The following is a 57,294-nucleotide window of genomic DNA, read 5'->3' on the forward strand; positions in this document are numbered from 1 at the left end:
GCCTGATCAGACCGGTGACAAACTCGATGGTGGACTTCGATACCGGCAGGGCGCTCTGGTAGACAGTGGGGCCGGAGCCCTCAGAGTGCTGATCTTGGGTCACATCTTGATCAACATCTGAGGGCTCCACCTCGTTCCAGCGAGCACCGCTGACACCCCTCCACCCCGTTCCCGCGCAACGGTTACCGCGAATGTCACCGCACTGACCAGCACAATCAGGATGAAAAATCCCCATTGGGGGACTTTCGTCAGGCCGCCAGCGCGACCGCGGGAGCCGGGGTGGCGACCGGCCGGATGGTGTTGCGCAGCGCCCAGACCAGGGCGGCCAGCACCACACCGGCGGCGCCGGCGGCGAGGAACGACAGACCGGGCCCGCCGTGCTCGACCAGGTAGCCGCTGACCGACTGGCCACCGGCCAGGCCGAGCGTCACCGCCGTGATCAGCCAGCCGAACGCCTCCGCCGCGGTACCGGCTGGCGCGACCAGTTCGATCGTCGCCGAGTGCGTGGTCGCCTGCGGCGCGATGAGCGCACCGGCCACCAGCATGGCCACCGCCATGCCCCACAGCTGCCCGGGCAGCGCCAGCACGGCCACCAGGACGCTGAACCCGCCGAGCAGCACCGGCAGCCGCAGGTTGATGGCCTTCGGCCAGGGCCGCATGCTGTACGCGACGCCGAACGCCACCGAGGTGACCGACCAGGCCGACAGCAGGATGCCGCCGAGCACGGGCGCACCGGACGCGGTCGCGGCGGCCGGGACGGCGACCTCGACGAACCCGATCACCACACCGAAGCCCAGCGCGGCGACGGCCAGCGTCCGCATGCCGGGGCTGGCCAGCGCGCCGAGCAGCGGCTGGTCGACCCGCCGCTCGGGACGCCAGCCGCGGATCACCGGGCTGAGCGCGAACGTCAGGGCGCCGATCAGCATCGTCGCGGCGCCGACGACCAGACCGGTTCCCGGCCACGGCGCGGCGACCAGCACGCCGGCCAGGCCAGGGCCGAGCACGAAGAAGACCTCCATGCTGATGGCCTCGTAGGACAGTGCCGCGTTGCGCACCGGACCGGACGGCAGCAGCCGCGTCCACAGCGCCCGCGACGCCGACCCGACGGTCGGCTGGGTGACCCCGAGCAGCAGCGCCAGCGCGAACAGCAGCGGCGTGGCCGCGTGTGCCTCGATCGCGGTGACGAGCGCGGTGACGGCGCCGACGAACAGGCTCGACGTGGTCAGCAGCGGCCGGGTCGGGCCGAAGCGGTCGATCAGCCTGCCCTGCGTGACCCAGCCGAACGCGGAGCCGATGAGCGCACCGGCCGAGACCAGCCCGGCCGCGGCGAACGACCCGGTCTGCCGCTGGACGTACAGCAGCGCGGCGATGCCGATCATCGCGATCGGCAGCCTGGCCAGCAGCGATGCCACGGCGGGTCGACGTGCGGCGGGCACGGAAAGGACAGCCCGGTAGTCGGCCAGCGTGGTGCGTTCGGACATCGCGATCTCTCCAGGAAGAATGGGACTCGCGTACCAGTATGCGACCGTGTGGTACGCGAGTACCAGTCAATTTCCGGCGATCTGCGTCACCATGTCTCGGTTGGGTAACGGTCCGAGATTCCTGCCCGGAATCGCGGAACAAATCAGGGTCTCAGGCGTCCTTGAGAGTGAAGGGCCTTGAAGTATGGGGTAGGGGTCGTGCGACAGTTGGTGACCCCCACACAAATAACGCTCCCTCCGGCACAAGGGTCGGGGCCTACGACCGGAGGGCGGGGAGCGCGGGCTGTCGGGGGATGGTCTGCGCAAAGCATGAGGGCCGGTGCGCCACGTCGGGGGTGGCGCCCGGCCCTCATGTCATGTCCGGGGGAACTCAGCGAGCCCGTCGAGCCAGCCGCTCCGGGTCGAGGATCAGCACGCTCTTGCCCTCCAGGCGCAGCCAGCCGCGGTGCGCGAAGTCGGCGAGTGCCTTGTTGACGGTCTCCCTGGAGGCGCCGACGTACTGGGCGATCTCCTCCTGGGTGAGGTCGTGCGTCACCCGCAGCAGGCCCGCCTCCTGCGAGCCGAACCGCTGCGCGAGCTGCAGCAGCGCCCTGGCCACGCGGCCGGGAACGTCGGTGAAGATCAGCTCGGCCACCATGTTGTTGGTCCGCCGCAGCCTGCGGGCGACCACCCGCAGCAGCTGCTCGGCGATCTCCGGCCGGGTCGAGATCCACTGCCGCAGCGCGGGCCGGTCCATCGTCACGGCGCGCACCTCGGTGACCGTGGTCGCGCTCGACGTACGCGGGCCGGGGTCGAAGATCGACAGCTCACCGAACATGTCCGACGGGCCGAAGATCCCCAGCAGGTTCTCCCTGCCGTCGGCGGACTTGCGCCCGATCTTCACCTTGCCGGACTGGATGATGTACAGCTTGTCGCCGGGCTCGCCCTCGTTGAAGATCACGTGGCCACGGGGGAACTCCACGCTCTCCAAGGTCTGTGCAAGCGCCTCGGCCGCCGCCGGTTCCACACCCTGGAAGATGCCCGCGCGGGCCAGGGTCTCGTCCACCTCGTGCCTCCTCATCGTGTCGCGGCCGCATGCCTCGGGCGGGCAGCGTGCCGCGGATCACTTCGTGCAGTGTAGGGCGTGTCACCGAGTTCGGATCGTGGCTCGCCGTCCGGCGGACCAAGACACACCCCAACTGGACGATCTCGGTGACGGTGGAGCCTAACTCCGCACGCGTCGAGGCCGCAGCTTGGCTGCCCTTCCGCCCAGCCTGCGCAGCCGGAACAGCTCGAGCGCCCTGCCGATTCCGTGGCCGTGCAGGGCCCTCAGCTCGTTGGGCTGGGCCTGCTCGAGGAACTGTTCGACCTCTTCCTCCTGCACCGCGACGTGCCGCAGCCTGCTCTCCACCCGCTCCATGATGAGAGCGAAGAACATGATGACGAGCGGCACGGCGATGACGAACCAGATAGTCATTGACTCCAGATCCTCGCTCACTGCGTTCCAGCCCGCACGCTCCGCATTCGGCAGGCGTGTCGGGCGTGTCGGGCCGGATGGCTCCCGCACGGGCTGTCGGCTGGCGCCCGTAGGCTAGCGGGGTGTCCTCCGGCGTTCGCAAAGCACCCCGCACAGCCGATGGCGAGAGCCGGCTGGCATTGGTGAGACGCGCACGGCGCATGAAACGTTGCCTCGACGAGATCTATCCGGACGCGCACTGCGAGCTGGACTTCACCACGCCGCTGGAACTGCTGGTCGCGGTGATCCTGTCCGCGCAGACCACCGACGTGCGCGTCAACCAGGTCACCCCGGCCCTGTTCGCGCGGTACCGCACGGCAGCCGACTACGCCGGTGCCGACCGCACCGAGCTGGAGGAGTACCTGCGGCCGACCGGCTTCTACCGGGCCAAGGCCAACTCCCTGCTCGGTCTCGGTGCCGCGCTCGTCGAGCGGTTCGACGGCGAGGTGCCCGGCAAGCTGGCGGACCTGGTCACCCTGCCGGGGGTGGGTCGCAAGACGGCGAACGTCGTGCTCGGGGACGCGTTCGGCGTGCCCGGTATCACCGTCGACACCCACTTCGGCAGGCTGGTGCGCCGGTGGGGCTGGACCGACCTGGAGGACCCGGTCAAGGTGGAGCACGCGATCGGCGAGCTGATCCCCCGCAAGGAGTGGACGCTGCTGTCGCACCGGACGATCTTCCACGGCCGCCGCGTGTGTCACGCCCGCAAACCGGCTTGCGGGGCCTGCCCGCTGGCGAAGGACTGCCCGTCTTACGGCACCGGGCCCACCGAGTTCGAGATCGCCGCCAAGCTGGTCAAGGGCGAGGAACGCGAGCACATCCTCGCCATGGTCGGTGGCGGCTCTTGACCCGCGCGACCAGGTGGGCGCTGGTGGTCGGTGTGCTGGCACTGGCCGCCATCGTCGCGTTGCTGCCCCGCGACGACCCGCAGCCCGCCACTGCGGCACCCGACCTCGGGCCGGCCAGGGCGGCCGCCGCACTGCCCCCGTGTGCCGCCGGTGCCGGACCGGCGGCGTTGCGCGGGGTCGCCACCCAGTGCCTCGGTGACGGGTCGCCGACCAACCTCGCCGCCGTGCTCGGCGGCGGTCCGACGCTGGTCAACCTGTGGGCGATCTGGTGCCAGCCGTGCCGTGCTGAACTGCCGGTCCTCGGCGCGTACGCCGCCGAACCCGGCGCCGCGCGGGTGGTCACCGTCCAGGTGCAGAGCAAGCAGGCCGACGGCCTGGCCCTGCTCCAGGAACTGGGCGTCCGGCTGCCGACCGTGCACGACGGCGAGGGCATGACCGGCCCGGTCCGCGACGCGCTGCGGATGCCGCCGCGACTGCCCGCGACGTTCGTCGTGCAGCCCGACGGCTCCGCGCGGCTGGTCGAGTCGACCCCGGTCCTGCACACCGTCGAGCAGGTGCGTGCGGCCGTCGGAGGTGCCAGGTGATCGGTCCGCTGGTCGACCCGGAGACGGTGCCGGACTGGTTGCGGCAGCTGGTGGTGACCAGCCACGAGCTGGACTCGACGGCGTTCACCCGGTTCCGCCCGCCTCGGCTCGGCCGGACCCGCGACGCGGCGGTGCTGATGCTGTTCGGCGAGGGCCCGAGGGGCCCGGACGTCCTGCTGCTGCGCCGGTCGGACAGCCTCGGCTCGCACGCGGGTCAGGTCGCGTTCCCCGGCGGCGGCGCCGACCCCGGCGACGAGAACCCGATCGCCACCGCGCTGCGGGAGGCCGAGGAGGAGACCGGCGTAGACCCGTCCGGCGTGCGGCCGGTCGCCGTGCTGCCCGAGCTGTACGTGCCGGTCTCGAAGTTCTCCGTCACCCCCGTGCTGGCGCACTGGGTGAACCCGACGCCCGTTCGTGCCGTAGATCCAGGGGAGACCGCGGCGGTGGCCAGGGTGGCGGTCGCCGATCTGGTGGATCCGGCGAACCGCTTCCAGGTGCGGCGCCGCGGTTTCGGTTGGACCGGCCCGGCCTTCGACGTCGACGGACTGCTCGTGTGGGGTTTCACCGCGGGGGTGCTCTCGGTGTTGTTCGGGCTGGCAGGCTGGGAACGCGACTGGGACACCGGTGACGTCCGCGACCTCGACGAGGTGCTGACGCGGTTCGCCGAGACGGTGCGGGAGAGGGAGCAGGCGTGAACTGGGTCGACGTTCTGGTGATCCTGCTGGCCCTGCTGGCCGCCGTCTCCGGTGCGCGGCAGGGCGTCGTGGTCGCGTTGCCCGCGTTCGTCGGGGTGCTGCTCGGTGCCATCGGCGGTATCCGGCTGGCTCCGCTGATCGTCGAGCTGTTCGACAACCCCGCGCTGCGGGTGGCGATGGTCGTGGCGACGGTGGTGTTCCTTGTCGCGCTCGGCGAGACGCTGGGCGTCTGGGCGGGCCGCAAGATCAAGAACCGGATCAACTCGCCGAAGCTGACCGGCGTGGACAACACACTCGGCGCCATCGTGCAGGGCGCGGTGGTGTTCGTGGTGGCGTGGCTGATCGCCGTGCCGCTCACCGGCGTCGCCGGGCTGCCGGGCCTGGCGCGGGCCATCAACAACTCCGAGGTGCTCGGCGGCGTCGACCGGGTCATGCCGGATGCCGCGCAGGGCCTGCCCAACGAGCTGCGCAAGCTGCTCGACGCGTCCGGCTTCCCGTCGATCGTCGCGCCGTTCCAGCAGGCACCCAACGGTGCCGAGGTGGCCCCGCCCGATCCGAACCTGCAGGCCAGTGCCATCGTGCGGGAGCTGCGGCCGAGCATCGTGAAGATCCGCGGCAACGCGCCGTCCTGTTCGCGGGCGCTGGAAGGCACCGGCTTCGTCGTCGCGCCGCGGCGGGTGATGACCAACGCGCACGTCGTCGCGGGAACCGCCGAGACCGCCGTCGAGACGAGCGAGGGCAGGCTGCCGGCCAGGGTCGTCTACTTCGACCCGGGCACCGACGTCGCCATCCTCGCCGTGCCGAGGCTGGAGGCCGAGCCGCTGACGTTCGCCCCCGACCCGGCGCGGGCCGGTGACAACGCGATCGTGCTCGGCTACCCGCTGGACGGGCCGTACCACGCGACGGCCGCGCGGGTGCGGCAGCGGATCAACCTGCGGGGACCGGACATCTACGAGGCCAACACCGTGCAGCGGGACGTGTTCACCGTGCGGGCCGGTATCCGCAGCGGCAACTCCGGCGGGCCGATGGTGGACCCGCAGGGCCGGGTGATCGGCGTGGTGTTCGGCGCGTCGGTCGAGGACCCGGACACCGGGTTCACGCTGACCGCCGCCGAGGTCGAGCCCGAGGTCCGGGCCGCGCCCGGCTACGGCAGCGCGGTGAGCACCGGCCCCTGCGCGGCGTAGAATTGTCCTCGCTCCGCTCGGACGCGGTCGGGCCCTTCAGTCGGCGTCTTCCCTCCTCGCCGTCGCTCGCTGCGCGAGCTTGGGGCTCGTCAGTCCAGACGCCGACGGCCCGACCGGTGCGGGTCGGCCCTCTCATACCTTCGCCAGGAACTCCACTAGCGCCGCGCTGGTCGTCTCCGCCGCCTCCAGGTGGGGGTAGTGGCCGACGCCGGGCAGCTCCATGAACCGCGCGCCGGGCAGCCAGGGCGCCGACGCACGTGCCGTCGCGGGCAGGACACACGGGTCGTCGCCGCCGTGCAGTTGCAGCACCGGCAGATCCAGCGGCTTGTCGACGGCCGCTCGGAAACGCCTGCCCTCGCCGCGGAACTGCGAGCGGAACGCCCACCGGTAGTACTCCAGCGAACTGTGCGCCACCCCGGGCACGCGCACGGCTTCGCGGAACCGCTCGGCGGCTTCGCTGAACTCCGCCGTCTTCGTCCACTCCGGACCGGACCACGCCCGCAGCAGCTCCGTCACGGCCGCGGCGCCGTCCCGGACGAGCCGCCGCTCCGGCGCCATCGGCACCTGGAAGCCGAAGAGGTGACCGATCGCGCGGGCCTGGTTCTCGTTACGCCGCAACAGAGACCGCCGCACCGCGGACTTCAGCGCGAGCGGGTGGGCCGCGCCGATCGTGCTCACCGAAAGGACCAGCCTCGGGTGCAGCGCCGCCGCCGTCACGCCGAGCATGCCGCCCCAGGCATGCCCGACCAGGTGCGCCCTGCGCTCGCCAACGGCCCGGATCAGCCCCGCGACGTCACCGGCGAGCGTCCAGGCGTCGTAGCCACGCGGTGGTTTGTCCGAATCGCCGTACCCGCGCAGGTCGACGGCAACCGCCCGGTAGCCGGTGTCGGCCAGCGCCGTCAGCTGGTGGTGCCAGGTCCACCAGAACTCCGCGAAACCGTGCAGCAGCAACACCATCGGCCCGCTGCCGGCCTCCGCGTAGTGCAGCCGGATGCCGTTGGCCGACACGTCACGGTGCGTCCACGGGCCCTCGATGCGGACGACGTGCGGATCGGGTGCGTCCCGCACTTCTCAGTCAGTCACGCGTGGCCGGCGCGGTGTCCGGCGTCTCGTCCCGCTGCGGCTTCAGCGCGGCGGCTGTCTCCTTCACGCTGTCGATCGTGCGCTGCGGTGCCCGGATCTTCTTCACCTTGAGGTAGCCGAGGAATCCGAACAGGCCCGCGGTCAGCAGCATCAGCCCGAACACGATGGCGAACGCTGCCCACCGGAACAGCCACTCGGACAGCAGCTCACCCAGGAAGAAGAACAGGAAGAACGAGCTGTACAGGGCCACGACCAGCGCGACGATGAAGAAGACGCTGCCCTTGAGGGCCTTCTTCACCTCGCCGGTGATCTCGGACTTGGCCAGCTCGACCTCGGCCCTGACCAGGGTCGACATGTGCTGGGTCGCGTCCTTGACCAGCGAGCCGATCGACTGGTCGCCGTTGCGGCCGGTGTCCTCCGACAGCGGGAGGTAGGGCACGGCCCCCATGCCGTCGGTCTCGTTGAGTCGGTGCTTGGGGCTGCTCACGGCCTCATCGTGCCACGCCCCGCCACCGAACGCTCAGGAAGGCTCACCGAGATCGTCCACTTCCGCGTGCGCCCGGCTGCGGCGGACCAGCATCGCGGCCGCCGTGAGCGACGCCACGGCCGACGCGATCAGCACCGCCGCCTTCGCCAGCTCGGTCTCCGGGCCGCTCAGTGCCAGGTCGGCGATCAGCAGGCTGACGGTGAAGCCGACGCCGCCGAGCACCGACAACGCCGCGATGTCACGCCAGCCCGTTCCCCTCGGTTTCTCGGCCAGCCCGAGCCGGACCGCGAGCATGCTCGCGCCAAGGATGCCGACGGTCTTGCCGACCAGCAGCCCCACCATGATCGCGATCGGCAGCGCGCTGCTGAACACGCTGGCCAGCGAGTCCGCGGTCAGGTCGATCCCGGCGGCGAACAACGCGAACACCGGCACCGCGACGGCTGCCGACCAGGGCTGGAGCCGGTGCTCCAGCCGGATGGCCGGGGCGTGTTCCTCGTCGTCGTCCTTGCGTACCCGGGTGAGCAGCCCCAGCGCGACGCCGGCGATCGTGGCGTGCACGCCTGCGGAGTGCACCGCGACCCAGGCGACCACCGCCAGCGGGACATACAGCCACCAGGCCCGCACCCGCTTGTGCTGCAGCCAGGCGTAGACGGCGAACGCCAGCACCGCGACACCGGCGGCCACCAGGTCGAAACCCGTGGTGAACAGCACCGCGATGAGGATGATCGCGCCGAGGTCGTCGACGACGGCGAGGGAGAGCAGGAACACCCGCGCGCTGCTCGGCAGGTTCGACCCGGTCAGCGCCAGCACACCCAGGGCGAACGCGATATCCGTGGCGACCGGGACAGCCCACGCCTTGGCCATGCCGGGCTCGCCGAACCCGATGGCCAGCGCGAGCGCCGCCGGTACCACCATGCCGCCGACGGCGGCGACGATCGGCAGTACCGCCTGCTTGAGCCGGGACAGCTCGCCGACCACCAGCTCACGCTTGAGTTCCAGGCCCGCGACGAAGAAGAACAACGCCAGCAGGCCGTCCTTGGCCCAGTCGCCGACGCTGAGGTTCAGGTGCAGGAACTCGGGGCCGATCTTGGCGTCGCGGATGGTCGTGTACGCCTCGTCCCACGGCGAGTTGGCCCAGAGCAGGGCGACGGCCGTGGCGATCAGCAGGATGATGCCGCCGGTGGTCTCCGTACGCAGGTAGCGGGCGAAGTCGGCAACCGGGCGGGGCAAGTTCACGGGCTCTCCTGGAAGGGTTGGCTATACCTCGCCGACCAGACTTCCCGGCACACCTTCGCGAAATACTAACGCATGCGAACTAATCCGCTATGTCGGCTTTTCACCTGATCAGCCCAGTACCCTGCCGGGCGTTAACGGGACGGTCGTACTATGCGCCCGACAACGATGTCCACACTGTGAGGACGGCACGTCGTGAGTACATCCTCTACCGAGGTTCAGCAAGACAAGGGATTCTTCGGGCACCCACGAGGGCTGGCGAATCTCTTCGGCGTCGAGATGTGGGAGCGCTTCTCCTTCTACGGGATGCTCCTGATCCTGCCGCTCTACCTGTACTACGAGGTCGAGCGCGGCGGTCTCGCCCTGGACAAGAGCGCGGCCGTGAGCATCGTCGGCGCCTACGGCGGTCTGGTCTACCTGTCGACGATCGTCGGCGCGTGGATCGCCGACCGGCTGCTCGGAGCCGAGCGGACCCTGTTCTACAGCGGTGTGCTGATCATGATCGGCCACATCGCCCTTGCCCTGATCCCCGGCGTGCCCGGGGCCGTGGTCGGCCTGATCTGTGTCGGCTTCGGCAGTGGCGGGCTGAAGGGCAACGCGACGTCGGTCGTCGGCACGCTGTACGCCGAGAAGGACGAGCGGCGTGACGGCGGCTTCACGATCTTCTACATGGGCGTCAACATCGGCGGCCTGGTCGGTCCGCTGCTCACCGGCCTGCCGGTGAACGAGATCCAGGGCTCCACCGGGTTCCACATCGGCTTCGGCCTCGCCGCGGTCGGCATGGCGCTCGGCCTGACCCAGTACGCGCTCGGCCGCAAGAACCTGGGCCCGAAGGCGAAGGAGATCCCCAACCCGCTGCCCGCGTCCCGCCGTCCCCTGGTCGGCGTCGGCGCGCTCGCCGGGATCGCGCTGGTCGTCGTGCTGGTGCTGACCGGTGTGGTCACCGCCGAGAACCTGTCCGACCGGACCGTCCAGGTCGTCATCGCGGCCGCGATCATCTACTTCGTCGTGATCCTGACCAGCAAGAAGATCTCCGCCGTCGAGCGCAGCAGGGTGTTCGCGTTCATCCCGCTGTTCATCGCCAGCGCGGCGTTCTGGTCGCTGTTCCAGCAGCAGTTCACCGTGGTGACGCTGTACTCCGACACCCGTCTCGACCGGAACCTGTTCGGCTGGGAGATGCCGGTGTCCTGGGTGGGCTCGATCAACCCGGCGTTCATCATCCTGCTGGCCCCGGTGCTCGCCGCCGTGTGGACGAAGCTGGGTGAGCGGCAGCCGTCGACGCCGGTGAAGTTCGCCCTGGGCACGGTGCTCATGGGCGTGGCGTTCCTGCTGTTCATCCCGATGGCGGGCGGTGGCCCGAACAGCGCTCCGCTGCTGGGCCTCGCCGGCGTCCTGCTGTTCTTCACCGTCGCCGAGCTGTGCCTGTCGCCGGTCGGCCTGTCGGTGGCGACGAAGCTGGCGCCGGAGATCTTCCGGACGCAGATGGTGGCGTTGTTCTTCCTGTCGGTCTCGCTGGGCACGGCGATGTCGGGAACGCTCGCCAAGCAGTACGACCCGGCCGACGAGGTCCCGTACTTCGGCATCATCGGCGGTGCGGCGATCGGCATCGGCATCCTGCTCGCGGTGGCGACGCCGTGGGTCCGCAAGCTGATGTCCGGCGTGCGCTGAGACACCACGAAAGAAGGCCCCGGCGGGACGAACCCGCCGGGGCCTTTTGTGTGGAAGCGTCAGGCGTCCAGCTCGGCCAGCGCCTGCTTGGCCTTCTCCAGCTCGGCCTCCAGCGCGGCGACCTTGGCCTGCTGCTGCTCGCGCGCGGCGTTGATCACCTCGTCGATCGGGCCGGACAGGTCGTCGTGCAGCTCCTTGGCGGCCCGGGACACCGCGGCGGCCGGGATCTCCAGGCCGCGGGCTACCCACTTGCTGCCGTGCTTGAGCTCGGCCTGCCACTCGCCGTCGGCGGTGCCGGTGACCGTGAGCGTCAGCTCGACCGTTCGGGTCTTCTTGGCCGTGGTGCCCGCCTTCGGGCGGCCACGCTTGGGCTTCGGCGCCTCGGCCGGCGCGCTGTCCTCCTTCGGCGTCTCCGCGACCGGTTCGGCGGGAGCCTCGGTGGGGGTGGGAGCCGTCTCCGGCTCGGTCAGGGATTCCACGGTCATCTGGTGCTGTCTCCTTGCCGTAGGAAGGGGGTCCCGGGCGACAGCGTAGAACAGGCGTTCGACCACGGCGAGTCAGGGTGTATAGTCGAACTCGGTTAGTCGAGTTCGGTTATCTTGGAGGCGTGACGGTGGCAGCCCGAGCCGTGCGAAGCCCGCTGACGCTGGCCGTGTTGAGCCTGCTCAACGAGGGTCCGCGGCATCCGTACGAGATGCAGACGCTCATCCGGCAACGCCAGGTGCGCGACGTCGTGCGGATGCGGGGCGGCTCGCTCTACGACGCCATCGCGCGGCTGGGCAAGGCCGGCCTGATCGAGGCGACCGGGACGTCGAGGGAGGGCGCCCGGCCGGAACGGACCGTCTACGCCATCACCGAGAAGGGGCGGGCCGAGTTGTTCTCGCTGCTGCGCGAGTACGTCGGCGCGCGTGCCGAGGAGTACCCGGTCTTCCCGGCGGGGCTGGCCCACGCCGGGCACCTGTCGCCTGCGGAGATGGCCGAGCTGCTGCGGAGCCGGGCGGACGAGCTGTCCACGGTCATCGACGGTGTCGACGCCGATCTGCGATCGGCGCGGGAGGCAGGCATCCCGCGGGGCGTCATGTTGGAGACCGAGTACGCGCAGGCCGTGCGCCGCGCCGAACTGGACTGGCTGAGGGGAGTCCTCGCCGACCTGGAGTCCGGCGAGCTGGAGTGGATCGGAGCGGAGGAAGCATGAGCAGGGTGACGTTGCCGCGAGGGCTGAAGACAATGAACCGCGCGGTGAAACTGGTGCAGCGCCTGGGGTTGAAGATGGGGCCGGTGTCCGTGCTGACCGTGCCGGGCAGGCGTAGCGGGCAGCCGAGGAGCACGCCGGTGACACCGTACGAAGTGGACGGACAGCGTTACGTCATCGGCGGCATTCCCGGCGCCGACTGGGTCAGCAACGTCCGGGCCGCGTCGGGTGAGTGCACGCTGCGGCAGGGCAGGCGGGTGCGCCGGGTGCGGCTGGTCGAGGTGCCGGAGGCCGAGCGCGGGCCGATCCTGCGGGAGTTCGCGCTGCAACTGCCGCAGGGTGTCGACATGGTGGTGAAGGCGGGGGTGGTGCCGGACGGGAAGCCGGAGACCTTCGAGGCCGCCACCGGCATCATGACGGCGTTCCGGATCGACCCCGCCTGAGGGAGGCCCGGGGCTCGCCCGAGGGCGAGCCCCGAAGGCGCTACTCCTCGGACTTGCCGGACTGCAGGCCGGACGAGATGAGGTCCATGACCGACGAGTCGGCCAGCGTCGTGACGTCGCCGACCTCACGGTTCTCCGCGACGTCACGCAGCAGGCGGCGCATGATCTTGCCCGAGCGGGTCTTCGGCAGCTCCGGGACGACCATGATCTGCCGCGGCTTGGCGATCGGGCCGATCTCCTTGGCGACGTGGTTTCGCAGCTCCTGCACGGCCTCCTCGCCGCCGTCGACGGCGTCACCACGCAGGATCACGAACGCCACGATGCCCTGACCGGTCGTCGGGTCGGACGCGCCGACGACGGCCGCCTCGGCCACCGTCGGGTGCGAAACCAGCGCCGACTCCACCTCGGTGGTGGAGATGCGGTGGCCGGACACGTTCATCACGTCGTCGACGCGGCCCAGCAGCCAGATGTCGCCGTCGTTGTCGTACTTCGCGCCGTCGCCGGCGAAGTAGAAGCCCTTGTCGGCGAAGCGCGACCAGTACGTCTCGCGGTACCGCTCGTCGTCGCCCCAGATTCCCCGCAGCATCGACGGCCACGGCTTGTCCAGCACCAGGTAACCGCCGCCGCCCTTGCCGACCTCGTCGGCCTTGTCGTCGACGACCTTCGCGGAGATGCCGGGCAGCGGGCGTTGTGCCGAACCGGGCTTCGCCTCGGTGACACCGGGCAGCGGCGAGATCATGATCGCGCCGGTCTCGGTCTGCCACCAGGTGTCGACGACCGGCGTCGCGTTCGCGCCGACGTTCTCCCGGTACCAGACCCACGCCTCCGGGTTGATCGGCTCGCCGACACTGCCCAGTACGCGCAGCGACGACAGGTCGTACTTCGCCGGAATGTCCTTGCCCCACTTCATGAACGTGCGGATCAGCGTGGGCGCGGTGTAGTAGATGGAGACCTTGTACTTCTGCACGATCTCCCAGTGACGGCCCTCGTGCGGGGTGTTCGGCGTGCCCTCGTAGACGACCTGGGTGACGCGGTTGGCCAGCGGGCCGTAGACGATGTAGCTGTGCCCGGTGACCCAGCCGATGTCGGCGGTGCACCAGTAGACGTCCTCGCCCGGCTTGTGGTCGAACACGTAGTGGTGGGTGTACGCGGCCTGCGTCAGGTAGCCGCCGGAGGTGTGCAGGATGCCCTTCGGCTTACCGGTGGTGCCGCTCGTGTACAGGATGTAGAGCGGGTGCTCGGAGTCGAACGCCTCCGGCTTGTGGTCCTCGGACTGGCCGTCGACCAGTTCGTGCCACCACAGGTCCCTGCCCTCGGTCCACGGGACGTCGTCGCCGGTGCGGCGGACGACGATGACCTTCTCCACCGACTCGGCGCCGTCGAGTGCCTGGTCGACGTTCGCCTTCATCGGCGCGGCCTTGCCGCGGCGGTACTGGCCGTCGGAGGTGATGACGACCTTCGCCTGCGCGTCGTCGACCCGGGACCGCAGCGCCGTCGGCGAGAACCCGCCGAACACCACGCTGTGCAGCGCGCCGATGCGGGCACACGCGAGCATGGCGACGATCGCCTCGGGCACCATCTGCAGCTGGATCGCGACGCGGTCGTGTGCGCCGACTCCCAGTGACAGCAAGGCGTTCGCGGCCTTGGATACCTCGCGCTTCAGCTCGGCGTAGGTGATGTCCCTGGTGTCGCCGGGCTCACCGACCCAGTGGATGGCGACCTGGTCGCCGTGCCCGGATTCGACGTGCCGGTCGACGCAGTTGTAGGCGACGTTGAGCTTGCCGCTGACGAACCACTTCGCGAACGGGGCGTTCGACCAGTCGAGTACCTGCGTCCACTTGGTGTCCCAGTGCAGCCGCTCGGCCTGCTTGGCCCAGAACGTTTCCCTGTCGGCATCGGCCTCGGAGTAGAGCTCCGCGCCGGCGTTGGCCTTGGCGGCGAACTCCTCGCTGGGCGGGAACGTACGGCTCTCCGTCAGCAGATTGTCGAGCGCCGACGACTGCTCTGTCATGGTGCTTTGCCTCCTGAAGTGCAAAACCTCTGCGAAACACGCTGGCTACCCCCGGGGCACGGTAACGACACTCGTACCCGTTGTAAAAGGTTGCCACCAGGTTGCACCCTGGAGGATGTTTGGTCTAGACCAGACGGGTGGCCGGTGTCGCCGGACGAGCGGTCGTCTCCGCCAGACGAGCGGCCAACCGGTCGCGGACGACCGGCCATTCCGGTTTGGTTACCGAGTACAGGACGGTGTCCCGGATCGACCCTTCCTTGCGGATGCGGTGTCCCCGCAGGATCCCCTCCCGCACGGCCCCGAGCCGTTCGATCGCGCGCTGCGACCGGGTGTTGTTGATGTCGGTCTCCCAGGCGACGCGGTTGGCGTCACGGACGTCGAATGCGTGGGTCAGCAAGAGCAGTTTCGCCTCGGTGTTGAGTGCGGTGCGCTGCCACGGCGTGCCGATCCAGGTGTGCCCGATGCACAGGATGCGGTTGCGGGCGTCGAGTTGGTAGTAGGACGTCGTGCCGGCGACCGCGCCGGTGCAGGCGTCGATTTGCGCGAAGGCCTGACGGGCGGGGTCGGCGAGGATCGAGGTGATCATGTCCCGGGTGGCGGCGACGTCGGCGGGCTGGAACACCGACAGCCACGTCCAGACGTCGGGGTCCCGGCCCGCTTCGAACAGGCCCTCGGTGTGGTGGAGTTCGAGCGGTTCCAAGCGGACGTGCTCACCGGCCAAGGTCGGCCGTTCGTTCCAGATCATGTCGTCAGCTTCACTCGGATCGGTGGACCTACGCTATGTCCATTTGTGAGACATGTGAGGAGGCCACTTTGTGGGCGCTTATGCTCGCGCGCAGTACGTACGGCTGGAGAGGACGGCGCGATGGCCGACGAGCGGGAAGAGCTCACCTGGGAACTGTTCGGCACGGCGAGCCGGGAACTGGCCACGCAGGTCGCCGACAGCGGCTTCGAGCCGGACCTGATCCTCTCGATCGCCCGCGGCGGGCTGTTCGTCGCCGGCGCGCTCGGGTACGCGCTGGACGTGAAGAACCTGCACGTGATGAACGTCGAGTTCTACACCGGCGTCGACCAGCGGCTGGATCTGCCGGTCATGTTGCCGCCGGTGCCCAACGTCGTCGACCTGACGCAGAAGAAGGTGCTGGTGGCCGACGACGTCGCCGACACCGGCGCGACCCTGAAGCTGGTGCGGGACTACTGCGCCGACCACGTGGCCGAGGTGCGTTGCGCGGTCGTCTACCAGAAGCCGCACTCGTCGGTGTCCTGCGAGTACGTCTGGCGGCACACCGACCGCTGGATCAACTTCCCGTGGTCGACGTTGCCGCCCGTGGTGAACCGGGTGGGGCAGGTGCTGGACGCGTGAGCGACCCGCTGGCCCCGCTGCTGGATCTGGACGGCGTCACGGCCGCGGCGAAGTCCGCGCAGGACGCGGTGTTCGCCGTCCACCGCCACCCGGCCAACCTGCGGGGCGGCGCGGCCACGGCCGCCGAGGCGTCGGTACGCGCGGCCCGCGCGTCGGCCGGGGTGGAGGGTGCCGACCCGGAGATTCCCGGCGAGGGCTCGGTCAGCGACCCCGTGCTCGCCGGTGCGCTGCGGGTGGCCGAGGCCGGTGAGTCGCTGCTGCCGGTGTGGCGGCGGGCGCCGTTGCAGGCGCTGGCGCGGATGCACGTCCTGGCCGCGGCCGACCTCGTCGACGACCCGGAGCTGCTGGGCAGGCCGGTCGCCGGGGCGGGGCAGCGGCTGGAGCTGCTCGCCCAGCTCGTGCTCGGGGCGACGTCGGCGCCGCCGGCCGTGCTCACCGCGGTGGTGCACGGCGAACTGCTCGCGCTCGACCCGTTCGGCGCCGGGGGCGGGGTCGTCGCGCGGGCGGCCGCGCGGCTGACCATGGTCGCCACCGGCCTGGACCCCAAGGCGCTGACCGTGCCCGAGGTCGCCTGCTACCGCAGGGTGGCCAAGTACACGGCCGCCGCCCGCGGCTTCGCGTCGGGCGAGCCCGACGGCGTACGCGAGTGGCTGCTGTTCTGCTGCGCGGCCTTCGAGTCGGGCGCCACCGAGGCCCGCTCGATCGCCGACGCTGTGACTTAGGCCCTCGCTTCGCTCGGGCGCGGTCGGGCCCCCTCAGTCGGCGTCTTCCCTCCTCGCCCGTCGCTCGCTGCGCGAGCTTTGGGGCTGGTCAGTCCAGACGCCGCCGGGGCCCGACCGGTGCGGGGCGGCTTTAGCCCGCTAAAGCCGCCCCGGGGTCAGCTGGCGCGCATGTGCAGCGACGCCAGCGCGTCGCGGACGTGGCCCTGGCTGGCGGTGAGCGCGCGCTCGGCCTGGGCGGGGTCGACACCGGCCAGCAGGTGCACCAGCGCCACCTTGAGGTCACCGCCCGCCGCGGTGAGCGCCTCGGCGCAGTCGTGCTCGCTCATGCCGGTGGCCTCGCGCAGGATCCGCAGCGTGCGGCCCCGCAGCTTGGCGTTGGTGGCGCGCATGCTGACCATCAAGTTCGAGTAGGTCCGGCCCAGCTTGATCATCGTCGCGGTGGAGAACGCGGTGAGGATGATCTTCTGTGCCGTCCCGGCCTTCATCCGGGTGGAGCCGGCGATGGCCTCCGGTCCGGTGTCCACGGCGATCAGCACGTCGACGCCGGCGACGCTGGTCTTGCGGGCGTTGCCGGACACGAGTGCGGTCTTGCAGCCCCGCTCGTGTGCGGCACGCAGCGCGCCGAGCACGTACGGGGTGCGCCCGGACGCGGTCAGCCCGAGCACGAAGTCGCCCGGCTCCAGCGTCTCGAGCAGCTCGGCGGCACCGGCTTCGGCGTCGTCCTCGGCGTTCTCCACCGCGTGCCGCAGCGCGCGCTCACCACCGGCGTGGTGGGCGATGAACCAGTCGCCAGGCACGTTGAACGTCGGCACCAGCTCGGCGGCGTCCAGCGTGGCGAGCCTGCCGGACGTCCCCGCGCCGACGTAGTGCACCCGCCTGCCCGCCCGCAGGGCGTCGACGGCGTGGTCGACCGCCTGCGCAAGCCGCGGCAGGACGGCGTGCACGGCCTCGGGGACCATGCGGTCCTCGGCGTTGAGCGCGCCGAGGATGCCGACCGTGGACATCAGGTCGATGTCCGTGGTCCGCGGATTGCGTTGCTCGGTCGGAGAATCGACGTGAACCACCTGCCGGGGCACGCTCACCATCAACCTCACTGACTTGTCGGTCATTTGCCGGTATCCCTCGGCCTCCGCCTGCCGTCCGGGCGCACGCCCAGCCGGTGTGTGCCCACCGCGTCCCGGGTGGCGTCCAGTGCGCTGACCGCCGCGTCCATGTGGCGCTGTGCGACGCCGATGAACAGGCAGTCGATGACGGTCAGCTGGGCGATCCGGCTGGCTGTGGCGCCGGACCGGAACGTCGTCTCGCGTGCCGCCGTGGTGAGCACGTGGTCGGCCACCTCGGTGATCGGCGAACGCGGGAAGTTCGTCAGCGCGACGGTGATCGCACCGTGCTCGCGGGCGACGCGCAGCGCCTCGACGGTGTCGGTGGTCGCGCCGGTGTGCGAGATGCCGACCGCGACGTCGCCGGGCTTCAACACGGCCGCGGAGGTCAGCATGATGTGGGTGTCGGACCAGGCGAAGCTCACCCGGCCGATGCGGTGCAGCTTCTGCTGCAGGTCGGCGGCGACGAACGCGCTGGCGCCCACGCCGTAGACGTCGACGCGGCCCGCGCCGGAGACGAGGTCGATGACCCGCTGCAGAGATCCGACGTCAAGCTGGTCTGCGGTCTCCTCGACGGCTCTGGCGTCGGCGAAGCTGACCTTGCCGATCACCGCCGCGAGGTCGTCCTCGGGGCCGATCTCGCCGCCGAGGTTGCGGTTGGACCTGGCCTCGGTGCGGGCGGTGTCCGCGGCCAGGGCGATGCGCAGCTGCGGGTAGCCGCCGACGCCGATGGCCTTGCAGAAGCGCGTCACCGTGGTCTCACTGGTGTTCGCGGCCAGCGCGACCTCGGTGATGCTGCGCCGGGCGACCGCGGACGGGTCGTCGAGCACGACCTTGGCCACCCGCTGCTCGGCTCTGGCCAGGCCAGGCAGCAGCGAGCGGATTCTGACCAGCGGACTGGCGTCCGCCTCCCGCGCCGGCTGAGCGGACGGCTCGTCCACCACGGGTGCGGCCTCGGAGCTCACCGTTGGAAACTTACTAACCGTAGGTACCTGCGACAAGACAACCCACACCCTTCTCAAGGATCGCGACTCGACCGTGATCCAGTGGACGAGCAGCGAAAGTTCGCTTGTCCAGAAAGTCGCCAACCAAGTCTTGGTCGTTAACGTGCACTTGTTAACGACTCTGCAACTTGTTACCCCGGGTGAAGTTATCTGGGTGAGTTGGTACGAATGAGTAGTGATCGGATGACTAATAGTTGAAGATTCAGCCGCTGTCGGTTACAGCGAGTTCGTCACCGGCTACGCAGACGCCATCCTTCGGCCCGCAGAGCCTCCGGATCGCGTTCGGAGTCCAGGAGAGTGTTACGCCCTTCCCGGATTTTTATCGCGTCGACGATCATTCCGCGGCCGGTGTAGAGACGGTCGGTGGCGTAACGCCAGCGCACGTACAGCCGTTCGGTCGCGGGTAGTTCTGCCCGCACGCGCCACCACGCGCGATGCCCCGTGCCGGACAGTGCCGTCACCTCGCCGTCCGGCGCACCCCGACCGGACGCCCGCAGCGGCACCGGCTGCCACGCGACGCCGTCCGGGCTGGACTCCAGCACGAGGGTGTCGGTCGGCTCCGAGTCGGCGAACGCGGCGAACTCGACCCTGGCGGAGCGTCCACCGGTGGCGAGTGGCCCGCTGGTGAGCGTGGCGGCGCTGAGGTTGCCGATCTCGCTGAACCAGGCGTCGTGGCCCCGGGCGGGCCGGACGGCGAGCGCGCGGGCCAGGCCGTTGGCCCACACCTCCCGTGCCGGCTGGATGGTGCCCCAGTTGCGGCTCGGGTGGACCCGGTTGGTCAGCAGGATGGCGATCGAACGGGACTTCGGGTCGATCACCAGCGAGGTGCCGGTGTAGCCGGTGTGCCCCGCGCTGTCCGGTGAGGTCAGCCCGCCCATGTACCAGAGCTGGTCGAGTTCGAAGCCGAGGCCGTGGGAGTCGCCGGGGAACGCCTGGTTGTAGTTGGTCAGCATCTTCCGCACGGTGTCGGGCCGCAGGATCCGCGCCCCGCGGTAGCTGCCGCCGTTGAGGACTGCCTGGCCCAGCACCGACATGTCGGCAGCGGTGGAGAAGACCCCGGCGTGCCCGGCGACGCCGCCGAGCGACCACGCGTTCTCGTCGTGCACCTGACCGCGCACCATCCCGCGGTCCGGTACGGTCATGAACTCGGTGGCCGCGACGCGCGGCAGCTTCTCCTCGGGCGGGTTGTACCCGGTGTCGGACATCCGCAGCGGCTCGGTGATGCCGGTGCGGACCAGGACGTCCAGCGGCGACCCGGTCAGCCGCTCGGCCAGTACGCCGAGGGTGATGAGGTTGAGGTCGGAGTACTCGTACGTGCTGCCCGGCACGTACTTGGGTTTGACGTCCATGACCGCCTTGATGCGCGCGGCCTTGTCGGGCCAGTCACGCCACAGGTACAGGAACGGTTCGAGCCCGGACGTGTGGGTCAGCAACTGCTGGACGGTGATCGGCTCCTTGCCGTTCACCCCGAACTCGGGCAGGTAGTCGCGGACCGGCTTGTCCAGGCGCACCTTGCCGCGCTCGACCAGCTGTAGCACGACGATCGAGGTGAACAGCTTGGACACCGACGCCATGTCGAAGATGGTGTCCTCGCGCATCGGCACCTGCCGCTCCGGCGGCAGCTCCGTCCCGGAGCCGTCGGCGTACCGGACGGCTCCGCCGACGACGTGGGTGTTGACCACGACGCCGTCGTGGATGTGCACGCCCACCGCACCGGACAGCAGTGGGTGACCGGAGGCGCCCGGCCGGGTCCACGCGTCGATGCGCTGCTCGGCCACCAGCAGCGCGGCCGGATCGAGGCCGACGGACTCCGGGCTGCCCGCACGCAGCACCGTGGACGCGGGCGCGAAGCCGGACCGGGGCCGGTCGAACCGCCCGGACGGTCCGCCCGCCGTCGCCGTGGGAACGCTCACCACACCCAGTGTGACGGCCGCGACCGCGACCACTGCCGAAAGCCTGCCCAGCCGCATGTCCCACCTCACCGGTAGATCAGGTATCCACGCCGTTTCCGGTCGAACCCGGCCAGCTCGTCCCGCCAGGCGCCAATGATCTCGTCGACACCCGCGCCTGCGTCGACCATCGTGCGCAGCCTGGCCGAGCCGGACAGCTTGTCGATGAAGTTGTCCGGCCGCCACGCGAAGACATCGGGGTACAGCCTGCGGGCGGTCACGATCATCGACACCGCGGTGCGGATGGCCTGGAACGACTCGGGGTCGGTCACGGTCAGCTGCACGCCACCACAGGTCTTGCCGACGAACTTGCCGAACGTCGGCACGAAGTAGTTCTCGCGGAACCGCACGCCGGGAAGGCCCAGGGCGGTCAGCTCGTCCCGCCAGCGCCAGTCCATGCCCGGTGCGCCGATCACCTCGAACGGCCGCGTGGTGCCGCGGCCCTCGGACAGCACGGTGCCCTCGAACAGGCACGTGCCCGGGTAGACCGCCGCCGTGTCCGGGGTCGGCATGTTGGGGCTCGGCGGCGTCCAGTCCAGGCCGGTGCGATGGAACACCGTGTCGCGCCGCCAGCCGCGGACCTCGACCACGTCGAGCTTGTCGAGCCGGACGCCCTCGGCGGGAAGGAATTCCGCCGCGAAGAACCGGGCCAGCTCGCCGACGGTCATGCCGTGCTGCTGCACGATCGGCTTCCGCCCGACCCCTGAGGCGAACGCCGGGTCGAGCATCGGCCCGTACGCCCTGCCGCCGACCGGGTTCGGCCGGTCCAGCACGACGAACGCCGCGCCGACCTTCGCCGCGGCCACCATGGCCGTGTACATCGACCAGATGTAGGTGTAGAAGCGGGCACCGACGTCGGCGATGTCGAAGACGACCGTGTCGATTCCCGCCTTGGTGAACATGCCGGCGACCTTCGTCGCGTCGGCGCCGTAGGCGTCGTACACCGGGATGCCGGTGCGCGGGTCGGTGTAGTCGCCCTCCGACCCGCCTGCCTGCGCGCTGCCGCGGAAGCCGTGTTCGGGCCCGAACGCGGCCACCGGCCGCACGCCGGCCGCCACCAGCGAGTCGACGACGTGCACCTGACCGGATATCACGCCGGTCGGGTTGGACAGCACGCCGAGTTTGCGGCCGGCGAGCGTCCGCCAGCCCTGCGCGGCCAGCAGGTCCGCACCCGGAGTCACCCGCCGGTGCTGGGCTTCCTGGGCCTGCGCCGAGCCGGTCAGTGTCGTCGCCGTTGCCGCGACCGCCCCTGCCGTCAGGAAGCCGCGGCGGTTCAGGCTCACCAGGACAACCCGTGGCCGAAGGGGTACAGGATCTTCGTCGGCTCGCCCGCGACCGGGACGTTCACCGGCAGCTTGCCCTGCGGTGCGATCTCCCCACGCAGCACCTTGGCCAGCGACGTCATGGTGACCGCGCGCCAGTCGTAGGTGACCAGCCAGGTCGGCGCGGCGGTGACGGCCCCCGGGTCGTACGGCTCCTGCACGCCGACCGCCACGACCGGCTTGCCGGTGTTCAGCAGCGCCTGGAGCAGGTTGCGCTGGGAGGCACTGGCCGGCAGGCCGCTGGTGAGGACCACGACGACGTCGGCCGAGCCCGCGGCTGCGACCGCCTTCGCGATCTGGTCGGCGTTCGGCGCGGTGCCGGTGGGCAGCGCGGTGGCCTTCGAACCGAGTGCCTTGGCCAGCGCCGGTACCGGCGCCGCCGGGTAGCCGGGGTACTCGGGACGGTCCCAGCCGGTCACCAGCACCGAAGGAGAACCCTTGAGCGGCAACGACTTCTTGTCGTCACGCAGCAACGTCACGGTGCGGTCGGTGATCTGCTGGACGGCCGCCCGGTTGGCCTGCGTGCCGACCTTGCGCGATACGGCCCGCTCGTCCACCAGCGGCTTGGCGAGGATGCCCCGCTTGAGCTTCAGCTTCAGGATGCGGATGACGCTCTCGTTGATGCGGTCCTCGGTGAGCCTGCCGCTGGCGACGGCGTCGAGCACGCCCCGCATGGCCACCTGGAGGTTCGGCGGCATCAGCATCTGGTCGACACCGGCCTCCAGCGCGCGTACCGGAATCTCGGCGTCGGGGTACATGTCCCGGACGCCCTTCATCTGCAGCGAGTCGGTGACCACCACACCGCGGTAGCCCAGCTCACCGCGCAGCAGGCCGCTCATGATCGGCTTGGACAACGTCGCCGGGTCGCCGGAGGGGTCGAGGCTCGGGACGCTGATGTGTGCGGTCATGACCGAGTCCGCCCCGGCCTTGATGGCGGCCTGGAACGGCGGGAGGTCGATCGCGCGCCACTGCGCCTCGGTGCGCTCGATCACCGGCAGTCCGTGGTGGCTGTCGTCCTTGGTGTCGCCGTGCCCGGGGAAGTGCTTCGCCGACGTGGAGACGGTTTCGGTCGCCCGGCCGCCGCGCTGGTAGCCGTCGACCGAGGCGGCCACCATCTCACTGGCCAGTGCCGGGTCGGCGGAGAACGAGCGGGAGCCGATGATCGGGTTGACCGGGTTGGAGTTGACGTCCGCCGACGGCGCGAAGTTCTGGGCGATGCCCATGGCACGCAGTTCCCTGCCGTTGATGGCGGAGAGCTGCTCGGCGTCGGCCGTCCGCCTGCCCGCGCCGATGGCCATCATGCTCGGGTACTCGGTGGCCTGGTCGGCGATGCGGGTGACCCGGCCGCCCTCCTGGTCCACCGAGATGATCAGCGGAATGTGCGGTGCGGTGCCGAGTGCCGCGCGCTGCAGGCCGTTGGACAGCCGTGCCACCTGCTGCGGGTTGTCGACGTTGTCGATCTGCGGGTTGTTGAAGTAGATGACGCCGCCGACGTGGTAGCGCTTGACGACCTCGGCCGGTGTGCCGACGCCGTAGCGGGCCTGGTTGGCCGGGTGGACCTCGTCGGCCGACTTGCCGGAGACGTCGGCGACGAACAGCTGGCCCACCTTCTGCTCCAGGGTGAGCCCGCGCATCGCGCGTTCGGCGAGCGCGGTGGTGTCCGCCGTCGTCTCCTCCTGCTGCGCGGTCATCGCGGTGGCAGGGGTCGCCGCGGTCGCACCGACCCCGGTCGCGGCCAGCAGGGCGGTGAGGGACACGGCGAGCGCACTGTTCCTCCGTGATCGTCGACGGACCGGTGGGTGTGTGCTCACAGCGACCTCCCTGTTGCTGCTCGGACATGGGGAAACATTTCACGCGAATCGTCCGGCACCGGGAAGCTACTCACCGAGTTCGGTGGGGTCAACGACCCACTGTGCCTTTCGGAGTACTGATCGCGATCACGGTTCGATTGCGTCACGTTCGGCCTCGTCCATCCGGCGGTCGGTGACGATCCGCATAGCCGCCAGCTGGGCCAACAGCACCAGTGCGCCCGCCACGAAGACCACCCGTACCCCGGCGAACTGGGCCAGTAGTCCGCCGATGGCCGCCCCCAGCGGCATCGTGCCCCACGCGACCAGCCGGTAGGCGCTGCTGAGGCGGCCGAGCAGCCGGTCGGGTGTGACCCGTTGCCGAAGCGACACCGTGATCACGTTCCACACCATGATGCCCGCTCCGCCGACGAAAAGCGCTGATCCGACCGCGAGGTGGCCGTTCGTGAACGCCGGCACGCCGACCATGGCGGTCGCGCAGAGGATGGTCAGCACCAATGAGCGGGCCCGGCCGATCCGGCGCTCCAGGAATCCGGCCGCGAACGAGCCCGCGACGCTTCCCGCGGCCGTGCACGCCATCAGCAGTCCGTAGGCCTGCTCGCTCAGACCCATGGGGCCGACGGCGTACAGGACGAAGACGCCGAACACGGCACTGGTGACCAGGTTGATGGCTCCCACCATCACGGCGAGCGTGCGCAGTAGCCGGTTGCGCCACAGGAACCGCAGGCCTTCGGCGATGTCGGCGCGAAGGGTCGTCCGAGTGGCCCGTTCGACCCGGAACCGGCCGCGGACGAGCAGCAGCGCGCCCAGCGCGAGGAACCACAGTCCCGCCGGCGTGGCGAACGCCAGCGTGCTACCCGCCGCCACCAGCACGCCCGCGATCGGCGGACCGGCGAACTCGTTGGCGGTGAACTCGACGGCGAAGAGCCTGCCGTTGGCGCGCGAAAGGTCCGTTCGCGGCACCACCTGCGGCAGGATCGACTGCGCCGCAGTGTCGTGGATCGTCTCGGCCGTGCCGATGGCGAACGCCACGGCGTACAGCAGCCAGATCGAGCCGGCACCGAACGCCAGGCAGCCGATCGCGGTGGCACGCACTGCGTTGGCGCCGATCATGGCCAGGCGGCGGTCCAACCGGTCGGCCAGCGCTCCCGCCGGGAGTGCGAACAGCAGCCACGGCACCGTGACCGCGAACGCAAGTCCGGCGATCAGCGCCGGCGAGTGGGTGAACTGCACGGCGACCAGCGGCAGCGACACCTTGACCAGCCCGTCCGCCAGGTTGGACAGACCAGATGCCGTCAGCAGCCGCCAGAACATTGATGGAGTTTCACCCATCGATGGAGAAAAGTCCATCGATTGGAAGGCTCTGCATGGGCGGACTACGGTGGTTCCGTGCGGGAACGACGTGAGGTGACACCGCGGGAGGCCAAGGCGGTCGCGCATCCGCTGCGGGTACGCATCCTGCGCCTGTGCGGCCAGCAGGAGCTGACGAACAAGCAGCTGGCCGACCGTCTCGGGCGGGACCCCGGCACGGTGCTCTACCACGTGCGTCAGCTGCTGGACGTGGGCTTCCTCGAACCGGCGCCGGTACGGACCGGCGACAGCGGGGCGCTGGAGAAGCCGTACCGCTCGACCGGGCAGACCTGGTGGCTGTCCATGCCGGCCACCGAGCTGGAAGCGGGCGCGGCCGGCGCGCCCATCGAGGCGTTCACCGAGGAACTGCGGGAGGCGGGTTCGGAATCGGTACAGGCCTACGCGCGGTTCCTACTGCACCTCTCCGCGGACGAGGTCGCCGAGCTGGACCGCCGCATCTGCGCGGTCATCGACGAGTACATGGAGACCGAACACGAACGGGCCGACCGGCCCGCGGTCAGCGGACTGGTGGTCCTGCACCATCCGTCCGTGTCGTGAACGTGCTGCGGGGCGGTGCCCGAAGGCACCGCCCCGCCCGCGCGGACTGCTCAGGTGACCAAGCGTGCAACTCCAGTCGTACCTACCTGGACTCGGCGTCCGGCGTCCCGGTACGCAGTCCCTAGACGACAAGCCTCCCGCGGCGTGCTGCGCGTGGGTGCCCGGAGTCCGCGCACGGAGATCTCTCGGGGTGGATGGAGTCTTCTCTTCGACTCCTCCCTGGCCGACAAGATGTCCGCACTAACTTTCTACCTAGTGACGGCCGTCACTTCAAGGGCGCGGATGGGTGCACCGGTACAGAGGCTCCATGTAGTGACGGACCTGGCCCAATCGACCACCCACAGTCTCGGGACCAGCGGTTTTACCGCTTCGGGTACCGCCATGTGAGTGGGGAAGCCAGGCGTCCGCTCAGGCCCGGCTACTCCGCGCACGCTTGCGGCGGGCAAGGCCGTACAACGTGGCGCCCGCCGCCACGGCGCCGACGCCGATGCCGACCGCGAGGGTCGACGGGCTCGACAGCCGGCTGCGCAGCGAGACCGGGTTGCTGAACGCCAGCACGTCCCAGCCACGTTCCCCGGCCAGCTTCCGCAGTGCCTTGTCCGGGTTCACCGCGTGGGGGTGGCCGACGACCTCCAGCAGCGGGATGTCGGTGCTCGAGTCGGTGTAGGCGTGGCAGGCGGCGAGGTCGTAACCGTGCTCGGCAGCCAGCTTCTTGGCCGCGGTGGCCTTGTGCTCGCCGTAGCAGTAGAAGTCGACGTTGCCGGAGTACCGGCCGTCGACGACCTCCATCCGGGTGCTGACGCTGCGGGTCGCGCCGAGCATCTCGGCGACCGGCTCGACGACCTCCGCTCCGGTGGCCGAAAGGACCACCACGTCGTGTCCGTTCGCCTTGTGCTCGGCGATCAGCTCGGCCGCCTCGGCGTAGACGAGCGGATCGACGACGTCATGCAGCGTTTCGGTGACGATGGCCCGGACCTCCGCGACGTCCCAGCCCGCACACAGCGCGGAGACCTGCGCCCGTACCCGTTCGGTCTTGTTGGCGTCGGCGCCGGCCAGTGAGAAGACCAGTTGCGCGTAGGCGCTCTTCAGCGCGGCACGCCGGTTGATCAGGCCGCGGCGCAGCAGCGGCTTGCTGAACGCCAGCGCGCTGGACGACGCGATGATCGTCTTGTCGAGGTCGAAGAAAGCGGCCACGCGGGGCGGGCTGGAGGCGATCACGGTGTCCAGCTTAGGAGAATCGCGGCTACGGCTTCTCCAGGTAGCGCTTGGCTCCCTCGACCTCGCGTTCGACGTCCGGTGGCAGCCTCCGCCGCAGGATCGGCTCGACCAGCCAGCGGATCGCCGGGTGGAACCCGAGCGAGATGGTCCTGGTCAGCCGGGTCCCGTCGTCGACCGGCTCGCAGACGAAGCTGGCTGAGAAGGTGGAAACCTTGTGGTTGAGCCGGTTTCGCGGCGGTGGAGCCAGTGCGATGTCGATGCGTTCGCCCGGCGTGAGTTGCATCCGGGAGATCACCTTCGGGCCTGCCGGCAGGCCCGGCAGGCGTGACCGGAAGCGGAACTCGGTCACGTCGCCGTCCTGGCGGACCCAGTCGATCGGGCCGATCTTGTCGTCGACCTCGGTGTAGCGGTGGACGTCCAGTACGAAGGCGAGCAGTTCCTCCGGCGTGCACCGGATGGTCCGCTCCACGGTCACGCTCAACATAGTGAGAGAGTACTCCCTTACGTTCCGTCCTGTCCACCACGCCGACCGCGCTCGCGCGACGGTCAAATTGCGTACATTCGGCCCGGGAAATTTGCATGGGTGGCGCGTGGATACGTTTTCAGCAGGCTCGGGTAATCGTTGCCCTATTTGCCGTTGGGTGACTGAAGTCTGCTGGTGACAGTGACAGTCTTGGGTGAGTACTCCCGGTGGCCGGCGGGTGGAAAATTCACTACCTACGCTCCCGGAGGTCCGTTATCGAATTGTGTGTGGATGCGTGAGCCCGGATTAGCCGATTTCGCAGTTTTCGGAGTTACAGTGGTGTTGCCCGGCGTCACCCGGGCCGTTCAGTCCGACCCCCCGGGGCTGAACCCGGCGACCCCCGCCCCTCCCCCCTGGCGGGGGTCGCCCCTTTCTCCGACGGAGTTGTCCACAGGCCCCCGCTTGTCCACAGGCCGGACAACTCGCCCTTGCACCCCGTCGCGCCCCGCCGTGATCGTGGAGTAACGGCCCGTCACAGCCAGCTCCTGGCGGGACGAATCCACCACCGGAGCTGGGAAACGTGGGGGGTCGTCGTGACCGGAGGAATGCCGCTCGTCGTCGCGGGTGAGGAACCACTGCTGGACGAGCTGATCAGACTGATGGCGGCCGCGGGCTGTGATCCGGAGTGCGTACCCGATCTGCCCGCGGCCAGACCACGCTGGGCCGACCCGCCGGTGGTCCTCGTCGACGAGGCCGCCGTCGCGCCGGACGAGCCGGCACTGCCCAGGCGGCAGGGTGTCGTGCTGGTGTGCAAGTCGGCAGCGAGCCCGGACACCTACCGCAGGGCGTTCGCCGTCGGCGCGGAGCGGGTGATGTGCCTTCCCGACGACGAGGCCGAGATGCTGACGATGCTGTCCGACGTCGTCGCCGGCCCGGCCAGGGAAGGCCGGATCGTCGCAGTGATCGGCGGCCGCGGTGGTGCGGGAGCGTCCGTGTTCGCGGCCGGTCTCACCCTGCGCGCCGCCCGGGAAGGCGCCGAGGCGATGCTCGTGGACTGCGATCCGTTCAGCGGCGGGATGGACGTTCTGCTCGGTGGCGGCCGCACCGCCAGCGCGCGGTGGGACTCGCTGCGCTGGGGCGGGAACGTGACAGTGGCCCAGCTGCGGGACACACTGCCTGGCCGGCCCTGCGGCACCGGCCGTCTCTCCTTCGTGACCGGCGACCATCCGAGCGCCGAGGCCGTGGCCGCAGTCGTCGACGTCGGTCGCCGTGCCGGCAGGCTCGTGGTGTGCGACCTGGCGCGGGAGCCCGGTTGCGGTGGCCCGGCGCTGGACCGCGCCGACCTCATCGTGCTGCTGGTACCGGCTGAACTCCGCGCCGCGGCCGCCGCCAAACGGCTGCTCGATCGCATCACCGTTCACCGCGACCGGGTGCGGATGATCATCCGCGGCCCCGCTCCGGACGAGATGGGGCACGACGACGTCATGGCGATGGTCGGCGTACCGATGCTGACGGAGCTGCGGACCGACCGGGGCCTGCTGCGGCCGATGCATCGCGGCGAGTTCGACCCGCGGCCGGGAAGCGCGATCGGCCGCGCGGCCAAGGCCGTGCTCGCCGAGGTGATGAGCCGGCCGGGGAGTACGGCGTGAGCAGCGCCGAGCTGGTCGAGCGGGTACGCCTGCGGCTGGCGTCGGGAGGTGGAGAGGCCGAGCCCGCGGCCGTCGCCGAGGCGGTGCGTGCGGAGTCCGGTGGTGCCCCGCCCACTGAGGTGCTGGCCGCGCTACGGCTGTGGCAGCAGGAGACGGTCGGTGCGGGCCCGCTGGAGGCGTTGCTGGCCGAGCCGGGAATTACCGACGTCCTGGTGACGGCGCCGGACCAGGTGTGGGTCGACGGCACGGGCGGCCTGCGCCGGACTGCCGTGCGATTCACCAAGGAGGAGGACGTCCGCAGGCTGGCCCAGCGCCTCGCGCTGGCCGCGGGCAGGCGGCTCGACGACGCGCAACCGTTCGTCGACGGCTGGCTGCCCGGTTCCGGTCCCGGCGGCCGGGTTCGCCTGCACGCCGTCCTCCCCCCGATCGCACCCGACGGCACCTGTGTCGCGTTGCGGGTCCTCCGGCCGGCTTCGCACGACCTCGCGGCACTGCGTGCCCTGGAGACCTTCGACGACGACGGGGGCGACCTGCTCGACGCCGTCGTCGGCGCCCGGCTGGCCTACCTCGTCACCGGCGGCACGGGCGCGGGCAAGAGCACGTTGCTGGCGGCCATGCTCGGCCGTGTCCCGGTCACCGAGCGCATCGTGTGTGTCGAGGACGCGGGCGAACTGCAGCCAGCACACCCGCAGTTCATCCGGCTGGTCGCGCGGCCGCCGAACGTCGAGGGGGCAGGCGAGGTGACCCTGGGCGAACTGGTGCGCCAGGCCCTGCGGATGCGGCCGGACCGGCTGGTCGTCGGCGAGGTGCGCGGGCGCGAGGTGTGCGAGCTGCTGACCGCCCTCAACACCGGGCACGACGGCGGTGCGGGCACCCTGCACGCCAACTCGCCGTCCGAGGTGCCGGCCAGGCTCGAGGCACTGGCCGCGCTCGGTGGGCTCTCCCGCCCGGCACTGCACAGTCAGCTGGCCGCCGCGGTGCAGGTCGTGTTGCACATGCGCAGGGACAGCCCGGCCGCGGGCGGACGTCGCCGGCTCGCCGAGATCGGTGTTGTCCGGCCCGGGCCCGGTGGTGGCCCGGTGGTCGTCACTCCCGTGTGGCGAGCCGGGCGCTGGCTCGACGGCAGGCGACTGCTCGCCGAGCTGGTGGACGCCCGGGGCGGGCGGTTGCCGTGTTGACCGTGTCGTCGCTACTGGCGGCCGCGGCGCTCCTCTGCTGGCCTTCGCCAGGGCCTGTTCCCGTGGTCAGGCGTCATCGCCGCTCCGGCTCCCGGGTACCGCTGCGCACGGTCCTCGCCGTGGTGGGTTCCGCTGTGGCGGTTGTCGCGGCAGGGCTTCTCCTCGGCCCGGCCGGGGTCTTCGCCACCGGGGTACTCGGCGCGGTCGGCTGGCACCGCCTGCGGGGCCGGCGCCGGAACCGGCACGCCCTCACCGTGGCCGAGTCACTCGCCGAGGCCCTGCGGGTGATGGCCTCCGAACTGCGCGGCGGTGCCCATCCCGCGCAGGCGGCGGAGTCCGCCTCGGTCGACGCCGTCGCCGAGGTGGCCGCCGCACTGCGGTCGGTTTCGCTGGCGGTGCGCTGGGGTGGCGACCTGCCCAGCACCGTTCCGAGGCAGGGACACGATCCGCTGCTGCGTACGGTCCTTGCCCGCCTGGCGGCGTCGTGGACGCTGGCGCAGCGGCACGGGCTCGCGCTGGCCGACGTCCTCGACGCGGTGCGAAGAGACGTCGAGACCGGTGCCCGTGCGACGCGAGGGCTTCACGCGAAGCTCGCCGGTCCCCGGGCCAGCGCCGCGGTGCTCTGCGTGCTTCCGGTGTGCGGTGTGCTGCTCGGCGAGGCGATGGGTGCTCGACCGTTGGCGGTGCTGGCGGGCACCGGTGCGGGCCAGTTGCTGCTGGGTGCGGGCGTGATGCTGCTCGCCGGGGGACTGTGCTGGACGGATCGCATGACCCGGGTGACGCCATGACGGCCGACGTGGCAACGCTCGCACTGCTGGCCGGGGCCCTGCTCGTGTGGCCGCCAGGGCCGGTCCGCCCGCCCAGATCGGTGCTTCGCCCGGAACCGGCAGGCCGGCTGGCCAGGCTGCGGTCCGCGCCATGGTCCCGTCCGGCGGCGCTGGCTATCGGGCTCGCCGCGCTGGGCGCGGCCGTACTCGGCTGGCCGGCGGGCGCCGTGGCCGCGGTGCCGCTGGGACTGCTGGGCTGGCTGGCCGGGCGGCGGCTGCGGACCGGGAGCGACCCGCCTGATCCGGCGAGCCTCGCCGTCGGCTGGGACCTGCTGGCGGCGGCACTGCGAGCCGGGTTGCCGGTGCCGGTAGCCGTGCGGGCGGTGGCCGACGCCGTTCCCGCCAGGCCTGCCGACGCCCTGCGGGCGACCGCGGAACTGCTCGCACTGGGTGCCGATGCCGAACGGGCCTGGCAACCGGCCATGGCCTGCCCCGAGACGGTGGTGCTGGCCAAGGCCGCCCGCCGGGCGGCGAGTTCCGGTACGGCCCTGGCCGCCGTCGCGCGCGATCTCGCCTGCCGGGTGCGAACCGAGCGGGCCGATACCGCCGAGGCGAAGGCGCAACGGGCCGGCGTACTGGTCACCGTCCCGCTGGGGCTCTGCTTCCTGCCCGCCTTCCTCTGCCTCGGGGTCGTCCCCGTGGTGGTGGGCCTGGCCGGCCGGCTGACCGCGATCACCTGATCCCCAACCACCTGGAAAGGACTCACTGATGTCGTTCGTTCACGTTCTCCGTCGCCGTTGTGCCGGTGACAGCGGGATGTCGACCGCTGAATATGCGATAGGCACCATCGCCGCGGCCGCCTTCGCCGCCGTGCTCTACGCGGTGGTCACCGGGGAGCCGGTGCTCGCCGAGCTGACGGCGCTGGTCCAGGACGCACTGACGGTGCGCCGGTGAAGCGCCACGGCGATCGCGGTATGGCGACCGCGGAGGCGGCGATCGCGCTCGGCGCGTTGACGGTCGTGTTCGGGTTGGTACTGGCGGGCATCGCCGTGGTGGTCGATCAGGTCCGCTGTACCGACGCCGCCCGTGAGGCCGCCCGGGCCGCGGCCAGGGGACAGCCTCAGCTGGCCGAGCGGGTGGTCGCTGAACTCGGGCCTCCCGGTGCCCGGCTGACGGTGCACGTCGACGGCGACCTGCTCGCCGCCGAGGTGGCGGCCGCACCGGCAGGCGGGCTGCTGCCCGGCGCGGTGGTGCGGGCGTCGGCGGTCGCGGCCGTTGAGCCGATCGGAGGGCCGCATGGCCAGGGTTGACTCCGATCGTGGCATGGCGACAGTCTGGGCGGCCGGTGCGGTCGCCGCGGTGCTCGGCGTCGGTGTCGTGGTGATCTGGCTCGGGTCGGCGGTGCTGGCCGTCCACCGGGCAGGCGGTGCCGCCGACCTCGCCGCGCTCGCCGCCGCCGGACGTGCTGCTTCGGGGGCCGAGGCCGCCTGTGGCCGGGCCCGGACGGTGGCCGAGCGCATGGGCGTCGAATTGGCCGGTTGCCGGCTGGTCGACTGGGACGCGCTCGTCGAGGTGCGGGCGCCCGTGCCCGGCCCGCTGGACGAGTGGGGTACAGCACACGCGAGGGCGCGGGCGGGGCCCGTTGATCGGCCGGGCTGAACCGTTTGTCGTCGACGAACGGCAACCGTCCGCAGGTGGAGGGCTGGATACCGCTCGGTCGTACGGCCGGGTGCCACGAAGAGCGGTCGCTCAGGCGCGGTGAGCGGTATCACGCCCGGCCGTCGGCGTGGCGTGTTGCTGCAGATGCTGACGCACGTGCATCGGCCTAAAACCTTGTAATCCCAAGGTTTTACGAGCGGGCCGGTGGCCGAGCACCGCTCGGCGGTGCCGCGCCGGGGAGATCTTCGGTTCGCCTGCCGCCATGGGGCTGTTCGTCGTCCGTAACGCGCCATCTGCCGACGGGTCACTTCCGGCCTTCTGCAACTTGCCGTTTATTTGAGTACAGAGCCGCTCACGCGGCTGACAGCAGCTAGGAGGCAGAGCAAGACATGTTGGACACAGACTGGTCGGACAGCTGGCGCGGTGCCTTCGGCATCGAGCTCCGTGCCGAGGCCATCGGCCTCGCCGGACGCGGGTGGCCGGTGTTCCCGGGCACCTACCCGTCCTGGCCGGCCGACGGCACCTGGCAGGCCCCGGTGCCGGCACACAGCGACTGGCGTGAGCAGCTCGGCGCGCACCCGCACAAGGTCGCCGCCTGGTGGACCGGTGCCCAGTACAGCCTCCTGGTCGCCACCGGCAGCGTCCTCGACGCCGTCGAGGTCGACGCCGTCGTGGGCAAGCGGGCCGCGTGCCTGCTGCGGGCCGGTGGCCAGCCCGCGCCGATCATCGCCATGCCGAACGGCCGGTGGCTGTTCCTGACGCTCAGCTCGGCCGGCACCCTGCCTGCCGCGCTGCGCGACGACGAGTCCGTGCGGTGGCACGGCGAGGGCAGCTGGGTGCCGCTCCCGCCGACCCCGTTCCAGCACGGAGTCGTGCACTGGCGGGTCAAGCCCGAGGTGTGGGGCTGGCGCCTGCCCGAGGCGGGGACCGTGCACGACGTGCTGGTCCGTGCCCTCGCCGGTGAGCAGGCCGCTCACCTCGCCGTGGCGGAAGCCTCCGTCGCGGCCTGATCCTCGACAACTTCATCGACCTCGTGGCCGTGCCGGGCTCCGTGCCGACGCAATGCCCCCAACACGGTATCCAGCACAGCCACCGCCCCCGCCTTGTCCAACGGTTCGTTGCCATTCCCGCATTTGGGCGACTGAACACAGGACGGGCACCCAGCCGGGCACTCGCAGGAGATGATCGCCTCCCGCGTAGCGGCCAGCCATGGGACCAGAGCGGAATGACCGCGATCGGCGAACCCCGCACCCCCGGGATGCCCATCGTGCACGAACACCGTCGCCTCCCCGGTGTCTGCGTGCAACGCGGTCGACAGTCCGCCGATGTCCCATCGGTCGCATGTAGCGAACAGCGGTAGCAGGCCGATCGCCGCGTGCTCGGCGGCGTGCAGGGCACCGGGGACCGCAGCCGGAACCAGTCCGGCGCTCCCCGGTGTCCTGCCGGAACTCCCGGTCCCCACCAACAGTTCCTCGGTCACCGTGTACCAGACGGCCCTGGTCCGCAGGACCTGCTCCGGCAGGTCCAGCGGCACCTGGTCGAGCACCTCCCCGGACGGTAGCCGTCGCAGGTACCCGACCACCTGCGACGTCACCGCCACCTCGCCCAGGTACACGCTCACCCCGCCGTAGTCGGTGCGCTCGGCGACGTCGAGTACGGCGACGTCGACGACCTCGCGGGCCGACGTCGTCCACTCCGGATCCTCCGCGTGCACCATGGCGAGGCCGTCGGCGAGATCCAGGTCGTCGACGACGTACGAGACGCCCTGGTGCAGATACACCGCGCCGGGGTGCACGGTCGTGAAGGACGACCCGAAGTCGACCGTGCCGAGCAACCGGCCGGTGTCGGCCTCCACCACGGCCACCTGGTCCCCACCGGAGCCGCGGATGTCCACCTCGCCGTGCGGACGGTCGCGGGAGGTCCAGTACCAGCCGCTCGCCCTGCGGCGCAGCAGCCGGTCGGCCACCAGCGAGTCGACCACCTGCCGCGCCTGCTCGCCACCGAACAGCTCCAGTTCGCCCGTGGTGAGCGGCAGTTCGGCAGCGGCACACGCCAGCTGCGGCGCCAGCACGTACGGGTTGCCCGGGTCCAGCACCGCTGTCTCCACCGGCCGCTCCAGCACCGCCGCCGGATGGTGGACCAAGTAGGTGTCCAGCGGGTCGTCCCTGGCGACGAACACCACCAGCGCCTCGTCGCCGGACCGGCCGGCGCGGCCCGCCTGCTGCCAGAACGACGCCAGCGTGCCGGGATAACCGGCCAGCACCACCGCGTCCAGCCCGGCGATGTCGACGCCCAGCTCCAGCGCGTTCGTGGTCGCCACCCCCAGCAGGTCGCCGGTGAGCAGTGCCTTCTCCAGCGCCCTGCGTTCCTCGGGCAGGAAACCGGCGCGGTAGGCGGCGACCCGCTCGGGAAGCTCGGGGTCCACTTCGGACAGGATGCGCCGCGCCCCCAGCGCGGTCAGCTCCGCACCGCGGCGTGACCGTACGAACGCCAGCGAGCGGGCGCCCTCGATCACCAGCTCGGCGAGGATCCGGGCCGTCTCCGCGCCCGCGGACCGCCGGATCGGCGCACCGTTCTCCCCGCCGAAGTCGTCGAGCAGCGGCGGTTCCCACAACGCCACGGTGCGCGATCCCCTCGGCGACCCGTCGTCGACGACCGCCCGGCACTCCTTGCCGGTCAGCCGCCTGGCGAACGCCGCGGGCTCGGCGGTCGTGGCCGACGCCAGTACGAAGACCGGATCGCTGCCGTAGTGCCTGGCGACCCGCTGCAGCCTGCGTAGCAGCAGGGCCACGTGCGAGCCGAACACGCCCCGGTAGCCGTGACACTCGTCGACGACCACATAGCTGAGCTTGCGGAACAGCCGCGACCACTTCGTGTGTGCCGAGAGGATGCCGCGGTGCAGCATGTCGGGATTGGTGAACACCCACCGCGAATGCGCCCGTACCCAGTCCCGCTCGGCCAGCGGGGTGTCGCCGTCGTAGGTCGCCGCCCGCACGCCCTTGATGTCCAAAGAGGACACTGAACGAAGCTGGTCGGCCCCCAGCGCCTTGGTCGGGGAGAGGTACAGCGCACCGGCCTTGTCGTCGGCCACCAGGCGGGACAACACCGGCAGCTGGTAGGCCAGTGACTTGCCGGAGGCCGTCCCGGTGGCCACCACCACGTGTTCCCCGGCCCACGCGGCCGACGCCGCCTCGACCTGGTGCGTCCACGGCCGCTCGACACCGCACTCGCGCAGCGCGGTCACCACCGCCTCGGGGGCCCAGTCCGGCCAGTCGGCGAACCGCGACGGCTGCGCGGGCAGCGACGCCACGTGGGTCACCGGGCTCTCCGACTCCGGGATGCCCGCGGTAACCCGCCCCAGCAGCCGCTGCGCCCGTCCACTCGCCACCACGTCCCGAGAGTGCCACAACCCACCGACACCAGAGGTCGCGCAGGTAAGGACGCGGGCGGGCGGCGTCCAGGCGGGCGATCTCCTACGTTGTCGGACAGGGCGAGTACGACCCAGTACGAGCCCTGCCCTCCGCCTTGGATCTCGCACACCTGGACACCGCCCGCTGATCCACGCCCCTACCTGCGCGACCTCGCGGCGACGGTCCGCTACCACCCCGCACACCGCGTCCGAGAACCCCCTGGCGCAGCGGCAAAACTGATCAAGTGAGCAAGCTCACCGTGCTTACTGTGTGTGTTGCACCCGGGACGCCTTGCCGACGCCACACGCACTACCAATACACTCCCGCCACCACACCACGTAGTGGTGTAGATCCCATGTCAGCGTCGACGGCTCCGTCCGCCCTCGCTGGTTACAGGCGACGTCTCAGGAGGACGAATGTCCCGGCAGTTCCTCGCGGAGGGCCTAGAGCTCTCCGGAGGTGACTACAGCATCGTGGCTGTGGTCGCCGTGGTCGCCCTTGCCGCATTGGTCGTTGGCTATCTGCTGCTCAAGGAGGTCCTGGCCGCAGGCCAGGGCACCGAGAAGATGCAGGAGATCGCCAAGGCGGTGCAGGAAGGTGCGGCCGCCTACCTCAAACGACAGCGCAACACGCTGGCCATCTTCGGCGTGGTCGTCTTCGTGCTGTTGTTCGCCCTACCCGCCCACGACTGGAACGAGCGCATCGGGCGCTCGATCTTCTTCCTCGTCGGCGCCGGTTTCTCCTTCACCATCGGCTACCTCGGCATGTGGCTGGCCACGCGGGCCAACCTCAGGGTCGCCGCCGCGTCGCGGGAGGAAGGCGGCCGGGAGAAAGCCATGCGGGTGGCCTTCCGCACCGGTGGTGCGGTCGGTATGGCGACGGTGGGCCTCGGCCTGTTCGGTGCCGCACTGGTCGTGCTGGTCTACGCGGGCCAGGCACCCAAGGTGCTGGAGGGCTTCGGCTTCGGTGCCGCGCTGATCGCGATGTTCATGAGGGTCGGCGGCGGCATCTTCACCAAGGCCGCCGACGTCGGCGCCGACCTGGTCGGCAAGGTCGAGCAGAACATCCCCGAGGACGACCCGCGCAACGCGGCCACGATCGCCGACAACGTCGGTGACAACGTGGGTGACTGCGCCGGTATGGCCGCCGACCTCTTCGAGTCCTACGCCGTGACCCTGGTCGCCGCACTCATCCTGGGCAGTGTCGCCTTCGGTGTGGACGGCCTGCTGTTCCCGCTGATCGTGCCGGCCATCGGTGTGATCACCGCGGTCATCGGTGTCTACATCACCAGGGCGAAGACGGGCGAGAGCGGCCTGACGACGATCAACAAGGCGTTCTACATCTCCGCGTTGATCTCCGGCGTGCTGTGCGCGGTCGCCGCGTTCGTGTTCCTGCCGAGCTCGTTCTCCGCCTTCGGTGACGCCTTCGCCGGCCACGAGGGCAACCCGGCCGTGATCGCCACCATCTCGGTGATCATCGGCATCGTGCTCGCCGGCATCATCCTGTGGCTCACCGGCTACTTCACCGGCACCGAGTACAAGCCCGTCAAGGACGTCGGGAAGACCTCGGAGACCGGTCCGGCGACCGTCATCCTGTCCGGCCTCTCGGTCGGTTTCGAGTCGGCCGTCTACACCGCGATCGTCATCGGCGGCGCCGTGTTCGGTGCCTACCTGCTCGGCGGCTCCGTCGCCCTGTTCGCGGTGGCGCTGGCCGGTACCGGCCTGCTGACCACGGTCGGCGTCATCGTCGCCATGGACACCTTCGGCCCGGTGTCGGACAACGCGCAGGGCATCGCCGAGATGTCCGGCGACGTCGACGAGAAGGCGGCGGGCATCCTCACCGAGCTGGACGCCGTCGGCAACACCACCAAGGCGATCACCAAGGGCATCGCCATCGCCACCGCGGTTCTCGCCGCGACGGCGCTGTTCGGGTCCTACCAGGACTCGATTCGCCAGGCGCTGACCGACATCGGTGCGGCCGCGACCGACTCGGCGTCGTTCGTCAGCGACATCGTCAGCCCGAACGCGCTGGTCGGTGTGCTGATCGGTGCCGCGGTCGTGTTCCTGTTCTCCGGGCTGGCCATCAACGCGGTGTCCCGCGCGGCGGGCGCGGTGGTGTACGAGGTGCGCCGCCAGTTCCGCGACATCCCGGGGATCATGGAGGGCACCACCAGGCCCGAGTACGGCCGCGTGGTCGACATCGTCACCCGCGACTCGCTGCGGGAGCTGGCGACGCCGGGTCTGCTGGCCGTGTTCGCGCCGATCGCCGTCGGCTTCGGGCTGGGCACCGGCGCGCTCGCCGGTTACCTCGGTGGCGCGATCGCCACCGGCACGCTCATGGCGGTGTTCCTCGCCAACTCCGGTGGGGCGTGGGACAACTCCAAGAAGCTGGTCGAGGACGGTCACCACGGCGGCAAGGGCTCCGAGGCCCACGCGGCGACGGTCATCGGTGACACGGTGGGTGACCCGTTCAAGGACACCGCGGGCCCCGCGATCAACCCGCTGATCAAGGTGATGAACCTGGTGTCGCTGCTGATCGCTCCGGCGGTCGTGCAGTTCTCGGTCGGGGCGGACGCCTCGGTCGGCGTCCGGGTGGGCATCGCCCTTGTCGCGGTCGCCATCATCGTCGTGGCGATCGTGGTCTCGAAGCGGCGCAGCACGTCGCTGACGGACAGTGCTCCCGCCGAGTCGGAGAGTGCCAAAGCCTGACGGTTAGCAGGAAAGGCCCGCCGCGTCGAATCCCACGCGGCGGGCCTTTTCGTATCCGGGTAGGCTCCCGCATTCTCAGTGGGCTCACTTTTGGGGAAATGTCATGAAATCACGTTCTGCGCTGCTCACCGGTATCGCGGTGACCGGCCTGCTACTCGGTGCCTGTGGCGGCGGTGGCGACAACAACGCCGCCGCGCCGCCCGCGTCGTCCAGCTCCGCCCCGGCGAGCAGCGAGGCGGGCAAGCCCTCGGGCGAGGCGGCCGAGTGGACGAACAAGTTCTGCGGTGCGCTCAAGCCGCTGCAGGAGGCCAGCCAGCTGGAGCCGCCGAAGATGGAGGGCAACGACCCGGCCGCCGCGCGGCGGGTCGTTCTGGAGACCTTCCAGAAGCTCGAAACCGGCGTCGGTGGCCTGGTGGACGGCCTCAAGGAGCTGCCGCCCGCGCCCATCCAGTCGGGCGAAGCGGCCAAGACCGCGTTCCTCGGGATCTTCGAGCCGCTCCGCAACGAGGCGAAGACGGCGCAGGAGAAGTTCGAGGCCACCAAGCCCGGCGACCTCAACGCGCTGCGGACCGCGGCGGCGAGCCTGACCTCCGTCGGCACCAAGCTGACGAAGGCCGAGGACCCGCTGAAGAACCTGCCGAACGCCCAGGAGCTGAAGGAAGCGGGCAAGGGGCAGCCGAACTGCGAGAGCTTCGGTAACTGACGCTGGACGGTCACCGAGGTCGCTCTGGCGGAAATTTGCCAACTGTGACCTCGGTGACTTGCGTTGTCCACCCGGCCCGGTACCGTCGGAAGGCGGTGTCGGTTGGGCTGACTGGAGGTGCGTGCGTGCGGCCGCGGAGTATCGGCTTCGCCGCAGGGGCGACGGTGTCACTGCTCTTGCTGGCGGGGTGCGGTCAGCAGGCGCAGGTGCAGCCCGGATCGGCCGGTCCGCCGACCGCGCAGCCGCCACCCGCCGAGACCTCCCAGCAGCTGGCCGAGCGGTGGGCCGACGGCTACTGCGGCGCGGTCGCCGGCATCGTCGACACGCTGGCCCGCATGCCGACCGTCGACCCCAGCACGCCGCAGACCGCGACCCGCTCCGCCAGCAGCCTGCTCGGCAGTGTCGCCGGCGGACTCGACCGCGCGGTCGCCAACCTCGGCGGGCTGGACCCCTCGCCCGTCCCCGGTGGCGACGAGGCGCGCCGGACCGCCGTCGAGACGTTCGGCGGCATCCGCGACCGGGCCAACGCCGCGAAAACCAAACTGGACAGGGCGCAACCCGGCTCGGCGGACAGCCGCCAGGCGATCGCCCAGGCCGGCGCCGTGCTCGATGAGGTCGGCAGGATCAACCTGCTGGCCGGATTCGACGGCTCGCCCGAACTCCGGGCCGCCAGCCGGACCGCACCCCGGTGCCACCAGCTCACCAGCGATTCCGCCACGCCCAGCCTCGGAGGCGGTCCTCCGGCATAGGCTCGGTGTCGTGACCGACTTGCTGACCGGATCCTTCGAGGAGCACCGGCCGCACCTGCGTGGGGTGGCCTACCGGATTCTGGGCTCGCTCGCCGAGGCCGACGACGCCGTTCAGGAGGCCTGGCTGCGCGCCAGCCGGGCGGATCTCGCCGCTGTGCGCAACATCGGCGGCTGGCTGACGACCGTGGTGGGCCGGGTGTGCCTGAACATGCTGCGGTCCCGCCGCGAGGAACCTGCCGACGTACCGGACCGGGAGGGCGGCGCCGACCCCGCCGAGGAAGCCGAGCTGGCCGACTCGGTCGGTCTGGCGATGCTCGTCGTGCTGGACACGCTGCAGCCCGCCGAGCGGCTCGCGTTCGTGCTGCACGACATGTTCGCCGTGCCGTTCGAGGAGATCGCGCCGCTGGTCGAGCGGACGCCGGACGCGACGCGGCAGCTGGCCAGCCGCGCCCGCCGCCGGGTTCGCGGCGGTGAACCGGTGCCCGACCTCGCCAGGCAGCGCGAGGTGGTCGGCGCCTACCTGGCGGCTGCCCGCGACGGCGACTTCGACGCGCTGGTCGCGGTGCTCGCCCCGGACGTGGTGCTCACGGCGGGACCGGTCGTGCGCCGCGGTGCCCACGAGGTCGGCAAGGGCGCGATCCTGGCTTCCCAGCGGGCACGGTTCACCGGCGTCGCGCTGATCGACGGCACCGTCGGCCTGGTGAAGGCGAGCCGCGGTAGGCTGGAGCTGGCGTTGCTGTTCAGGGTCGACGGCGACCGGGTCACCGAGATCGACGTGGTCACCGAGCAGGAGCGGCTCGCCGAACTGGAGATCGCCGTCCTCGACTAGGGCTCGCGCGATATCGAACGCGTGTTCTATGATCGCGGGTGTGGCGCAGCTCTCCCTGCTCTCCGCGGAGGCCACCGGACCGCGGCCAGCCGACCTCGCCGGCATGCTGTGCGGGCACGGCAGGCTGACCGGGTTCGGCCGCATGTCGGCACGCCTTTCGGCGGTGCTCGACGAGCCGTGGCGGGCCAGGGCGCTGGCAGGCGAGCTGCGCCGCAGGGGTGTGCAGGCCGAGCTGGCCCGCGACGAGGACGAGCAGCTGATGCTGCGTACCGCGTTCCGGGCCGACCTGACCGCGCTGGCGGCGGCGTGGGGCTGCCTGGCCGCCAGCTCGGCCAAGGCGGTGCCGGAGGGTTTCCGGCTCGACGGCGGCACCCTGCGACTGTGGGCGCTCACCGCCGGGCGTCCGGTGCCGAGGGGTTACCTGCTGGCCATGGACCCGGGCGCCCCGTGCACCCACGAGCGGCTGTCGGCGGCACTGTGCACGCTCGGCCTGCCGAACGCCCTGCTCGGCGCCGGTTCGGACACGCCGGGCCTGCGGATCTCCGGCCGACGGCGGCTGCACACGTTCGCCGAGCTGATCGGCGAGCCGCCGCGGGCGGCCGAGGGCGCGTGGCCGGAAATCGTCCCGGTGGCCCGAGCAGGTTAGGCGGCGGGTTTCGGAAGCGTGCAGTCCGGGGCCTGCAGGTCCAGCTTGCTGCCTGCCGTCAGGCAGGCCGGGATCTTGTGCGTCTGCTGGCCGTAGTTGATGCCCTTGCGCACGGTGACCTCGCCGTTCTCGGCGACCTCGCACGGGTTGTTCATCGTGCACCGCTCGCCCGACTCGTTGCCGGTGTTGTTCACGCCGACAACCTGCTTGGTCGCGTTGTCGACCACCGGCGAGCCGGAGGTTCCGCCGATCGTCTTGCACTCCGGCGTGTACCGGATCGAGTCCTTCCACGACCAGTCCGCCTCGCGCAGCTCGTGCACGAACCCGTCGATGGAGCAGCTGTAGGTCTTCTTCCAGTAGCCCGACACCACCGTGATGGCCTTGCCGGCCTCTGGCCGCGCGGCGGACAGCTCCAGCGGCTTGATCTGCCACTGCTGCTCGATCTGCGCGTAGCTGACGTTCAGCCGGTACAGCGCCACGTCGGTCTCGGTCATCGTCGCGTAGACCAGACGCTCGGCCCGCAGTTTGGTCAGCTCGCGTCCGCCGTCGGGCGCCAGCAGGCCGAACTCGCGGTCGGCGGGCTGGTCGACGACGACCTGACCCGGCTTGGGGAAGCCCGTCTCCAGGCAGTGGCCGTTGGACAGCACCAGAGCCGGGTCGTCCATCGCCGCCCCGGCCGTCTTGACCACCGAGCCCGAGCAGTTGGACAGCGCCACCGTGCCCGCGAAGTCGACCTGCGGGGCGGCGTGAGCGACCGGGGTCAGCGCCAGGCCGGCGACCACCGTGGTGGCGAGGACCGCTTTCCGGATCATTGTGGCTTCCTTTCGTGTCGCGAGTGCTCCCAGTGAAGCGGTAACAGTGCCTGGTCACCACCCGGGACAACGCAGCGTAGTGGACCGGGTACGGGATCCCTGTTGAATATGGGGTAGACGTGGTGTGTTACGTCTGGTTAAGAAACATCCCCATGTGTCGGGCCGATGCGGTGGACACGGCGTGTTGCGCCACCTGACCGGACACGGACGGCTGGTGGCGTGCACACTGGCGGGTCGAGGAGTCGTCACCGAACCGTGACGACGGATGAGCGGAGAGCAGGACGGCGTGGCAGGAACGACACGGACGAAGAAGAGCGACACGGCGAGCAACGGTGCTCGTCGGCGGCTGGTGATCGTCGAGTCGCCGACCAAGGCCCGCAAGATCGCTCCCTACCTCGGTCGCGGATACGTCGTGGAGTCCTCGGTCGGGCACATCCGCGACCTCCCCAGGGGCGCCGCCGACGTCCCCGCGGCGTACAAGGGCCAGGCGTGGGCCCGCCTCGGGGTCGACGTCGACAACGGCTTCGAGCCGCTCTACATCGTCACCCCGGACAAGAAGTCCAAGGTCACCGAGCTGAAGGGCCTGCTCAAGGACGTCGACGAGCTCTACCTGGCGACGGACCCCGACCGCGAGGGCGAGGCCATCGCCTGGCACCTGCTGGAGACCCTCAAGCCGAAGGTCCCGGTGCGCCGGATGGTGTTCCACGAGATCACCGAGCAGGCCATCCGCTCGGCCGCCGAGAGCACCCGCGACCTCGACCCGGACCTGGTCGACGCGCAGGAGACCCGCCGTATCCTCGACCGCCTCTACGGCTACGAGGTCTCCCCCGTGCTGTGGAAGAAGGTCATGCCGAAGCTGTCGGCGGGCCGCGTGCAGTCGGTGGCGACCCGGATCATCGTGGAGCGCGAGCGGGAGCGGATGCGCTTCACCTCGGCGTCGTACTGGGACATCTCCGCGGTGATGGACGCCGGCGCCGACGCCGCACCGCGTAACTTCCCGGCCAGGCTCGTCTCGGTCGACGGCGCGCGGCTGGCCACCGGCCGTGACTTCGGCCCGGACGGCAGGCTCAAGGACGCCAAGGCCGACCTGCGCATCCTCGCCGAGGCCGACGCGACCCGGCTGGCGCAGGCGCTGGCCGACCGCGAGTTCACCGTCGCCAGCGTCGAGGAGAAGCCCTACACCCGGCGGCCCTACCCGCCGTTCATGACGTCGACGCTGCAGCAGGAGGCCGGCCGCAAGCTGCGGTTCTCCTCGGAGACCACCATGCGGGTGGCGCAGCGGCTGTACGAGAACGGCTACATCACCTATATGCGTACCGACTCCACGACGCTGTCGGAGACGGCGATCGCGGCGGCCCGCAGCCAGGCCACCCAGCTGTACGGCAAGGACCACGTGGCCGACAAGCCGCGGCAGTACACCCGCAAGGTGAAGAACGCGCAGGAGGCCCACGAGGCGATCCGCCCGGCAGGCGAGGTGTTCCGCACGCCCGGCCAGGTCGCCGGTGAGCTGGCCGCCGACGAGTTCCGCCTGTACGAGCTGATCTGGCAGCGGACCATCGCCTCGCAGATGGCCGACGCCAAGGGCACCACGATGTCGGTGCGCATCGCGGGCACCGCAGCCAGCGGTGAGGAGTGCGTGTTCGCCGCGTCCGGCCGGACGATCACCTTCGCCGGGTTCCTCAAGGCCTACGTCGAGGCGGTCGACACCGAGTCCGGTGCCGAGGCCGACGACAAGCAGAGCAGGCTGCCGCAGCTGGCCAAGGGTCAGGACCTCACGGCGAACGAGCTGAACCCCGAGGGCCACACGACCTCGCCGCCCGCCCGGTTCACCGAGCCCAGCCTGATCAGCAAGCTGGAGGAACTGGGGATCGGCAGGCCGTCGACCTACACCTCGATCATCAAGACCATCCAGGACCGCGGCTACGTGTGGAAGAAGGGCTCGGCCCTGGTGCCGTCCTGGGTCGCGTTCGCCGTGATCGGGCTGATGGAACAGCACTTCGAGCGCCTGGTGGACTACAGCTTCACCGCGGGCATGGAGGACGAGCTCGACCGCATCGCCGCCGGCAACGAGCAGCGCACCCAGTGGCTGACGAAGTTCTACTTCGGCGGCGACATGGGCGTCGACGGCTCGATCGGCAGGCTCGGCGGGCTGAAGAAGCTGGTCGAGGGCAGCGTCGAGGACATCGACGCACGCGAGATCAACTCGATCCCGCTGTTCACCGACGACGGTGGCCGTCCCGTGGTGGTCAGGGTCGGCCGGTACGGGCCGTACCTGGAGCGCATCGTCGAGGGCGAGTCGCAGCGGGCCAACCTGCCCGAGGACCTGCCGCCCGACGAGCTGACCGCCGAGATCGCGGAGAAGCTGTTCGCCACCCCGCAGGAGGGGCGTTCGCTGGGCACCGACCCGGTGAGCGGGCACGAGATCGTCGCCAAGGAGGGCCGGTTCGGGCCCTACGTCACCGAGCTGCTGCCGGACGAGGAGCCGCTGCCGGAGGACGCCACGGCCGCGCAGAAGAAGGCCGCGAAGGCGAAGAAGCCCAAGCCGCGTACGGCGTCGCTGTTCAAGTCGATGGACATCGAGACGGTGAACCTCGACGACGCGCTGAAGCTGCTGTCGCTGCCCAGGGTCGTCGGCAAGGACCCGGAGTCCGGCGACGAGATCACCGCGCAGAACGGCCGTTACGGCCCCTACCTGAAGAAGGGCACCGACTCGCGGTCGCTGGAGACCGAGGAGCAGCTGTTCTCGATCACTCTCGACGAGGCGCTGAAGATCTACGCGGAGCCCAAGCGCCGCGGCAGGCAGGCGGCGGCCAGGCCGCCGCTGCGGGAACTGGGCGACGATCCGGTCTCCGGCAAGCCGATGGTGATCAAGGACGGCCGGTTCGGGCCCTATGTCACCGACGGGGAGTTCAACGCTACGCTGCGCAAGACGGACAGTGTCGAGTCCGTGACCCCTGAGCGCGCGGCCGAACTACTGGCGGAGAAGCGCGCGAAGGGCCCCGCGCCGAAGAAGAAGGCTCCGGCGCGGAAGAAAAAGGCTACGGCCAAGAAATAACGCGTCGATGGGGGTTGACGGTTGACCAGGTCTCCGGGAGAAGACGAACGCCGTGCGGTGGAGACCTGGTTGCGCCGTCGAGGCCTGCCCATGGTCGTGCTGCGGTCCGGGCGTAGCGGCTCGCTGCTGCGCCGCTCGGTGCCGGCACAGACGTTCCTGCTGCTCTTCGGGCCCATGGGTGTCGCACTGCTCCGCCTGCTCGACACGTCGGAGGAGGCGTTCGACGCGAAGCTCGCCGACAACGCCTACACGCTGACGGTCGCCGCACTCGTGATCGCACTGCTCGTCGTGCCGGTGCTGTGCGGCTGGCTGATCAGCAGGGGGATGCGCCGCTGGAACGAGCGAGTGCGGATGACGGTGGCCATCGTCGTCACGTTGCTGACCGCGGTCGTGTCGCCTGTCGTGGAGTGGCGGACCGGACTCGGCTCGACGCTGGTGTCCGGGTTGGTCGAGGGGGTCATCACCCTGCTGGTGATCCTGCTGCTGGTCCGCATCGGTGCCGGCGCGGTGCTGGTGTGGGCGTTGCGCAGTGCCGCGGGCCAGGTGACGGTCCTCGGCACGTTGGCGGCCCGCGCGCTGCCGCTGCTGCTGTTGTTCGTGATGTTCGCGTTCTTCACCGGTGAGCTGTGGCAGGCCGCCGATCACCTCACCAGAGCACAGCTCTGGGCCGTGGTGGGCTTCCTCAGCCTGGTCGGCGCCCTGTTCATGGCGACCCGCCTGCGGGACGAGCTGTCGGACCTGAACGCGACCCGGGTCGACCCCCGCAAGGTGCTGCGCGGTACCCCGCTCGCCGGTTCGCTCGACCTGGTCGGCGAGACCGTGCCGACGAAGTTGTCCAGGGGCGAGCGCGTCAACGTGGCGGTCGTGCTGTTCCTCGCGCAGGCCCTGCAGGTCGTCGCGTTCGTGATCCTGGTCTTCGCGTTCTTTCTGGTCTTCGGCAAGCTCATGGTTCAGCCGGAGGTGGTGACCGAGTACGTCGGCAGGGAGTCGCCCGCGGGCACGCTGTACGGCCAGGAACTGCCGGTGAGCCGCGCGCTGCTGCAGGTGTCGCTGTTCCTGGCGGTGTTCTCCGGGCTGTACTTCGCCTCGTCGACCTCCAGCGACGACAGCTACCGCAGGGCGTTCTTCGAGCCCCTGCTCGATGAGGTCGCGGTAGGCCTCGCAGCGCGTGACGTGTATCGCGCCCGTTGGGCGGATGCGCACAGCGAGCACGCCACTACCCTGGAAAGGGACGGCACCGCGAGCGTGGGGACTGGTCGGCATGAACCCGGCGAACGATGACGCACTCTTCTCCGGCGACGGGACGCAGGCACCGGCGCCCCCGAGGACATTCGGGGACCCGCTGGCCGGGCTGGTGACCACGGCGCCCGCCGCACCCGGCGAGGACATCCTGGGCCCGCCGCGGGCCAAACCGGTCCAGCCGGTGGAGCCGGACTCCGATGTGGTGCGGGAGATGGTCCGCGCCGCCATGGGCGAGGCCGGTGAGGCACCCGCCGAAGCCGGCGAGCAGGCCGAGGAGCCCGCGGCCGCCACACCGGCCCAGGCTCCGCCACCCGTGCCGCCCGTCGAGGTGCCGCGGCAGCGCACCTGGCCGGTCAAGGCCCCGCAGCTACGCAAGGTGCGGCGCAAGTTCCGGGAGGAAGGCTCCGCGGGAGTCGTCCGCCCGAAGCCGTCCAGCGGAATGGCGGGCATGATCGTCGCGCTGGTGCTGATCGCGGTGTTCGTCATCGTGGCCATCCAGCTGGTGTCCAGCCTGATCAACGGCCTCAGCGACATGTTCAACTGACCGTGCCCATGGGGGTTAGCCCAGCACGGTGACGTGCCCAGCTACGCTGGCGCCATGGTCGCGGAGCGTCGTGCGGAGACGGAGGGCGCCACAGCGCAGCCTGCCCCACGACACGAGTCCACGGTTCATCGCGCGCGACGGGTACTGGCGATCCGGCCGTTCCGCAGGCTGTGGTTCGTCACCTACATGTGCAGCTCGGCCGACTGGATGTCGCTGATGGCGCTGTCGGCGCTGGTCAGCAACATGACCCAGGACTACACCGCGCAGAGCTTCGCGTTCGGTTCCGTGGTCATCACCAACCTGCTGCCCGGGCTGCTGTTCGCCCCGCTGGGCGGCCTGCTGGCCGACCGGTTCGACCGGCGCAAGATCATGGTCGTCTGCGACCTGCTGCGGTTCGGGCTGCTCATGTCGATCGTGTTCATCGACGCCCCGTGGTGGCTGTACGTCGGCAACTTCTTCGTCGGCGTCTCGGCGATGGCCTGGATCCCGTCCAAGGACGCGGCGGTGCCCAACCTGCTGCGCAGGCGGGACCAGGTGGAGACGGCCAACCAGCTCGGCATGGTGATGACCTACGGCCTGGCGGTCATCACCGGCGCCGGCTTCTACGCCATCGTCACCGGTGTCCGGACCACCTTCCATCTGCCGGACGAGTTCATCGGGCTCAACGGGCCGATCAAGATCGCGGTCGTGGTCGCGGCACTGCTGTACCTGGCCAGCGCGCTGACGATCGCCACCCGGATTCCCGAGCTGTCGCTGCGCAACGTCCACGAGTCGCCGCTGAAGCAGGAGCCGAAGGACGACGGGGAACCGTCCGGGTTCCTGACGATGATCAAGGACGCCGCGCGGTTCGTGCGTACCACCCCGCTGGTGCGCGGCCTCTTCATCGGGCTGGTCGGTGCGCTGGCGGCGGGGGGCGCGGTCATCGGCAGCGCCCAGGTCTACGCGTACAGCCTCAACGCGGGCCAGTCCGCGTTCGGCATGCTGTTCGCGGCCGTTTTCGTCGGGCTCACCATCGGCATGGCCGGGGCGCCGAAGCTGGCGCGGCGGCTGCCGCACGACCGGTTGTTCGGTGTCGCCATCGTGTTCGCCGGGTTCTCGCTGATCCTGGTCGCGCTGTCGCCGCATCTCGCGGTCTCGCTGATCACCGTCATGCTCGTCGGTGCCTGTGCGGGCGCCGCTTTCCTCACCGGCGTGACGATCATCGGGTCACAGGTCGACGACGCCATCCGCGGCCGGATCAACGCGATCTACCAGTCGCTGATGAAGGTCGTGCTGGGGCTGTCGGTGGCGGTGGTACCGCTGCTGATCGCCCTGGTGCGGCCGACGAAGGTCGACGTGTGGGGCGGCCTGATCACCATCGACGGCACCCGTCCCGTCATGCTCGGCGGCGGCCTGCTGGCCGCGCTCGTCGGCGTGCTCGCCTACCGGCAGATGGACTCCCGGCGCACCGAGCCGATCCTCGCCGACCTGCGCAACGCACTACGCAGGCGTCCCCGGCGGGTCAACGGCCTGCTGATCACCATCGAGGGCACCACGGCCGCCGACACCTCGGGGCAGGCGGCGCAGCTCGCCGAGTGGCTCGACCACGGGCCACGCAACGTCGTGCTGGCCGCCGATCCCGCGCTGGACCAGGAACGGCTGACCACCCTGCTGACCACGGCGGAGCTGACCGGCGCGCGGGCACAGGCGCTGGCCGCCGCCGCGGTGCGGGCCGATCTGGTCGAGCGGGACGTCCAGCCGGCGCTGGACGGCGGGTCGATCGTGGTGATGGAGCGCTATGTCGACTCGCCGCTGGCGCACCTGTCGGCCGTCGCCGGGCTGGACCCGGAGGAGTTCGAGGGGCTGGCCGACTGGGCGACCGGGCAGTTGCGGCCGGACATCACCGTGCTGCTGGACAAGGCGCCGGAGGGGAACGGGATCGGCCGGTCCGAGTCGAGCGACCAGTGGGGCGTGAAGCACCTGCTGTCCGAGATGGCCGCGGCCGACCCGGACCGTTACGTGGTCGTCGATGCCGACGGCACCGAGGAACAGGTACGCGAACGGGTCAGGGATGCCGTGCGGGCCGTGCTGATCGGGCCGTTCGCGGGGGTCGCGCCAACGGAGGCGACATCGTGAGCCTGCCCGGGGTGTGGGCGCAGCTGGTCGGTCAGGAGCCGGCCGTCGAGACGCTGTCCGCTGCCGCGGCAGCCGCTGCGGCACTGGTCAGGGGTGAGACCACCGAGCCGGGCGCGATGACCCACGCCTGGCTGCTCACCGGGCCGCCGGGGTCCGGCCGGTCGGTGGCGGCGCGGACGTTCGCCGCGGCACTGCAGTGCATGGCCGGTGTCGGGTGCGGGGAGTGTCCCGGCTGCCGTACGGCGATGTCCGGCACGCATGCGGACGTCCGGCTGGTGGTCCCGGAGGGGCTGTCGATCTCGGTCGCCGAGATGCGTGCCCTCGTGCAGGCGGCCGCGCGGCTGCCGACCACCGGGCAGTGGCAGGTGGTCATCATCGAGGACGCCGACCGGCTCACCGAAGGTGCCGCGAACGCGTTGCTGAAGGCCGTCGAGGAGCCGCCGGAGCGGACGGTGTTCCTGCTCTGCGCGCCGTCGGACCACCCGGAGGACGTGTCGGTGACCATCCGGTCGCGTTGCCGGCTGGTGCACCTGCGGACACCGCCGCCCGCGGCGATCGCGGAGGTGCTGGTCGAGCGCGATGGCGTCGAGCCGGAACTGGCCGAGTGGGCCGCGTCGGTGTGCGGTGGGCACGTCGGGCGGGCGCGTCGGCTGGCCACCGACGAGAACGCGCGCAAGCGCAGGGAGTCCGTGCTGCGGATCCCGCTCGGGCTGCGGCGTGGCTCGGACGTGTTCGCCAGTGCCGACGCGTTGATCGCGGCCGCCGAGTCGGACGCGGTCGAGGAGAGCAAGGAACGCGACGAGGTCGAGAAGTCCGAGCTGCGGACCGCGATGGGCGGCGACGGCACCGGGCGCGGTGTCGCCGGAGCCAAGCGGGCCGCGGAGGCGGCGGTCAAGGCACTGGAGAAGCGGCAGAAGTCGCGGGCCACCCGTACCCAGCGCGACACGCTGGACCTGGCGCTGATCGACCTGGCCGGCTTCTACCGGGACGTGTTGGTCACCGGCAGCCGCGCGGGCGCCCGGCTCACCCACCCCGATCACGCCGAGGCCATCGCGTCCGCGGCGGCCCAGTGGTCGCCGGAGTCCACCCTGCGCCGCCTGGAGGCGGTCCTCGCCTGCCGCGAGGCCATCGAGGTCAACGTGAAGCCGCGCATCGCCGTCGAGGCGATGGTGATGAGCCTCCGGCAGGGCTGACGCTCCCGTTCCCGTCAGGGCACGTGAAGGCCACCTTCATCACGTCTCACGTCAGGGCCCCGGCAAAGTCGGATGGTGAGTGTCGTGTCCGGGAACGCGAATGACGTGTTCAGGAACGCGAAACTTGTGCTCCGGCCCGGCGCGGTCGCGCGAACGGCCCGTTCGGCCTGCCGATGACGGGCTGGTCTCGCTATCTGGGACCGGTGTGCCGGACAGTGGGACCAGGCGAGCGGAACGTGCAACTCGCGGGTCGGGAACGGTCGACTCGCGGGTCGGGAACGGAGGACTCGCGCGAACGGCCCGTTCACGTGGGCGACCGGCACCACGTGAGAACCGGCGTCCACATGGTGAGTTCTGCGCTCACGCACGCGAGTTCTACGTTCAGGTACACGAGTTCCACGCTCGAGACCAGACACCTCGCCTGGCCGCCACCGGACTTTGCCGGGCTCCTGACGTCTCACGTAATGAAGGTGGCCTTCACGAGCTGTCAGGCCCGCGGCCGGGGCGAAGGCTTCGGCGGCTCGGCCTTGGCACGGGCCAGGCGGCGGCTGGACGGCAGCGCGGCCACCAGGATCACGCCGACGAGCAGCATCGCCGTTCCGGTCCAGAACAGCGGCACCGCCGAGTAGGCCGCGCTGGTCTGCGCCAGCTTCTTCGGGATCCCCTTGCCCTGGTTGCCACCGGCGGGCGGGGCGGACTTGGACCCGCACTGGACGCCACCCTCCGGCGCGTACGCCCTGGCCACCTGCTCACCCAGCGACAACTGGGCCAGCGAGCTGGGCAGCGAGGCGCCCGCACCGCCGGGCAGCACGTCCTTGAGCGCCTTGGTCGGCAGCACCTGCAGGTCCATCAGCCGCGCCGACGCGCCGAGCTGGTGCCCCTTGAACGGCGTCGTCATCTCCAGCCGCTTCTCGTCGAGCTGCGCGATGCTCAGCCGCAGCACGCCGATGTCCAGCACGAAGCCCTTGGCCTGCTCGGTGACCGGCTTGAGACCGCCCTTCACCAGGTCGGCGAGCCCGCCGAGCACCGGCACGTTCTTCAGCTGGTCACCGGCGGCGCCCAGCTGCGGCAGCAGCCCTTCCAGCGGCAGGCCGATCGGGATGTCCTTGGTCGGGTTGGCGGCGTCCAGCGTGAACATCACCTGGTCGCCGCGCTTCACCCGCAGCACCGGTGCGGTGTACTCGACCTTCGACGTGGCCTTCGACCCGGTCGAGGTGACCTTCAGCGTCGGCTGGCTGACGACGTCGATGGTCAGGCCCAGCGGGGTGTTCTTCAGCAGGTTGACGCTCGCCACCTGCAGGGTCGACGTGGACTCGACGGCCTTGTTCTTCGAGTTCGGCATGTCCACCAGGCGTACGACCGACCGTGCGGACAGTGTGTTGGGCAGGCTGAGCAGCGCGCCGTTGCCGTCCGCGCTGGTCTGCCCGCCGCCGGCGAGCAGCCCGCCCAGTGCGCCGAGCGGGTCCTGCGGGTCGAGGCCGTTCTCCAGCTTCGCCCCGGGCTTGGCGGCGGCCAGGTTGAGGTCCTTGAGCGGGATCGAGCCGAGCGAAGGGATGACGTTGAGCAGCGAAAGGCTCGCCATTTCCGTGTTGGCGTCGGCGATGGTGCCGACGCACGGGCCGAGCGTCTCGCTCCACCGCGCGTGTGCCCGCCCGTTGAGCAGGCCGACGTTGAGCAGCGGGTTCGGTGGTGCGTTGAAGCCGGCGGTCGTCGGCTGCGGGTTGTCCGGCAGGGCGGTCTGCACGACGGAACCGGGCGACTGCGGCGAGTTGCCCGCGACCGAGATGCCGAACGGTGACGACTGCGCGATCGACCGTTCGTAGCTCAGGTACGCCTCGGAGTTGGCCTGCGCGCTGGCCAGGCCCATCCCGGCCTCGAACGCGGCCTGCTTCGGCAGCTTGTCGCCGAGGCCCGGCAGGATGGCGCTGGTCGGTACCGCGTTGGGCAGCAGTCGAAGCACGCCGAGACCGGTGCCGGCCTCGCCGACCGCGTGGCCCAGGGGCTGCGGGTTCGGTGGCGAGGTGATGGGTGCCTGCCCGGGGTTCTTCGGCTCGGGGATCGGCGTGGTCGGGATCTGCTGCGCGAGCGCCGGCCCGGCCGACAACAGCAGCATGGCGGCGACGACGGGGAGTGCCAGCCTGCGTGACCGCATACGCGGAGTCCTCCTGAGCTGCGGGAACCGCGCCGGTGTCGGGACACCGGCGTCCTAAGCCACCTAACGACGGCGGGGCCTCGAAGTGACGGGGAAGGCTACCGGTACACTAGATCCGGTTCGCCGCCTTAGCTCAGTCGGCCAGAGCGATTCACTCGTAATGAATAGGTCGCGGGTTCGATTCCCGCAGGCGGCTCCACCCTCTGACCAGGGGCTCTCCGAATCTCGGAGGGCCCCTGGTCGCTTTCTGTGTAGCCATTCGTGTAGCCGGTCGGCCGTAGACTGGATTCATGACCAGCGCAAACGAGCCGCGGAAGCGGACTCGCGGCGAGATCGTGAAGCTCCCCAGCGGGTCACTCAGGGTGAAGGTCTACGCCGGGATCGATCCGGTCTCGAAGAAGCGGCACTACCTCACCGAGGTCATCCCGAAGGGCCCGAAGGCCGCCGCTCTGGCCGAGAAGGCTCGGACGAAGTTGCTCAACCAGGTCGACGAGCGGCGCAGCTCCCGGACGAGCGCGACCGTCGACCAACTGCTGGACCGGTACCTGGAGCTGCTGAAGGTCGAGGAGACCACCCAGACCGGCTACGAGTCGCTGATCAGGAACCACATCCGCCCGCTACTCGGCAAGCAGCCGCTCGGCCGGCTCAGCGGCGAGACCCTCGATTCGTTCTACAAGCAGCTCGCCACCTGTCGTGTGCACTGCCGCGGACGCAAGTTCGCAGAGCACCGGACGGACAAGCCGCACGAGTGCGACAACCGCTGTGGTGAGCACAAGTGCAAGCCGCTCGCCGTCAGCTCGATCCGGAAGGTTCAGGCGATCCTGTCCGTCGCCGGAAGGCGGGCGGTCCGGTGGGGCTGGATCGGCGTCAACCCGTTCGATCTCTCCGAGCCGCTGCCGGTGCCCCGCCCCGACCCGCAACCGCCGAGCCCGGCCGAGGCGGCGAAGATCGCCAACACGGCGTGGCGGGACCTCGACTGGGGCACGCTCGTCTGGCTCGCCCTGACGACCGGCACTCGCCGCGGCGAGCTGTGCGCGCTCGCATGGGACCGGATCAACTTCGAGACCGGGTGTACTCACGATCCGGTCGAGCATCGCTCAGCGGGGTCGTCGGACGTGGGAGAAGGCCACCAAGACGCACCAGCAGCGCCGGATCACGCTCGACGGTGGCACGGTGGCCGTTCGCCGTATTCAGTCCTTTCAATGTGGATTGCTGCAGCGTAAGGGCTCGAAATTTGGCCGACCAGAACCGGTTTGAGCAGATGGTTGTTTGGGGCATCGATGGGAGGTTGTACGTTCAGTGAATTTCTGCAGCATTTCGCGTATTCTGCTACCTTGCGACTGGTCTTGACTTGGCGTAGTTGGAATCTAGTAAGGTCGGCGAGATGTGCATCGAGGGAGTAATACGTGAAAGTGCTTAAGAAGGTGGCCGTCTTCGATCTGATTGGGCAATTTAATCATGTGGTCGAATTCCCGTCGTCTCACAGCTTTGTCGTACTTCATGGTCCAAATGGTGTTGGTAAAACCAAGCTTCTAGAACTAATCAATGCCACTTTTTCCGGCGAATTTTTTCGGGTGCTGCAAGTTCCATTTACTTCTATTGAATTCAGCTTCGCGGATGGGTATAGGTTATTTGTTTTAAGGTCTGGCGGGCAGCAAATCTTGCCGGGTTTGGACGAGGGTGAAACTCTCGAAGAGCGTGCTCTTGTCTTTAGACTTCGCGACCCGGAGGGTAGCGTGCAGGAGTGGTCGTTCGACAATGAGTCGCTCCAGTATGGAGACCCTCGGGTTAGGCGGGTTTTAGAAAGAGATTTCGGAATCATATACGTTGGAAGAGATCGCTGGCGTTTGAAAACAGGCGAGCTAGTAGAAACGTCCGAACTTCCGATGCCGATGCCGTCTCTCTATCGCAAGAGTTACAAGGGTAGACCTTCTGACGTAATCCCTGAATGGCTCCATTCATTTCTGTCGGAAACACGTGTCCATCTAATTGAAACTCAGCGCTTGCTGCAGCCTTCTAGGCGATCCAATAAAATACCTGATGGCGAAGGTAGACATCGAAAAGACACGGTTTCTGAATTTGCAGAAGATTTAGCGTCGGCTATTGCCTCTGCACTTGCAAGAAATAGCCGAACGTCGCAGAAACTTGATAGGACTTTCCCTCGACGAGTTCTGAGAAAGAACCCACTGCCGTCGAATGTTACCGATGACCTCATACGTGAGAGGTATGAAGAGCAGAGCAGGCTTAGGGAAGAGCTGGAGGCGATATCGATCCTGGATAACCAGGACGATATACCGTTGCCTGAGGGTGGATTGGAAAATTGGGAGAAGAGGGTTCTGTGGGTGTACCTCACTGACTCCGCCGAAAAGCTGGCGACCTTCGAAACCCTCCTAGCGCGTGTTCGTCTCTTGGTGGAAATCGTAAACTCTCGCTTCCTGAATAAAAAGATGGCTGTCGACAGGGAGCGTGGCTTCGTTTTTCGGACGTCTGTCGGACGTGAGATCTCAGCTAAGCAGCTTTCGTCAGGGGAACAGCATGAATTGGTCCTCGTGTACGATCTGCTATTTAATGTCCCATCGAACAGCCTGGTTTTGATCGATGAGCCAGAGATTTCATTGCATATCGCGTGGCAGCAGAAATTCCTTGCTGACATCGAGCGCATCGCGGGATTGGCTGGCCATCGGTTTGTGATTGCTACGCATTCGCCGCAGATTGTGCACAAGTGGTGGGACAGGACGGTTTCTCTGGGTTCCGCAGTAGCTGATGAGGTCGAATGAAAGAACTCATCACTGGCGATGACATATATGCAGCAATCTTAATGTTTAGAACGATCGACAATCGAACAATAGTCTTGCTTGAAGGCCAAGATGATCAGCAGGCTCTCGATATTCATATTGACGAGCATTCTGCCACGTCGATCAACTGCTTCGGAAAGCCGAATGTTTTGCGAGCAGTTGGGGTCGCGGACGAGGTCAAGATGGCTCGAGTCCTTGCGGTTGTTGATAGGGACTGGGACGACAAGCTCGGCGGTCTGAGTTCGTCGCCCAATATTGTTTATACGGAGCACTATGACCTAGACGCCACAATGGCTAGAGTTGACGGAGTTCTAGATCGGGTCGCTCATGCTAACGGATCTAAAGAAGTCATACAGGACGATCTAAGCTTAAGCGCGTATGCCTCAATAAGCGAGGTAGTGATTGCAGCTTCCTCCAAGGTTGGCTTGTTACGATTCCTATCGGTCTCGCGAAATTGGGAACTAAACATGCGCGAGTTTCCAATTGTCGAAGTGCTTGACTATGCGGCAGGAAACTGTGGGGTAGATCCCGTACGCCTAGTTAGCCTTGCGATGCGGAGGTCCAAAGAAGCGACTGCCTTGGAAAATGACGTGCTGGTAGCTTTTGTTGAGGCAGATTTCGAAGAGGTCGACAGGTACTACTATTGTTGTGGACATGACCTGCGAGCAGTACTTGCTGCACTTATCAATAGTCGCTGGGGTGGAAGTGGTTGCGGTAAAAAGTCGATTGGAGTCGGAATAAGAACAGCTCTTAGTTGTGCGGTTCTTATTGCCACTCGACTGTATTCCGACGTTGTTGCGTGGGCAATAGAAAACAAAACCCGAGTGTGGTCGTGCGGTGTTGCGTAGTGTCCAGCCTGAACTTACACTCGTGCCCGGTACTCAAGGATCCAAAAACGAGCCATGTAGCCACCCTGCGGTAGTGTCTTGCGGTTGCTAGTCGTGCACTTGTCGTTGCCGCTTTATCAGTCCGGCGCGTAGCTATCTGTGTTCCGAACTAGAGTTGATCACGGTCGCCAGGCGGTGAGCCCGAAGTCCCATGCCGGGACGATGGTGGCGAACTCACAGACACTCGTAATGAAATAGGTCGCGGGTTCGATTCCCGCAGGCGGCTCGCGGGTCAGGCCCCATCCGGCACTCGCCGGGTGGGGCCTGATTCGTGTGGAAGGATCGGCGAGATGGACGGCCTGGGAGAGGCAGCCTCGCCGGTTTAGCGAGAGCCGCGTTTGAGGTCTTCGTCTGGATCCTGTGTAGGTGGGCGTTGTCCTGGTCTGGCGCAGCCTGGCCGGTGGAGTGCCGGATCGGCGCGCTGGTCCATACGGCTCGTGCTCGCCGCCGTGTTCACCGCCACGGTGGCCCTGCTGGTCCGGTTCCCACTGGTCGCCTGCGCTGTCGCGCTCGGCGGCTGTGGCTTGGCCGTGCTGTTGACGCCGTGGACCGTCGCGCCGTGGCCACTGCCGCAGCAGTTGCTGCTACTGAGGTGGTGATCTCCGTAGCGCTGTGCCGGCGGGCGCTGGGTGGCGTGGGCTGTCTGGGCGGCGACGGGCGGCGTCACCGTTGGGGTGCTGGCCTTGACGACCGGTTCGCCATGCAGCCGTTCACCACCTACGCGGCGTGGTCCGCTCTGCTGGCGATCCTGATCGGGTCCCGCGGCGCCACCCGCTCGCAACTGGAGGTCGCGGCGGCACGCCAGGTACTGTTGGACGAGCGGGCTCGGATCGCGCGGGAGTTGCACGACGTCGTCGCCCATCACGTGTCCACGATCGCCGTCACCGCAGAGACTGCGCCGTACCGGCTGGCGGCCCTGCCCGACGACCACCGCCGTCCT

52 protein-coding genes, 1 tRNA gene and 1 pseudogene (1 of these 54 only partly in view) are annotated in these 57,294 nt (G+C 69.7%); 34 read left to right on the forward strand and 20 right to left on the reverse strand.

Features of this window, described 5'->3' with window-relative positions; genetic code table 11:
* Positions 1-248: 248 nt before the first annotated feature.
* The 3 genes from EWH70_RS21630 to EWH70_RS21640 all read right to left on the reverse strand — a co-directional run bounded on the left by EWH70_RS21630 (position 249) and on the right by EWH70_RS21640 (position 2,937).
* The gene (locus EWH70_RS21630) at positions 249-1,481 is read right to left on the reverse strand and encodes an MFS transporter (RefSeq protein WP_130477314.1); all 1,233 of its coding nucleotides are present in this window, start codon (positions 1,479-1,481) and stop codon (positions 249-251) included.
* Positions 1,482-1,851: 370 nt separating this feature from the next.
* Positions 1,852-2,526 (reverse strand): Crp/Fnr family transcriptional regulator, encoded by a 675-nt coding sequence (locus EWH70_RS21635; RefSeq protein ID WP_130477315.1) that lies wholly within the window; start codon positions 2,524-2,526, stop codon positions 1,852-1,854.
* 159 nt (positions 2,527-2,685) lie between these two features.
* Positions 2,686-2,937 (reverse strand): hypothetical protein, encoded by a 252-nt coding sequence (locus EWH70_RS21640; RefSeq protein WP_130477316.1) that lies wholly within the window; start codon positions 2,935-2,937, stop codon positions 2,686-2,688.
* Positions 2,938-3,137: 200 nt separating this feature from the next.
* Here EWH70_RS21640 and nth point away from each other — a divergent pair, with 200 nt between their 5' ends.
* From nth to EWH70_RS21660, 4 genes are read left to right on the forward strand one after another with little or no spacing between them, the layout of a single operon-like run.
* On the forward strand, positions 3,138-3,824 hold the full coding sequence (gene nth / locus EWH70_RS21645) for an endonuclease III (protein ID WP_130477317.1): 687 nt from the start codon (positions 3,138-3,140) through the stop codon (positions 3,822-3,824).
* Complete coding sequence (locus EWH70_RS21650; RefSeq protein ID WP_130477318.1) at positions 3,821-4,408, forward strand: TlpA family protein disulfide reductase; 588 nt, start codon at positions 3,821-3,823, stop codon at positions 4,406-4,408. The genes nth and EWH70_RS21650 overlap by 4 nt, the downstream gene beginning before the upstream one ends.
* A complete protein-coding gene (locus tag EWH70_RS21655; protein WP_130477319.1) occupies positions 4,405-5,103 on the forward strand; it encodes an NUDIX hydrolase in 699 nt (232 codons plus the stop codon). Before EWH70_RS21650 ends, EWH70_RS21655 begins: the two co-directional genes overlap by 4 nt.
* Positions 5,100-6,287, forward strand: a complete 1,188-nt coding sequence (locus tag EWH70_RS21660; RefSeq protein WP_130477320.1) for a MarP family serine protease — start codon at positions 5,100-5,102, stop codon at positions 6,285-6,287. Before EWH70_RS21655 ends, EWH70_RS21660 begins: the two co-directional genes overlap by 4 nt.
* 132 nt (positions 6,288-6,419) lie before the next feature.
* On the opposite strand, the gene EWH70_RS21665 is transcribed toward EWH70_RS21660, so the two are convergent.
* From EWH70_RS21665 to nhaA, 3 genes are read right to left on the reverse strand one after another with little or no spacing between them, the layout of a single operon-like run.
* Entirely contained in the window at positions 6,420-7,355 is a 936-nt protein-coding gene (locus EWH70_RS21665) for an alpha/beta fold hydrolase (RefSeq protein WP_130477321.1), read from the reverse strand.
* Positions 7,356-7,362: 7 nt separating this feature from the next.
* On the reverse strand, positions 7,363-7,857 hold the full coding sequence (locus EWH70_RS21670) for a phage holin family protein (RefSeq protein ID WP_130477322.1): 495 nt from the start codon (positions 7,855-7,857) through the stop codon (positions 7,363-7,365).
* Positions 7,858-7,890: 33 nt separating this feature from the next.
* The gene (gene nhaA, locus EWH70_RS21675; protein ID WP_420809083.1) at positions 7,891-9,093 is read right to left on the reverse strand and encodes a Na+/H+ antiporter NhaA; all 1,203 of its coding nucleotides are present in this window, start codon (positions 9,091-9,093) and stop codon (positions 7,891-7,893) included.
* A gap of 192 nt (positions 9,094-9,285) precedes the next feature.
* Between nhaA and EWH70_RS21680 the strand changes: the two genes are divergently transcribed.
* Positions 9,286-10,758, forward strand: a complete 1,473-nt coding sequence (locus tag EWH70_RS21680) for a peptide MFS transporter (RefSeq protein ID WP_130477323.1) — start codon at positions 9,286-9,288, stop codon at positions 10,756-10,758.
* A 59-nt stretch (positions 10,759-10,817) separates the two neighbouring features.
* On the opposite strand, the gene EWH70_RS21685 is transcribed toward EWH70_RS21680, so the two are convergent.
* Positions 10,818-11,243: a DUF6319 family protein gene (locus tag EWH70_RS21685; RefSeq protein ID WP_130477324.1), complete on the reverse strand. Its 426-nt coding sequence runs from the start codon at positions 11,241-11,243 to the stop codon at positions 10,818-10,820.
* Between the two features lie 122 nt (positions 11,244-11,365).
* On the opposite strand from EWH70_RS21685, the gene EWH70_RS21690 reads away from it, so the two are divergent.
* Positions 11,366-11,953 (forward strand): PadR family transcriptional regulator, encoded by a 588-nt coding sequence (locus tag EWH70_RS21690; protein WP_240687136.1) that lies wholly within the window; start codon positions 11,366-11,368, stop codon positions 11,951-11,953.
* Complete coding sequence (locus EWH70_RS21695) at positions 11,950-12,393, forward strand: nitroreductase family deazaflavin-dependent oxidoreductase (RefSeq protein WP_130477325.1); 444 nt, start codon at positions 11,950-11,952, stop codon at positions 12,391-12,393. Before EWH70_RS21690 ends, EWH70_RS21695 begins: the two co-directional genes overlap by 4 nt.
* Before the next feature lie 40 nt (positions 12,394-12,433).
* Here the strand turns inward: EWH70_RS21695 and acs are convergent, their stop codons facing one another.
* Entirely contained in the window at positions 12,434-14,404 is a 1,971-nt protein-coding gene (gene acs / locus EWH70_RS21700; RefSeq protein ID WP_130477326.1) for an acetate--CoA ligase, read from the reverse strand.
* 124 nt (positions 14,405-14,528) lie between these two features.
* Positions 14,529-15,149 (reverse strand): GNAT family N-acetyltransferase, encoded by a 621-nt coding sequence (locus EWH70_RS21705; protein ID WP_130477327.1) that lies wholly within the window; start codon positions 15,147-15,149, stop codon positions 14,529-14,531.
* A 120-nt stretch (positions 15,150-15,269) separates the two neighbouring features.
* On the opposite strand from EWH70_RS21705, the gene EWH70_RS21710 reads away from it, so the two are divergent.
* Entirely contained in the window at positions 15,270-15,767 is a 498-nt protein-coding gene (locus tag EWH70_RS21710) for a phosphoribosyltransferase (RefSeq protein WP_130477328.1), read from the forward strand.
* Positions 15,764-16,489 carry a Fic family protein gene (locus EWH70_RS21715; RefSeq protein WP_130477329.1) on the forward strand — a complete coding sequence of 242 codons (726 nt, stop codon included), beginning with the start codon at positions 15,764-15,766 and terminating at the stop codon, positions 16,487-16,489. The genes EWH70_RS21710 and EWH70_RS21715 overlap by 4 nt, the downstream gene beginning before the upstream one ends.
* A gap of 155 nt (positions 16,490-16,644) precedes the next feature.
* Here EWH70_RS21715 and EWH70_RS21720 read toward each other — a convergent pair whose 3' ends face one another.
* The 6 genes from EWH70_RS21720 to EWH70_RS21745 all read right to left on the reverse strand — a co-directional run bounded on the left by EWH70_RS21720 (position 16,645) and on the right by EWH70_RS21745 (position 24,986).
* Positions 16,645-17,574: an N-acetylmuramic acid 6-phosphate etherase gene (locus EWH70_RS21720; RefSeq protein ID WP_130477590.1), complete on the reverse strand. Its 930-nt coding sequence runs from the start codon at positions 17,572-17,574 to the stop codon at positions 16,645-16,647.
* Positions 17,575-17,594: 20 nt separating this feature from the next.
* The gene (locus EWH70_RS21725) at positions 17,595-18,533 is read right to left on the reverse strand and encodes a MurR/RpiR family transcriptional regulator (RefSeq protein WP_240687155.1); all 939 of its coding nucleotides are present in this window, start codon (positions 18,531-18,533) and stop codon (positions 17,595-17,597) included.
* A gap of 290 nt (positions 18,534-18,823) precedes the next feature.
* Positions 18,824-20,563 (reverse strand): serine hydrolase domain-containing protein, encoded by a 1,740-nt coding sequence (locus tag EWH70_RS21730; protein ID WP_130477330.1) that lies wholly within the window; start codon positions 20,561-20,563, stop codon positions 18,824-18,826.
* Positions 20,564-20,571: 8 nt separating this feature from the next.
* Complete coding sequence (locus EWH70_RS21735) at positions 20,572-21,825, reverse strand: exo-beta-N-acetylmuramidase NamZ family protein (protein WP_130477331.1); 1,254 nt, start codon at positions 21,823-21,825, stop codon at positions 20,572-20,574.
* A complete protein-coding gene (locus EWH70_RS21740) occupies positions 21,822-23,555 on the reverse strand; it encodes a glycoside hydrolase family 3 protein (protein ID WP_130477592.1) in 1,734 nt (577 codons plus the stop codon). The genes EWH70_RS21735 and EWH70_RS21740 overlap by 4 nt, the downstream gene beginning before the upstream one ends.
* Before the next feature lie 246 nt (positions 23,556-23,801).
* Entirely contained in the window at positions 23,802-24,986 is a 1,185-nt protein-coding gene (locus EWH70_RS21745; RefSeq protein ID WP_240687137.1) for an MFS transporter, read from the reverse strand.
* A gap of 75 nt (positions 24,987-25,061) precedes the next feature.
* On the opposite strand from EWH70_RS21745, the gene EWH70_RS21750 reads away from it, so the two are divergent.
* On the forward strand, positions 25,062-25,580 hold the full coding sequence (locus EWH70_RS21750) for an ArsR/SmtB family transcription factor (protein ID WP_205669203.1): 519 nt from the start codon (positions 25,062-25,064) through the stop codon (positions 25,578-25,580).
* 408 nt (positions 25,581-25,988) lie between these two features.
* Here EWH70_RS21750 and EWH70_RS21755 read toward each other — a convergent pair whose 3' ends face one another.
* A complete protein-coding gene (locus EWH70_RS21755; protein WP_240687138.1) occupies positions 25,989-26,798 on the reverse strand; it encodes an HAD family hydrolase in 810 nt (269 codons plus the stop codon).
* Positions 26,799-26,823: 25 nt separating this feature from the next.
* A complete protein-coding gene (locus EWH70_RS21760; protein WP_130477335.1) occupies positions 26,824-27,282 on the reverse strand; it encodes an SRPBCC family protein in 459 nt (152 codons plus the stop codon).
* Between the two features lie 572 nt (positions 27,283-27,854).
* Here EWH70_RS21760 and ssd point away from each other — a divergent pair.
* From ssd to EWH70_RS21805, 8 genes are all read left to right on the forward strand, one after another.
* Positions 27,855-28,910 carry a septum site-determining protein Ssd gene (ssd, locus tag EWH70_RS21770; RefSeq protein ID WP_130477336.1) on the forward strand — a complete coding sequence of 352 codons (1,056 nt, stop codon included), beginning with the start codon at positions 27,855-27,857 and terminating at the stop codon, positions 28,908-28,910.
* Entirely contained in the window at positions 28,907-30,088 is a 1,182-nt protein-coding gene (locus tag EWH70_RS21775) for a TadA family conjugal transfer-associated ATPase (protein WP_130477337.1), read from the forward strand. The genes ssd and EWH70_RS21775 overlap by 4 nt, the downstream gene beginning before the upstream one ends.
* Positions 30,089-30,207: 119 nt before the next feature.
* The gene (locus EWH70_RS21780) at positions 30,208-30,876 is read left to right on the forward strand and encodes a type II secretion system F family protein (protein WP_130477338.1); all 669 of its coding nucleotides are present in this window, start codon (positions 30,208-30,210) and stop codon (positions 30,874-30,876) included.
* Positions 30,873-31,595, forward strand: coding sequence for a type II secretion system F family protein (locus EWH70_RS21785; protein ID WP_130477339.1), 723 nt, complete (start codon positions 30,873-30,875; stop codon positions 31,593-31,595). The genes EWH70_RS21780 and EWH70_RS21785 overlap by 4 nt, the downstream gene beginning before the upstream one ends.
* A 28-nt stretch (positions 31,596-31,623) precedes the next feature.
* Complete coding sequence (locus EWH70_RS21790) at positions 31,624-31,809, forward strand: DUF4244 domain-containing protein (protein WP_130477340.1); 186 nt, start codon at positions 31,624-31,626, stop codon at positions 31,807-31,809.
* 20 nt (positions 31,810-31,829) lie between these two features.
* Positions 31,830-32,165, forward strand: coding sequence for a TadE family type IV pilus minor pilin (locus EWH70_RS21795; protein WP_130477593.1), 336 nt, complete (start codon positions 31,830-31,832; stop codon positions 32,163-32,165).
* Between the two features lie 13 nt (positions 32,166-32,178).
* Positions 32,179-32,514 carry an Rv3654c family TadE-like protein gene (locus EWH70_RS21800; RefSeq protein WP_130477341.1) on the forward strand — a complete coding sequence of 112 codons (336 nt, stop codon included), beginning with the start codon at positions 32,179-32,181 and terminating at the stop codon, positions 32,512-32,514.
* A 389-nt stretch (positions 32,515-32,903) separates the two neighbouring features.
* On the forward strand, positions 32,904-33,524 hold the full coding sequence (locus tag EWH70_RS21805; RefSeq protein WP_130477342.1) for a bifunctional DNA primase/polymerase: 621 nt from the start codon (positions 32,904-32,906) through the stop codon (positions 33,522-33,524).
* Here the strand turns inward: EWH70_RS21805 and EWH70_RS21810 are convergent.
* Positions 33,488-35,905, reverse strand: a complete 2,418-nt coding sequence (locus EWH70_RS21810) for a DEAD/DEAH box helicase (RefSeq protein ID WP_130477343.1) — start codon at positions 35,903-35,905, stop codon at positions 33,488-33,490. The genes EWH70_RS21805 and EWH70_RS21810 overlap by 37 nt on opposite strands.
* Before the next feature lie 435 nt (positions 35,906-36,340).
* Here EWH70_RS21810 and EWH70_RS21815 point away from each other — a divergent pair, with 435 nt between their 5' ends.
* The 5 genes from EWH70_RS21815 to EWH70_RS21835 all read left to right on the forward strand — a co-directional run bounded on the left by EWH70_RS21815 (position 36,341) and on the right by EWH70_RS21835 (position 41,559).
* The gene (locus EWH70_RS21815) at positions 36,341-38,632 is read left to right on the forward strand and encodes a sodium-translocating pyrophosphatase (protein ID WP_130477344.1); all 2,292 of its coding nucleotides are present in this window, start codon (positions 36,341-36,343) and stop codon (positions 38,630-38,632) included.
* A gap of 103 nt (positions 38,633-38,735) precedes the next feature.
* Positions 38,736-39,335 carry a hypothetical protein gene (locus EWH70_RS21820; RefSeq protein WP_130477345.1) on the forward strand — a complete coding sequence of 200 codons (600 nt, stop codon included), beginning with the start codon at positions 38,736-38,738 and terminating at the stop codon, positions 39,333-39,335.
* Positions 39,336-39,460: 125 nt separating this feature from the next.
* The gene (locus EWH70_RS21825) at positions 39,461-40,084 is read left to right on the forward strand and encodes a hypothetical protein (RefSeq protein WP_130477346.1); all 624 of its coding nucleotides are present in this window, start codon (positions 39,461-39,463) and stop codon (positions 40,082-40,084) included.
* Between the two features lie 10 nt (positions 40,085-40,094).
* Positions 40,095-40,913, forward strand: a complete 819-nt coding sequence (locus EWH70_RS21830; RefSeq protein WP_205669219.1) for a sigma-70 family RNA polymerase sigma factor — start codon at positions 40,095-40,097, stop codon at positions 40,911-40,913.
* Between the two features lie 103 nt (positions 40,914-41,016).
* The gene (locus EWH70_RS21835; protein ID WP_476692390.1) at positions 41,017-41,559 is read left to right on the forward strand and encodes a hypothetical protein; all 543 of its coding nucleotides are present in this window, start codon (positions 41,017-41,019) and stop codon (positions 41,557-41,559) included.
* Here EWH70_RS21835 and EWH70_RS21840 read toward each other — a convergent pair.
* Entirely contained in the window at positions 41,556-42,371 is an 816-nt protein-coding gene (locus tag EWH70_RS21840; protein WP_130477349.1) for a S1 family peptidase, read from the reverse strand. The two genes, EWH70_RS21835 and EWH70_RS21840, sit on opposite strands and share 4 nt — an antisense overlap.
* Positions 42,372-42,636: 265 nt before the next feature.
* Here EWH70_RS21840 and topA point away from each other — a divergent pair, with 265 nt between their 5' ends.
* The 5 genes from topA to EWH70_RS21865 all read left to right on the forward strand — a co-directional run bounded on the left by topA (position 42,637) and on the right by EWH70_RS21865 (position 50,520).
* Positions 42,637-45,426, forward strand: coding sequence for a type I DNA topoisomerase (topA, locus tag EWH70_RS21845; RefSeq protein WP_130477350.1), 2,790 nt, complete (start codon positions 42,637-42,639; stop codon positions 45,424-45,426).
* Positions 45,427-45,495: 69 nt separating this feature from the next.
* A complete protein-coding gene (locus EWH70_RS21850; protein WP_205669204.1) occupies positions 45,496-46,707 on the forward strand; it encodes a hypothetical protein in 1,212 nt (403 codons plus the stop codon).
* Positions 46,688-47,212 carry a hypothetical protein gene (locus EWH70_RS21855; RefSeq protein ID WP_130477351.1) on the forward strand — a complete coding sequence of 175 codons (525 nt, stop codon included), beginning with the start codon at positions 46,688-46,690 and terminating at the stop codon, positions 47,210-47,212. Before EWH70_RS21850 ends, EWH70_RS21855 begins: the two co-directional genes overlap by 20 nt.
* A 54-nt stretch (positions 47,213-47,266) precedes the next feature.
* Positions 47,267-49,327 (forward strand): bifunctional MFS transporter/dTMP kinase, encoded by a 2,061-nt coding sequence (locus EWH70_RS21860; protein WP_130477352.1) that lies wholly within the window; start codon positions 47,267-47,269, stop codon positions 49,325-49,327.
* The gene (locus EWH70_RS21865) at positions 49,324-50,520 is read left to right on the forward strand and encodes a DNA polymerase III subunit delta' (RefSeq protein ID WP_130477353.1); all 1,197 of its coding nucleotides are present in this window, start codon (positions 49,324-49,326) and stop codon (positions 50,518-50,520) included. Before EWH70_RS21860 ends, EWH70_RS21865 begins: the two co-directional genes overlap by 4 nt.
* A gap of 487 nt (positions 50,521-51,007) precedes the next feature.
* On the opposite strand, the gene EWH70_RS21870 is transcribed toward EWH70_RS21865, so the two are convergent.
* A complete protein-coding gene (locus EWH70_RS21870; RefSeq protein ID WP_205669205.1) occupies positions 51,008-52,672 on the reverse strand; it encodes a hypothetical protein in 1,665 nt (554 codons plus the stop codon).
* Between the two features lie 122 nt (positions 52,673-52,794).
* Between EWH70_RS21870 and EWH70_RS21875 the strand changes: the two genes are divergently transcribed.
* The 6 genes and pseudogenes from EWH70_RS21875 to EWH70_RS36715 all read left to right on the forward strand — a co-directional run.
* Positions 52,795-52,871: transfer RNA gene (locus EWH70_RS21875), tRNA-Thr, on the forward strand.
* A 163-nt stretch (positions 52,872-53,034) separates the two neighbouring features.
* Positions 53,035-53,895 carry a tyrosine-type recombinase/integrase gene (locus tag EWH70_RS21880; protein WP_205669206.1) on the forward strand — a complete coding sequence of 287 codons (861 nt, stop codon included), beginning with the start codon at positions 53,035-53,037 and terminating at the stop codon, positions 53,893-53,895.
* Positions 53,896-54,078: 183 nt separating this feature from the next.
* Positions 54,079-55,449, forward strand: coding sequence for an AAA family ATPase (locus tag EWH70_RS21885; RefSeq protein WP_130477354.1), 1,371 nt, complete (start codon positions 54,079-54,081; stop codon positions 55,447-55,449).
* The gene (locus EWH70_RS21890; protein ID WP_130477355.1) at positions 55,446-56,315 is read left to right on the forward strand and encodes a DUF4435 domain-containing protein; all 870 of its coding nucleotides are present in this window, start codon (positions 55,446-55,448) and stop codon (positions 56,313-56,315) included. The genes EWH70_RS21885 and EWH70_RS21890 overlap by 4 nt, the downstream gene beginning before the upstream one ends.
* A 476-nt stretch (positions 56,316-56,791) precedes the next feature.
* Entirely contained in the window at positions 56,792-56,953 is a 162-nt protein-coding gene (locus EWH70_RS35545; protein ID WP_165436359.1) for a hypothetical protein, read from the forward strand.
* Positions 56,954-57,054: 101 nt separating this feature from the next.
* Positions 57,055-57,294: pseudogene (locus tag EWH70_RS36715) on the forward strand (histidine kinase) (its annotated part continues 15 nt past the right edge of the window); the annotation flags it as partial.

Origin of the sequence: Amycolatopsis suaedae (assembly GCF_004214935.1) — a bacterium.
Classification (GTDB): domain Bacteria; phylum Actinomycetota; class Actinomycetes; order Mycobacteriales; family Pseudonocardiaceae; genus Amycolatopsis; species Amycolatopsis suaedae.

Excerpts from the sequence above, each read along its gene's own strand:
- EWH70_RS21630 (WP_130477314.1), bottom strand. The coding sequence starts at position 1,481 with ATGTCCGAACGCACCACGCTGGCCGACTACCGGGCTGTCCTTTCCGTG.
- EWH70_RS21640 (WP_130477316.1), bottom strand. The coding sequence starts at position 2,937 with ATGACTATCTGGTTCGTCATCGCCGTGCCGCTCGTCATCATGTTCTTC.
- nth (WP_130477317.1), top strand. The coding sequence starts at position 3,138 with ATGAAACGTTGCCTCGACGAGATCTATCCGGACGCGCACTGCGAGCTG.
- EWH70_RS21685 (WP_130477324.1), bottom strand. The coding sequence starts at position 11,243 with ATGACCGTGGAATCCCTGACCGAGCCGGAGACGGCTCCCACCCCCACC.
- EWH70_RS21695 (WP_130477325.1), top strand. The coding sequence starts at position 11,950 with ATGAGCAGGGTGACGTTGCCGCGAGGGCTGAAGACAATGAACCGCGCG.
- acs (WP_130477326.1), bottom strand. The coding sequence starts at position 14,404 with ATGACAGAGCAGTCGTCGGCGCTCGACAATCTGCTGACGGAGAGCCGT.
- EWH70_RS21705 (WP_130477327.1), bottom strand. The coding sequence starts at position 15,149 with ATGATCTGGAACGAACGGCCGACCTTGGCCGGTGAGCACGTCCGCTTG.
- EWH70_RS21710 (WP_130477328.1), top strand. The coding sequence starts at position 15,270 with ATGGCCGACGAGCGGGAAGAGCTCACCTGGGAACTGTTCGGCACGGCG.
- EWH70_RS21720 (WP_130477590.1), bottom strand. The coding sequence starts at position 17,574 with ATGGTGAGCGTGCCCCGGCAGGTGGTTCACGTCGATTCTCCGACCGAG.
- EWH70_RS21730 (WP_130477330.1), bottom strand. The coding sequence starts at position 20,563 with ATGCGGCTGGGCAGGCTTTCGGCAGTGGTCGCGGTCGCGGCCGTCACA.
- EWH70_RS21740 (WP_130477592.1), bottom strand. The coding sequence starts at position 23,555 with ATGACCGCGCAGCAGGAGGAGACGACGGCGGACACCACCGCGCTCGCC.
- EWH70_RS21745 (WP_240687137.1), bottom strand. The coding sequence starts at position 24,986 with ATGTTCTGGCGGCTGCTGACGGCATCTGGTCTGTCCAACCTGGCGGAC.
- EWH70_RS21760 (WP_130477335.1), bottom strand. The coding sequence starts at position 27,282 with ATGTTGAGCGTGACCGTGGAGCGGACCATCCGGTGCACGCCGGAGGAA.
- EWH70_RS21785 (WP_130477339.1), top strand. The coding sequence starts at position 30,873 with ATGACGGCCGACGTGGCAACGCTCGCACTGCTGGCCGGGGCCCTGCTC.
- EWH70_RS21790 (WP_130477340.1), top strand. The coding sequence starts at position 31,624 with ATGTCGTTCGTTCACGTTCTCCGTCGCCGTTGTGCCGGTGACAGCGGG.
- EWH70_RS21795 (WP_130477593.1), top strand. The coding sequence starts at position 31,830 with ATGGCGACCGCGGAGGCGGCGATCGCGCTCGGCGCGTTGACGGTCGTG.
- EWH70_RS21800 (WP_130477341.1), top strand. The coding sequence starts at position 32,179 with ATGGCGACAGTCTGGGCGGCCGGTGCGGTCGCCGCGGTGCTCGGCGTC.
- EWH70_RS21805 (WP_130477342.1), top strand. The coding sequence starts at position 32,904 with ATGTTGGACACAGACTGGTCGGACAGCTGGCGCGGTGCCTTCGGCATC.
- EWH70_RS21815 (WP_130477344.1), top strand. The coding sequence starts at position 36,341 with ATGTCCCGGCAGTTCCTCGCGGAGGGCCTAGAGCTCTCCGGAGGTGAC.
- EWH70_RS21820 (WP_130477345.1), top strand. The coding sequence starts at position 38,736 with ATGAAATCACGTTCTGCGCTGCTCACCGGTATCGCGGTGACCGGCCTG.
- EWH70_RS21835 (WP_476692390.1), top strand. The coding sequence starts at position 41,017 with ATGCTGTGCGGGCACGGCAGGCTGACCGGGTTCGGCCGCATGTCGGCA.
- EWH70_RS21840 (WP_130477349.1), bottom strand. The coding sequence starts at position 42,371 with ATGATCCGGAAAGCGGTCCTCGCCACCACGGTGGTCGCCGGCCTGGCG.
- topA (WP_130477350.1), top strand. The coding sequence starts at position 42,637 with ATGAGCGGAGAGCAGGACGGCGTGGCAGGAACGACACGGACGAAGAAG.
- EWH70_RS21855 (WP_130477351.1), top strand. The coding sequence starts at position 46,688 with ATGAACCCGGCGAACGATGACGCACTCTTCTCCGGCGACGGGACGCAG.
- EWH70_RS21860 (WP_130477352.1), top strand. The coding sequence starts at position 47,267 with ATGGTCGCGGAGCGTCGTGCGGAGACGGAGGGCGCCACAGCGCAGCCT.
- EWH70_RS21870 (WP_205669205.1), bottom strand. The coding sequence starts at position 52,672 with ATGCGGTCACGCAGGCTGGCACTCCCCGTCGTCGCCGCCATGCTGCTG.
- EWH70_RS21890 (WP_130477355.1), top strand. The coding sequence starts at position 55,446 with ATGAAAGAACTCATCACTGGCGATGACATATATGCAGCAATCTTAATG.